60 protein-coding genes and 1 other annotated feature (2 of these 61 cut by a window edge) are annotated in these 57,671 nt (G+C 46.1%); of the genes, 41 read left to right on the forward strand and 19 right to left on the reverse strand.

Annotated elements, in window-relative coordinates; all coding sequences use genetic code 11:
* From NX903_RS00760 to NX903_RS00770, 3 genes are all read right to left on the reverse strand, one after another.
* On the reverse strand, window positions 1–663 hold the start of the coding sequence (locus NX903_RS00760; protein WP_017694976.1) for a glycoside hydrolase domain-containing protein. 1,527 nt of this gene lie to the left of the window's left edge; only the first 663 of its 2,190 coding nucleotides appear in the window; it begins with the start codon at window positions 661–663; its stop codon lies off the left edge, out of view.
* 75 nt (window positions 664–738) lie between these two features.
* Complete coding sequence (locus NX903_RS00765; protein ID WP_086343389.1) at window positions 739–1,659, reverse strand: DMT family transporter; 921 nt, start codon at window positions 1,657–1,659, stop codon at window positions 739–741.
* Window positions 1,656–2,483, reverse strand: a complete 828-nt coding sequence (locus NX903_RS00770; RefSeq protein WP_003246321.1) for an AraC family ligand binding domain-containing protein — start codon at window positions 2,481–2,483, stop codon at window positions 1,656–1,658. Before NX903_RS00770 ends, NX903_RS00765 begins: the two co-directional genes overlap by 4 nt.
* A 215-nt stretch (window positions 2,484–2,698) precedes the next feature.
* Here NX903_RS00770 and purT point away from each other — a divergent pair, with 215 nt between their 5' ends.
* From purT to trhO, 10 genes are all read left to right on the forward strand, one after another.
* On the forward strand, window positions 2,699–3,868 hold the full coding sequence (gene purT, locus NX903_RS00775; protein WP_284690374.1) for a phosphoribosylglycinamide formyltransferase 2: 1,170 nt from the start codon (window positions 2,699–2,701) through the stop codon (window positions 3,866–3,868).
* A 143-nt stretch (window positions 3,869–4,011) separates the two neighbouring features.
* Window positions 4,012–4,953 carry an extracellular metalloprotease Mpr gene (mpr, locus tag NX903_RS00780; protein WP_015252930.1) on the forward strand — a complete coding sequence of 314 codons (942 nt, stop codon included), beginning with the start codon at window positions 4,012–4,014 and terminating at the stop codon, window positions 4,951–4,953.
* Entirely contained in the window at window positions 4,916–5,314 is a 399-nt protein-coding gene (locus tag NX903_RS00785) for a YbfJ family protein (protein WP_024571582.1), read from the forward strand. Before mpr ends, NX903_RS00785 begins: the two co-directional genes overlap by 38 nt.
* Window positions 5,315–5,484: 170 nt before the next feature.
* Window positions 5,485–6,375 (forward strand): enantioselective carboxylesterase CesB, encoded by an 891-nt coding sequence (cesB, locus tag NX903_RS00790; RefSeq protein ID WP_086343391.1) that lies wholly within the window; start codon window positions 5,485–5,487, stop codon window positions 6,373–6,375.
* A gap of 195 nt (window positions 6,376–6,570) precedes the next feature.
* A complete protein-coding gene (gene pssA / locus NX903_RS00795) occupies window positions 6,571–7,104 on the forward strand; it encodes a CDP-diacylglycerol--serine O-phosphatidyltransferase (RefSeq protein ID WP_014475661.1) in 534 nt (177 codons plus the stop codon).
* A complete protein-coding gene (locus tag NX903_RS00800; RefSeq protein WP_003234861.1) occupies window positions 7,095–7,583 on the forward strand; it encodes a DedA family protein in 489 nt (162 codons plus the stop codon). The genes pssA and NX903_RS00800 overlap by 10 nt, the downstream gene beginning before the upstream one ends.
* The gene (locus tag NX903_RS00805; protein ID WP_003234858.1) at window positions 7,576–8,367 is read left to right on the forward strand and encodes a phosphatidylserine decarboxylase; all 792 of its coding nucleotides are present in this window, start codon (window positions 7,576–7,578) and stop codon (window positions 8,365–8,367) included. Before NX903_RS00800 ends, NX903_RS00805 begins: the two co-directional genes overlap by 8 nt.
* Window positions 8,368–8,422: 55 nt before the next feature.
* The gene (locus NX903_RS00810) at window positions 8,423–8,701 is read left to right on the forward strand and encodes a hypothetical protein (RefSeq protein ID WP_021481898.1); all 279 of its coding nucleotides are present in this window, start codon (window positions 8,423–8,425) and stop codon (window positions 8,699–8,701) included.
* 104 nt (window positions 8,702–8,805) lie between these two features.
* Window positions 8,806–10,146, forward strand: coding sequence for an erythromycin esterase family protein (locus tag NX903_RS00815; RefSeq protein ID WP_086343392.1), 1,341 nt, complete (start codon window positions 8,806–8,808; stop codon window positions 10,144–10,146).
* A gap of 248 nt (window positions 10,147–10,394) precedes the next feature.
* The gene (trhO, locus tag NX903_RS00820) at window positions 10,395–11,363 is read left to right on the forward strand and encodes an oxygen-dependent tRNA uridine(34) hydroxylase TrhO (RefSeq protein WP_086343393.1); all 969 of its coding nucleotides are present in this window, start codon (window positions 10,395–10,397) and stop codon (window positions 11,361–11,363) included.
* A gap of 35 nt (window positions 11,364–11,398) precedes the next feature.
* Here trhO and gltP read toward each other — a convergent pair whose 3' ends face one another.
* The 3 genes from gltP to nagB all read right to left on the reverse strand — a co-directional run bounded on the left by gltP (window position 11,399) and on the right by nagB (window position 15,453).
* The gene (gene gltP, locus NX903_RS00825; protein WP_086343394.1) at window positions 11,399–12,643 is read right to left on the reverse strand and encodes a glutamate-aspartate/proton symporter GltP; all 1,245 of its coding nucleotides are present in this window, start codon (window positions 12,641–12,643) and stop codon (window positions 11,399–11,401) included.
* A gap of 144 nt (window positions 12,644–12,787) precedes the next feature.
* Window positions 12,788–14,683 carry a glucose-specific PTS transporter subunit IIBC gene (gene ptsG, locus NX903_RS00830; protein WP_086343395.1) on the reverse strand — a complete coding sequence of 632 codons (1,896 nt, stop codon included), beginning with the start codon at window positions 14,681–14,683 and terminating at the stop codon, window positions 12,788–12,790.
* A gap of 20 nt (window positions 14,684–14,703) precedes the next feature.
* Window positions 14,704–15,453, reverse strand: a complete 750-nt coding sequence (gene nagB, locus NX903_RS00835) for a glucosamine-6-phosphate deaminase (RefSeq protein WP_046380750.1) — start codon at window positions 15,451–15,453, stop codon at window positions 14,704–14,706.
* A gap of 218 nt (window positions 15,454–15,671) precedes the next feature.
* Between nagB and gamR the strand changes: the two genes are divergently transcribed.
* The 3 genes from gamR (at window position 15,672) to NX903_RS00850 (ending at window position 17,968) form a co-directional block, all read left to right on the forward strand.
* The gene (gene gamR / locus NX903_RS00840) at window positions 15,672–16,379 is read left to right on the forward strand and encodes a transcriptional regulator GamR (RefSeq protein ID WP_003234841.1); all 708 of its coding nucleotides are present in this window, start codon (window positions 15,672–15,674) and stop codon (window positions 16,377–16,379) included.
* Between the two features lie 33 nt (window positions 16,380–16,412).
* Window positions 16,413–16,688 (forward strand): DUF1648 domain-containing protein, encoded by a 276-nt coding sequence (locus NX903_RS00845; RefSeq protein WP_064672058.1) that lies wholly within the window; start codon window positions 16,413–16,415, stop codon window positions 16,686–16,688.
* 209 nt (window positions 16,689–16,897) lie between these two features.
* Complete coding sequence (locus NX903_RS00850) at window positions 16,898–17,968, forward strand: branched-chain amino acid aminotransferase (RefSeq protein WP_086343396.1); 1,071 nt, start codon at window positions 16,898–16,900, stop codon at window positions 17,966–17,968.
* 36 nt (window positions 17,969–18,004) lie between these two features.
* On the opposite strand, the gene mmuP is transcribed toward NX903_RS00850, so the two are convergent.
* The 4 genes from mmuP to NX903_RS00870 form a co-directional block, all read right to left on the reverse strand.
* On the reverse strand, window positions 18,005–19,417 hold the full coding sequence (gene mmuP, locus NX903_RS00855; RefSeq protein ID WP_086343397.1) for an S-methylmethionine permease: 1,413 nt from the start codon (window positions 19,415–19,417) through the stop codon (window positions 18,005–18,007).
* Between the two features lie 120 nt (window positions 19,418–19,537).
* Window positions 19,538–20,485 (reverse strand): homocysteine S-methyltransferase, encoded by a 948-nt coding sequence (gene mmuM / locus NX903_RS00860; protein ID WP_086343398.1) that lies wholly within the window; start codon window positions 20,483–20,485, stop codon window positions 19,538–19,540.
* A 128-nt stretch (window positions 20,486–20,613) separates the two neighbouring features.
* Entirely contained in the window at window positions 20,614–22,050 is a 1,437-nt protein-coding gene (locus tag NX903_RS00865; RefSeq protein WP_046160011.1) for an alanine/glycine:cation symporter family protein, read from the reverse strand.
* Window positions 22,051–22,072: 22 nt separating this feature from the next.
* Window positions 22,073–23,056 (reverse strand): glutaminase, encoded by a 984-nt coding sequence (locus NX903_RS00870; protein WP_014475676.1) that lies wholly within the window; start codon window positions 23,054–23,056, stop codon window positions 22,073–22,075.
* Window positions 23,057–23,357: 301 nt separating this feature from the next.
* Between NX903_RS00870 and glnK the strand changes: the two genes are divergently transcribed.
* The 15 genes from glnK (at window position 23,358) to NX903_RS00945 (ending at window position 39,597) form a co-directional block, all read left to right on the forward strand.
* Window positions 23,358–24,590: a two-component system sensor histidine kinase GlnK gene (gene glnK / locus NX903_RS00875; RefSeq protein WP_086344561.1), complete on the forward strand. Its 1,233-nt coding sequence runs from the start codon at window positions 23,358–23,360 to the stop codon at window positions 24,588–24,590.
* A gap of 10 nt (window positions 24,591–24,600) precedes the next feature.
* Complete coding sequence (glnL, locus tag NX903_RS00880) at window positions 24,601–25,545, forward strand: glutamine utilization two-component system response regulator GlnL (protein WP_003234824.1); 945 nt, start codon at window positions 24,601–24,603, stop codon at window positions 25,543–25,545.
* A gap of 226 nt (window positions 25,546–25,771) precedes the next feature.
* Window positions 25,772–26,698 (forward strand): 5-dehydro-4-deoxyglucarate dehydratase, encoded by a 927-nt coding sequence (gene kdgD / locus NX903_RS00885; protein WP_003246372.1) that lies wholly within the window; start codon window positions 25,772–25,774, stop codon window positions 26,696–26,698.
* Window positions 26,699–26,727: 29 nt separating this feature from the next.
* Window positions 26,728–28,194 (forward strand): alpha-ketoglutaric semialdehyde dehydrogenase GucD, encoded by a 1,467-nt coding sequence (gucD, locus tag NX903_RS00890; RefSeq protein WP_086343399.1) that lies wholly within the window; start codon window positions 26,728–26,730, stop codon window positions 28,192–28,194.
* Between the two features lie 84 nt (window positions 28,195–28,278).
* Window positions 28,279–29,646, forward strand: a complete 1,368-nt coding sequence (gene gudP, locus NX903_RS00895) for a glucarate transporter GudP (protein WP_014475680.1) — start codon at window positions 28,279–28,281, stop codon at window positions 29,644–29,646.
* Between the two features lie 36 nt (window positions 29,647–29,682).
* A complete protein-coding gene (gene gudD / locus NX903_RS00900; protein WP_086343400.1) occupies window positions 29,683–31,050 on the forward strand; it encodes a glucarate dehydratase in 1,368 nt (455 codons plus the stop codon).
* A 69-nt stretch (window positions 31,051–31,119) separates the two neighbouring features.
* Window positions 31,120–31,821, forward strand: coding sequence for a FadR/GntR family transcriptional regulator (locus NX903_RS00905; RefSeq protein ID WP_003234813.1), 702 nt, complete (start codon window positions 31,120–31,122; stop codon window positions 31,819–31,821).
* Between the two features lie 91 nt (window positions 31,822–31,912).
* Complete coding sequence (gene garD, locus NX903_RS00910) at window positions 31,913–33,445, forward strand: galactarate dehydratase (RefSeq protein WP_086343401.1); 1,533 nt, start codon at window positions 31,913–31,915, stop codon at window positions 33,443–33,445.
* Window positions 33,446–33,721: 276 nt separating this feature from the next.
* Complete coding sequence (mphK, locus tag NX903_RS00915) at window positions 33,722–34,642, forward strand: macrolide 2'-phosphotransferase MphK (protein WP_086343402.1); 921 nt, start codon at window positions 33,722–33,724, stop codon at window positions 34,640–34,642.
* Window positions 34,643–34,698: 56 nt separating this feature from the next.
* Window positions 34,699–34,946: a binding site (T-box leader), on the forward strand.
* Between the two features lie 96 nt (window positions 34,947–35,042).
* On the forward strand, window positions 35,043–35,204 hold the full coding sequence (rtpA, locus tag NX903_RS00920) for an anti-TRAP regulator (protein WP_003234807.1): 162 nt from the start codon (window positions 35,043–35,045) through the stop codon (window positions 35,202–35,204).
* 20 nt (window positions 35,205–35,224) lie between these two features.
* A complete protein-coding gene (locus NX903_RS00925) occupies window positions 35,225–36,163 on the forward strand; it encodes a DMT family transporter (RefSeq protein WP_341109425.1) in 939 nt (312 codons plus the stop codon).
* Window positions 36,164–36,259: 96 nt separating this feature from the next.
* The gene (gene ycbL / locus NX903_RS00930; RefSeq protein WP_080262630.1) at window positions 36,260–36,940 is read left to right on the forward strand and encodes a two-component system response regulator YcbL; all 681 of its coding nucleotides are present in this window, start codon (window positions 36,260–36,262) and stop codon (window positions 36,938–36,940) included.
* A gap of 1 nt (window position 36,941) precedes the next feature.
* Window positions 36,942–37,877 carry a two-component system sensor histidine kinase YcbM gene (gene ycbM / locus NX903_RS00935; RefSeq protein ID WP_024572519.1) on the forward strand — a complete coding sequence of 312 codons (936 nt, stop codon included), beginning with the start codon at window positions 36,942–36,944 and terminating at the stop codon, window positions 37,875–37,877.
* Window positions 37,878–37,968: 91 nt separating this feature from the next.
* Entirely contained in the window at window positions 37,969–38,892 is a 924-nt protein-coding gene (locus NX903_RS00940; protein WP_024572520.1) for an ABC transporter ATP-binding protein, read from the forward strand.
* An 18-nt stretch (window positions 38,893–38,910) separates the two neighbouring features.
* Window positions 38,911–39,597 carry an ABC transporter permease gene (locus tag NX903_RS00945; RefSeq protein ID WP_086344562.1) on the forward strand — a complete coding sequence of 229 codons (687 nt, stop codon included), beginning with the start codon at window positions 38,911–38,913 and terminating at the stop codon, window positions 39,595–39,597.
* Here NX903_RS00945 and NX903_RS00950 read toward each other — a convergent pair.
* Window positions 39,558–39,692 (reverse strand): hypothetical protein, encoded by a 135-nt coding sequence (locus NX903_RS00950; RefSeq protein ID WP_130573404.1) that lies wholly within the window; start codon window positions 39,690–39,692, stop codon window positions 39,558–39,560. The genes NX903_RS00945 and NX903_RS00950 overlap by 40 nt on opposite strands.
* A complete protein-coding gene (locus NX903_RS00955) occupies window positions 39,652–40,038 on the reverse strand; it encodes a YndM family protein (protein WP_014478718.1) in 387 nt (128 codons plus the stop codon). The genes NX903_RS00950 and NX903_RS00955 overlap by 41 nt, the downstream gene beginning before the upstream one ends.
* Before the next feature lie 312 nt (window positions 40,039–40,350).
* On the opposite strand from NX903_RS00955, the gene cwlJ reads away from it, so the two are divergent.
* From cwlJ to tatC, 6 genes are all read left to right on the forward strand, one after another.
* The gene (cwlJ, locus tag NX903_RS00960; RefSeq protein ID WP_015715185.1) at window positions 40,351–40,779 is read left to right on the forward strand and encodes a cell wall hydrolase CwlJ; all 429 of its coding nucleotides are present in this window, start codon (window positions 40,351–40,353) and stop codon (window positions 40,777–40,779) included.
* A gap of 105 nt (window positions 40,780–40,884) precedes the next feature.
* Window positions 40,885–41,616 (forward strand): vWA domain-containing protein, encoded by a 732-nt coding sequence (locus NX903_RS00965; protein ID WP_086343404.1) that lies wholly within the window; start codon window positions 40,885–40,887, stop codon window positions 41,614–41,616.
* 79 nt (window positions 41,617–41,695) lie between these two features.
* Window positions 41,696–41,872, forward strand: coding sequence for a hypothetical protein (locus NX903_RS00970; RefSeq protein WP_003234785.1), 177 nt, complete (start codon window positions 41,696–41,698; stop codon window positions 41,870–41,872).
* An 18-nt stretch (window positions 41,873–41,890) separates the two neighbouring features.
* On the forward strand, window positions 41,891–43,642 hold the full coding sequence (phoD, locus tag NX903_RS00975) for an alkaline phosphatase PhoD (protein WP_014475691.1): 1,752 nt from the start codon (window positions 41,891–41,893) through the stop codon (window positions 43,640–43,642).
* A 12-nt stretch (window positions 43,643–43,654) separates the two neighbouring features.
* Window positions 43,655–43,867, forward strand: a complete 213-nt coding sequence (tatAD, locus tag NX903_RS00980; protein WP_003223835.1) for a sec-independent protein translocase protein TatAD — start codon at window positions 43,655–43,657, stop codon at window positions 43,865–43,867.
* 60 nt (window positions 43,868–43,927) lie between these two features.
* Entirely contained in the window at window positions 43,928–44,656 is a 729-nt protein-coding gene (gene tatC, locus NX903_RS00985) for a twin-arginine translocase subunit TatC (protein ID WP_014475692.1), read from the forward strand.
* On the opposite strand, the gene pcp is transcribed toward tatC, so the two are convergent.
* Window positions 44,653–45,300, reverse strand: coding sequence for a pyroglutamyl-peptidase I (gene pcp, locus NX903_RS00990; protein WP_086343405.1), 648 nt, complete (start codon window positions 45,298–45,300; stop codon window positions 44,653–44,655). The two genes, tatC and pcp, sit on opposite strands and share 4 nt — an antisense overlap.
* Window positions 45,301–45,378: 78 nt before the next feature.
* Here pcp and NX903_RS00995 point away from each other — a divergent pair, with 78 nt between their 5' ends.
* Complete coding sequence (locus NX903_RS00995; protein WP_086343406.1) at window positions 45,379–46,491, forward strand: aminotransferase class V-fold PLP-dependent enzyme; 1,113 nt, start codon at window positions 45,379–45,381, stop codon at window positions 46,489–46,491.
* A 42-nt stretch (window positions 46,492–46,533) separates the two neighbouring features.
* Here NX903_RS00995 and lmr(B) read toward each other — a convergent pair whose 3' ends face one another.
* Together lmr(B) and lmrA are read right to left on the reverse strand one after the other, a co-directional pair.
* Window positions 46,534–47,973: a lincomycin efflux MFS transporter Lmr(B) gene (gene lmr(B), locus NX903_RS01000; protein WP_010886396.1), complete on the reverse strand. Its 1,440-nt coding sequence runs from the start codon at window positions 47,971–47,973 to the stop codon at window positions 46,534–46,536.
* Window positions 47,974–48,011: 38 nt separating this feature from the next.
* Window positions 48,012–48,578, reverse strand: a complete 567-nt coding sequence (gene lmrA, locus NX903_RS01005; protein WP_003234771.1) for a transcriptional regulator LmrA — start codon at window positions 48,576–48,578, stop codon at window positions 48,012–48,014.
* A 216-nt stretch (window positions 48,579–48,794) separates the two neighbouring features.
* Between lmrA and ansZ the strand changes: the two genes are divergently transcribed.
* Window positions 48,795–49,922 carry an asparaginase AnsZ gene (gene ansZ / locus NX903_RS01010; RefSeq protein WP_086343407.1) on the forward strand — a complete coding sequence of 376 codons (1,128 nt, stop codon included), beginning with the start codon at window positions 48,795–48,797 and terminating at the stop codon, window positions 49,920–49,922.
* A gap of 162 nt (window positions 49,923–50,084) precedes the next feature.
* Complete coding sequence (gene lipA / locus NX903_RS01015) at window positions 50,085–50,723, forward strand: lipase LipA (RefSeq protein ID WP_086343408.1); 639 nt, start codon at window positions 50,085–50,087, stop codon at window positions 50,721–50,723.
* Between the two features lie 37 nt (window positions 50,724–50,760).
* Here lipA and NX903_RS01020 read toward each other — a convergent pair whose 3' ends face one another.
* Window positions 50,761–51,144: an RDD family protein gene (locus NX903_RS01020; protein WP_086343409.1), complete on the reverse strand. Its 384-nt coding sequence runs from the start codon at window positions 51,142–51,144 to the stop codon at window positions 50,761–50,763.
* Window positions 51,145–51,378: 234 nt separating this feature from the next.
* Between NX903_RS01020 and NX903_RS01025 the strand changes: the two genes are divergently transcribed.
* Complete coding sequence (locus NX903_RS01025; RefSeq protein ID WP_086343410.1) at window positions 51,379–52,455, forward strand: helix-turn-helix domain-containing protein; 1,077 nt, start codon at window positions 51,379–51,381, stop codon at window positions 52,453–52,455.
* 39 nt (window positions 52,456–52,494) lie between these two features.
* On the opposite strand, the gene natK is transcribed toward NX903_RS01025, so the two are convergent.
* Both natK and natR read right to left on the reverse strand, forming a co-directional pair.
* Complete coding sequence (natK, locus tag NX903_RS01030; protein WP_021481868.1) at window positions 52,495–53,451, reverse strand: two-component system sensor histidine kinase NatK; 957 nt, start codon at window positions 53,449–53,451, stop codon at window positions 52,495–52,497.
* Window positions 53,452–53,463: 12 nt separating this feature from the next.
* Window positions 53,464–54,165, reverse strand: a complete 702-nt coding sequence (natR, locus tag NX903_RS01035) for a two-component system response regulator NatR (protein ID WP_086343411.1) — start codon at window positions 54,163–54,165, stop codon at window positions 53,464–53,466.
* A gap of 143 nt (window positions 54,166–54,308) precedes the next feature.
* On the opposite strand from natR, the gene natA reads away from it, so the two are divergent.
* The 3 genes from natA (at window position 54,309) to NX903_RS01050 (ending at window position 57,278) form a co-directional block, all read left to right on the forward strand.
* Window positions 54,309–55,049 (forward strand): sodium ABC transporter ATP-binding protein NatA, encoded by a 741-nt coding sequence (natA, locus tag NX903_RS01040; RefSeq protein ID WP_015252894.1) that lies wholly within the window; start codon window positions 54,309–54,311, stop codon window positions 55,047–55,049.
* Entirely contained in the window at window positions 55,050–56,210 is a 1,161-nt protein-coding gene (natB, locus tag NX903_RS01045) for a sodium ABC transporter permease NatB (protein WP_086343412.1), read from the forward strand.
* Window positions 56,211–56,345: 135 nt separating this feature from the next.
* On the forward strand, window positions 56,346–57,278 hold the full coding sequence (locus NX903_RS01050; protein ID WP_086343413.1) for an aldo/keto reductase: 933 nt from the start codon (window positions 56,346–56,348) through the stop codon (window positions 57,276–57,278).
* Window positions 57,279–57,316: 38 nt separating this feature from the next.
* On the opposite strand, the gene NX903_RS01055 is transcribed toward NX903_RS01050, so the two are convergent.
* On the reverse strand, window positions 57,317–57,671 hold the 3' portion of the coding sequence (locus NX903_RS01055; RefSeq protein ID WP_003234750.1) for a DUF4352 domain-containing protein. The gene runs 710 nt beyond the window's last position; only the last 355 of its 1,065 coding nucleotides appear in the window; the start codon falls outside the window, past its right edge; its stop codon occupies window positions 57,317–57,319.

A 57,671-nucleotide genomic window follows, 5' to 3' on the forward strand; every position in this document is an offset into this window, starting at 1 on the left:
AAATCCTGTTCTTGAATCGCCGGGAGTTAAAGTAGGGCATAAACTTGTGGTGCCGTTTCCGAAAAATCCATTGGCAACACTTGTGCTCATGCCTTCTTCTTTTTGCAGGGCATAAATAAGAGCTTTATTTGTATCGCGGCCATACAGTCCGTCACAAGGCATTAACCCGATATAGTCATTGTAGTCCCGATTTAAGTTTTGTTGAATCTGGCGAATTCTTGAATCACCCCCAGACACCAGCTTAAAAGCGCTCATGTCTAATAAGGCTTTCATAATTAACGTGGTGACAATCCCATCCTGTGTTGTCAGTCCGGCAGCTTTTTGAAATTCTTTTACCGCATTTTCTGTTTTTTCGTAAAAGACGCCTGTAAAACCGCCGGGATTAAAGCCTTTACACCATAAAGCCCCTTGTAAAATAAAATTCATGTTGCTTGGTTTTGAATCCGGAGCTTGGCGTTTAAGAGGCTTAAATAAACGCTGTGTTGTCGGCCCGAAGTTATCGGCTGGCTCTGAGATACCCAATTCAATTTGAAGCGCCCGAGTCAGACCGTAGATCGTATCCCACCCAGTTTTCCCGCTTTCTTCTACAGGGTTATACCCATGTTTGCCGCTGTACGTATCGTTCAGCCATTGCTGTGTGATTAAGACCATTTCATCAACCATTTCGATTCCTCCTTTGTTAGATTGCGTTCATTTATAGGTGGCAAACGTAGGACAAAATAAAAAAAATGGATGCCGTTAAGCATCCATTTTACTTCCATTCTCCAACAGCTTCGCTTTCGGTTTCATCTCCGAGATGTAGAGGCCTAAAAGCGTAAGGGCGCCTCCTAGAAGAGCGATCCATGTCATGTTTTCATGCAGGATCAGGACGGAGGCGGCGATTGTGATAACCGGGACCATGTATATATAAGCACTGGATTTGACGGCTCCGAGCACGCCGACTGAATAATTCCAAGTGGCGAAGCACAGGGCCGAAGCGCCAATCCCTAAGAAAAGCATGTTGAGTATATTTGAAGCAGATGAAAATCGGCTAAGGTCAAAATGGAAGTCGAACAAAAATAAAGCGGGAACCATAAACAATAAACCATACAAAAATACTCTCTGTGTCAGCTCGATGATGTGGTGTTCGTAAGCGCTTAATTTTTTCATGAATATCGAGTATCCGCCAAACACGAGAGCAGCCCCGGCAGCCATGATGTCTCCGAGCGGATTTAGACGCAGTACGATATTGCCGTTGAACGTAATCAATAAAAGCCCGATCAGTGCCGAGCCAAATCCAATGAAAAAAGTCAGCCGCAGTTTTTCGCCTTCAAGCAGAAAATGGGCCAGCACCGCAGTGATCATCGGAATAATGGACACGATCATGCCGACATTGGATGCGTATGTATAGGTGAGAGCTATATTTTCTAATAGAAAGTATAAGGTTACGCCAAATAAACCAGCCCCGGCAAATAACAGCTCCTGCCGCCAATTCCTGAACGGAATCATTTTGGGACGGACGAGGATAAGAGCGATAAAGCCCATCAAAAAACGATAAAATAATATTTCCATTGGAGAGAAGTCAGCCAGCAGAACTTTTGTCGAAATAAAGGTCGTCCCCCAAATCAGAATGGTCACAATGGCTGCGATATGCCCCGAAGTTTCTCTTTGTATGTTCATCTGTGAAGCTCCTTTTCAAAAATCTTCATGTATTGCTTCGGCGTCAGCCCCACCTGCCGTTTAAAAAACTTCGTCATATGGCTCTGATCGCTGAATCCTGTCTGAAATGCCGCATCAATCGGCCTTACCCCTTGTTCAAGGAGTTTTTTCGCTTGATTAATCCGGATTGTTTCCATGTAGCTATTAGGGGTAATGCCTTTTTGTTTTGTAAATGAACGCAATAAATGATACTTGCTCCAGCCTGTTAATTCACTCAAATCATTGAGTGTGACATTTTCGGCATAATGCTCTTCTAAAAATTCACAAACCATTTTGACTTCGTCTGATGGTTCTGGAACGCTGCTAAGGAACGTGACATCTGAATAATGGCGGATCAGCTCTTCTAATAGATGAAGAAACAGCTCCTCCTTACGCAAAGCTTGTTTTTCCTCGGATATCAAAATATGCAATTCCTGCAGGCTGGCTGTCAGCTCATGGCGGAATAACACATGCTGGGAGAAATAAGGGAGATGCCCGGAGCCAGTAATCTCTTTCACCGCCTTCTCCATGATATCCGGCATAACATTGATACACCGATAATCAAGCGTCCGGCCGTCAATCTGTTCACAGCTATGCGTGTCACGGGGGTTAAAGAGGAGAAGATCACCTGGATTGATGATATATTCTTGATCCTGACAGGCCAGATACCGTTGCCCTTTTTCAATAAATCCAATCACATAATAATCGTGAAAGTGGTTCGGGAACTTTTGCATAATTCCCTTGAAACGGTAGGCTTCTATATGAAGGTGTGGGTCAAGCTGCAGTGTGCGGGTTTCATTTTGCATGGGATGCCTCCTGTCGGTGTGGTGGTTTTGGATTAAGTGTAGCATGATTTAGGGGGATTTCTTGTATGATGTTGCTGTTTAGGAATAGAGAAAGCAGACCGTTATTGGTCTGCTTTCGTTTAAGAATTTAAAAGATTTCATTCCTCAATAATAATTATCCCTTTTTTAATAAAAATTTATTTTTCAAATATTTCAGTTATAATGGTTTGGAACAGATAGGAGGGGCAAAGATGTATCAATCAAAGAAGGTTTTATTGTTAGGTTCAGGTGAGTTAGGTAAAGAGGTAGTGATTGAAGCCCAGCGTCTTGGGGTACAGACGGTGGCAGTTGACAGTTACGAGCATGCTCCGGCGATGCAGGTCGCGCATAACAGTTATGTCGTTGATATGCTGGACCCAGAGCAGATCAGAACCATTATTGAGAAAGAAAATCCGGATTTGATTGTGCCTGAGGTGGAGGCGATCGCGACGGATGAATTGCTGAAGCTTGAAGAGGAAGGATTTCACGTCATCCCGAATGCCCGTGCGGCCAAGCTGACGATGGATCGGGAAGGCATCAGACGGCTTGCGGCGGAAACGCTTGGACTTGCGACGGCTGGCTATGAATTTGCGAATACATATGATGAATTTATACAAGCGGCAGCACAGATCGGTTTTCCTTGTGTCGTTAAACCATTGATGAGTTCTTCTGGAAAAGGCCAAAGTATCTGCCGCTCTGAAGCGGATTTAGAGAGCTGCTGGGAGACGGCGATGGAAGGCGGACGGGTGAAAAACGGCCGCGTGATCGTTGAGGAGTTTATCCCATTCGAATCAGAAATCACACTCTTAACCGTACGTGCGGTTAACGGTACGGCATTTTGCGAGCCGATCGGTCATGTGCAAAAGGACGGGGATTATATCGAATCATGGCAGCCGCATGATATGACAGAGCAGCAAATAGAAGAAGCGAAGCATATTGCGAAAACGATCACGGATGAGCTTGGCGGATACGGTCTGTTTGGTGTTGAGCTGTTCCTTGCGAAAGATAGGGTATATTTCAGTGAGGTATCTCCTCGTCCGCATGATACGGGTCTTGTCACGCTGGTGACGCAAAATTTGTCAGAATTCGCACTGCATGTCCGGGCGATTCTGGGCTTTCCGATTACAGAAATCACACAGCTTTCTCCTGGCGCCAGCAGGCCCCTCAAAGCGCCGGAAGAATTAGCGGATTACACTGTTGAAGGATTGGAAAACGCACTGGCAGTCCCAAAGACTCAAGTGCGCGTCTTTGGAAAGCCGATAACGAAAGCCGGACGTCGTATGGCAGTTGCGCTTTCTGCTGCTGATACAGTTGAAACGGCAAGAGAGAATGCAAAGAAAGCGTTGGACCAGCTAATTTTAAAATAGAGTTTGAACAGGCCTTGTCATGGTACAAGGCCTGTTTTTTTCTTTCTCCGTAAAAGTTTTATCATAAGAATCAGAAACCCGATTATAATGTAAAAGTCTTCCATCAATACGGGTGGTTGACACTAAAGGAGGGAGATGACAAAATGAAATTAGTTCCAAGATTCAGAAAACAATGGTTCGCTTACTTAACGGTTTTGTGTTTGGCTTTGGCAGCAGCGGTATCTTTTGGCGTACCGGCAAAAGCGGCAGAGAACCCGCAAACTTCTGTTTCGAATACTGGTAAAGAAGCTGATGCTACGAAAAATCAAACGTCAAAAGCAGAACAGGTTTCCGCCCCTTATGAGGGAACCGGAAAAACAAGTAAATCGTTATACGGCGGCCAAACGGAACTGGAAAAAAACATTCAAACCTTACAGCCTTCGAGCATTATCGGAACTGATGAACGCACCAGAATCTCCAGCACTACATCTTTTCCATATAGAGCAACCGTTCAACTGTCAATCAAGTATCCCAACACTTCAAGCACTTATGGATGTACCGGATTTTTAGTCAATCCAAATACAGTCGTCACGGCTGGACATTGTGTGTACAGCCAGGATCATGGATGGGCTTCGACGATAACCGCCGCGCCGGGCCGCAATGGTTCGTCATATCCGTACGGCACTTATTCAGGCACGATGTTTTACTCCGTCAAAGGATGGACGGAAAGCAAAGACACCAACTATGATTACGGAGCTATTAAATTAAACGGTTCTCCTGGAAACACGGTTGGCTGGTACGGCTACCGGACTACAAACAGCAGCAGTCCCGTGGGTCTTTCCTCGTCAGTGACAGGATTCCCGTGTGACAAAACCTTTGGCACGATGTGGTCTGATACAAAGCCGATTCGCTCCGCTGAAACGTATAAGCTGACCTATACAACCGATACGTACGGCTGCCAAAGCGGCTCGCCTGTTTATCGAAACTACAGTGATACAGGGCAGACAGCTATTGCCATTCACACGAACGGAGGATCGTCATATAACTTGGGAACAAGGGTGACGAACGATGTATTCAACAATATTCAATATTGGGCAAATCAATAAATACAGCAAACTAGCCATATTCATGTCTATTTTGTTTTTATGCGGATGCAGTTCGCAGACGCATTCTTCTCAAAAAGAAACGACTATTCCTGTCACTCTTCATGTGGAGGATGCTAAGGGGCTGCCGGTCGCAGGGGTTCAAGTGACGATTGTCAAAGCGCCCTCTTCAGATGAGGAGCCGAGTACAGAGATTGGCGAGATACTTGGTAAAACAGACAAAAACGGAGATATCAAATGGGATACCGGCAGAAAAGGCGATTACTCAGTCGCGTTGACGAAGGGTGAAACATCAGTAACCCATCAGATCTCGTTAACAGAGGATAAAAAAGATCATGCCATTCCATTAGTCTTCAAAGAATAGCAGTTTCCTTGATTTTAAGGGAACTGCCTTTTTTATTTATTGCAGGAAACCAAACTATATACTGGAAATTTATTATGTGAGATAATAAGAAATAGGTATTTTTTCTTACGAGACAAAAGGGGCGTTATCCTTTATTTTATATCAATCAAACCCGGAGGAAAAAGAAGAAAATGATACAAGATTCAATGCAGTTTGCCGCGGTTGAAAGTGGTCTGCGCTTTTACCAGGCATATGATCAAAGCCTTTCTTTGTGGCCGATTGAGTCGGAAGCATTCTATGTTTCTACTCGTTTTGGAAAAACACATATCATTGCAAGTGGGCCAAAGGACGCACCTTCGCTCATTTTGCTTCACGGGGGCCTTTTCAGCTCTGCGATGTGGTATCCGAATATCGCGGCGTTGAGCCGTCAATTTCGTACATATGCGGTCGATATAATAGGAGACAAAAATAAAAGTATACCATCAGCAGCCATGGAAACGAGAGCTGATTTTGCAGAATGGATGAAAGATGTCTTTGATTCTCTTGGACTTGAGACGGCACACCTGGCCGGCCTTTCGCTTGGCGGCTCCCATATCGTGAATTTCTTACTCCGCGCGCCCGAAAGAGTAGAGCGGACGGTTGTTATGAGTCCCGCTGAAGCGTTTATTTCATTTCATCCGGATGTCTATAAATACGCTGCAGAGCTTACAGGGGAAAAAGGAGCTGAATCATATATCAAGTGGATCACAGGCAACAGTTATGATCTGCATCCTTTACTGCAAAGACAAATTGTGGCGGGCGTGGAATGGCAGGATGAGCAAAGGAGCCTGAAGCCGACAGAAAACGGCTTTCCGTACGTGTTCACAGACCAGGAATTGAAATCGATACAAGTCCCGGTACTGCTGATGTTCGGTGAGCACGAGGTCATGTACCATCAGCAAATGGCCTTTGAGCGGGCTTCGGTATTGGTGCCGGGAATTCAGGCTGAAATCGTAAAGAACGCCGGACATCTGTTATCTCTGGAGCAGCCAGAGTACGTCAATCAACGCGTCTTGTCCTTTTTATGCGGGGGGATAAAATAGTAAGGAACATGAAAAGATTGGCATTCATTTTTCAAAAGGTAACAAATGTTGTATAATAATAGAATTTGAATGCTGCTTTTTTTGGGAGCATTCTATGTTATCATGCTTATTGGAGAAAAATTTTTCCTGTAACGCTATTCGATCACTATCGTCAAATAATATAGATGGTTTTACAATTGGAGGTTTGGTTACACTGTGAATTACATCCCCTGTATGATTACGATAGGAAACTTCATTTGCGGATTGCTGGCGATTCATTCCTTGCTATATCACAACATTCATTCAGCAGTGCTTTTTATTTTTACAGGCATGTTCCTTGATTTCTTTGACGGGATGGCTGCTCGTAAGCTGAATGCCGTTTCTGATATGGGGAAAGAACTGGATTCGTTTGCCGATCTGGTTACGTTTGGGGTGGCTCCTTCTATGCTTGCTTACAGTGTCGCGTTGTATACCCTGCCATTTATCGGGATCTTATGCGCATTGACGTACAGCATTTGCGGAATGCTTCGCCTCTCTAAATTTAACATTGAACAAAGCAAGCTCCCGACATTTATCGGTATGCCGATTCCGTTTGCGGGCATGTGTCTCGTTATTCTAAGCTTCACCTATAACCCGATCCTTCTGGCAATCGGCACTTGCGGACTTTCATATTTAATGGTGAGTAAAATAAAATTCCCTCATTTTAAAAAACATGCGGCAGAAAACCTGGAGTCTGGGAGATGGAATTAGTTCAGCAACTCATAGCGGATTACGGTTATCTCGCTATTTTTTTGATGTTGGTATTAGGGATTGTAGGATTGCCGATTCCAGATGAAGTAATGATGACCGTTGTTGGCTATTTCACGCATACCGATGTGTTGAATTATGAGCTTTCGATATTGATCAGTTTTGTCGGGGCTTTGTTAGGTATGCTGATCAGCTACATGATTGGCAGAAAAGCCGGACGCCCGTTTATCGATAAGTACGGCAAGTGGGTCGGCTTAAAAGAAAAGAGAATGATGAAAGTGGAAAAATGGATGAAGAAATACGGTCCATATTCTCTTATTTTAGGTTATTTTATTCCCGGCGTCAGACATGTGACGTGCTACTTTTCGGGGATCGGCAAAATGGATCTGAAAACGTATGTTGCGTTTGCGGCAATCGGCGCCTTTTTGTGGTGCTTTGTTTTTATTACAATCGGAAGGGTTATAGGGATTATTCATGTTTAATACGGCTGTAAAGATTCTGTATCGATCATTGATAGAGCTGACGAATCATCGTCTGTCATCCTATCTGATTAAAGGATTTTGCGAGTCGAAAATCAGCAAACCGGTCATTCCGCTTTTCTCAAAACATTTTCGGCTGAATTGGGATGATGTGGACGGTACGGCTGCTGATTACGGATCGCTGTCCGAATTGTTCATTCGACAAATAAATCTGGAGCGGCGCCCTGTGTCAAAAGAGGCGCATGCGGTGGTCAGCCCTGTTGATGGTGTGGTTCAGACGGTAGGAATCATCAACCCGAATCAAACCTTTACGGTGAAGGGAAAAGATTACTCATTCGCTGAGCTGACCGGCTGTAAAAGCGCAGACCATCAATACAACGGCGGTTACTTCGTCGTGCTGTATCTAAGCCCGAGGCATTATCACCGTTTCCATTCTCCGATCAGCTGCAGGTATCAAAAGCTGGCCGAGCTCGGAAATCGCTCATACCCGGTAAATCAACTAGGCTTAAAATACGGGAAAGATGTGCTGTCGAAAAATTATCGGTTTGTGTACGAGCTGAATAGCGGCAGCCGAAATGTCCTGATGATTCCTGTCGGCGCGATGAATATTAATTCTATCGTGCAGACGAGCACCCGTGCTGAATTGGAGATCGGCGAAGAGCTGGGATACTTTTCATTTGGCTCAACCGTCATTTTGATTTTTGAAAAAGACGCGTTCCAGCCGTCCGCCCATTTAGCAGAAGGCCAAGAAGTTCAAGTCGGAGAACTGATAGGTTACGAAGAGTAAGAAGAGGAGCTTGCATAAACGCAGCGCCTCTTTTTTTTGAAGAAAGGTGAGACTTATGGAGAAACAAATCATCAGCTGGATTACAGATTATCAGAACACCGGAGATGAAGCCGTCCTGCGGCAAGTGCGAGAAGTGTGCTGGCCGATCGTTGAAGCGGTTTTGCAAGAGAAGGCAATAGATGATGAACAAGCGAACAATTTGCGCGAAAAAGGAATCGAGCGGTTTCCATTCATCATCAGCAAATACCAAGCGGATGTGCAGCTTCCGGTTGAGACATTTTTACGAAATACGTATCGGTTTTACTTTCATCAGGTGATGAGAGAATCCAGCTAAAGCTTCTTTCAACAGAGAAGCTTTTTTTGTTGGCAGGAAAAGGAAACTTTTTCTATATCTATCTCGTAATGACTAGAGAACCTAGCAGAAAAGGAGAGATAGAATTGAAACGAATGATAGTGAGAATGACCCTGCCGCTGCTGATTGTCTGTCTGGCGTTTTCTTCTTTTTCAGTCTCTGCACGTGCTGCTTCTGAAGAAAAATATTGGGATTCATGGATTGAACGACATGCACAGCCACTGGATGCTTCCAATGCTTCAAACAAAGACCTTCGATTTCTAAAGAAGGTGCTGAAAGGGAAACGAATCGTTCAGTTAGGGGAAACGACACACGGCGCTGGTGAAATCAACGCCACAAAGGTCAGAATGATCAAATATCTCCACGAAGAGCTGGGATACGATGTATTGGCATTTGAGTCTGGCTTTCCTGATACAAATGCATCCTACCTTAATATGGACCAATTAACCCCTAAAAGCACGATGAAAAACTCCATTTACGCTGTATGGCACACAGAAGATGTCGTTGAATTGTTTGATTACATGAAAGAGCAAAAAGAGAAAGGCGATCCGCTGATCCTTACCGGTTTTGATATTCAAAGCATGAAGAATTCATTCAATGATGCTGCGACTCATTGGGTAAAAGCGGTGGACCCTGAGAAAGCAGAGTTGCTCTCCCAATCAGAAAATGATTTTTCAACATTAGTGACAGACAGCAATACGTTTGATGAATTTTCGCAAAAGAAGGAAAAGCTTGTGAAAAACTATCAGAAGCTGATCAAGTTCACTAAAACACATGCTTCAGAGCTAAAAGAAAACCTTCCAAAAGAGCCGAAAGCTTATGAGATGTTTATGCATTCTCTTCAGCTGAGAATTGACGTAATGGAAACGTATATGCTGGAAGAAATGAAAGAAAAACTAGAGGAGTATCCGGAGAATATTGAGGATTTTTCATTCTTTATGAGAGACCGCATGATGGCTGAACAATTTCAGTGGGTAGCTGACACCCTTTATCCGAAAAAGAAAATCATTGTCTGGGGCCACAATTACCATCTACGCAAACAGAATACGAAGATGATAAAGGACTGGGTACAGCTAAACGGCCCTAACATGGGTGATTATTTGCCGGAGCAGCTGAAAAAACAAACATATACGATTGGCATTTATGCTTACTCAGGTGCGAGTCTTGATAGCTCCGATAATAAGACTGTTAAGCCGGTTACAAGCCCGCCGCCGTCTGAGAGCCTTGAAGCTTTGCTGAAAGCGGCGGACCGACCGGCTGTTTTTGTTGATTTTCTCCATACAAAAAACAAGAAAGGCACTTCGTGGATGTATACCCCCCGCACAGCACTCTATTGGGGATTCACAGAAGAGCAGATGATCCTTAAGGAACAATATGACGGTGTCATTTGGCTGGAGCATATCACGCCATCTGTCATTATCAAGTGAGCGGTGTCCCCTGTGCTATAACAGGTGGAGTTCACCTTTTGTTTGATAGTTTTCAGATAACTACATTGATTAGTAAATGAATGGAAAATACTTGTGTGCCGTGAGAAACCCTTGTGCCGCTTAGGTTTGTAAGAGCTTGGATATTTTTATCAGTCTGGGCGGATCTGTTCATCTTTGCGGCATTTTCCTGTATGATATAGTAAGAGTGTGCATAGCAACTAACTATAATTGAACAGGGTGTTTAAAACATGGAAAAACAATACAGAGTATTACTTTACTATAAATATGTTCCGATTGAAGATCCAGAGGCGTTTAGAGAGCAGCATCTGGCTTTTTGTAAGGAGCTTGGTTTGTTAGGCCGTATCCTTGTTTCTTCTGAAGGAATTAACGGTACGGTATCAGGTACGGTCGAACAGACTGAAAAATATATGGAAACAATGAAAGCTGATCCTCGTTTTGCGGACATGGTATTTAAAATTGATGAAGCAGAAGGCCATGCCTTCAAAAAAATCTTCGTCCGTCATAAAAAAGAGCTTGTAACGCTTCGTCTTGAAGATGATGTCGATCCGAACGAAACAACAGGCCAGCATTTGAAGCCTGCAGAATTTTATGAGAAGATGCAGGATCCAAACACAATTGTCATCGACGCGCGTAACGATTACGAGTATGACCTTGGCCATTTCAGAGGTGCGGTCCGTCCTGACATCGAAGCCTTCCGCGAATTACCTGAATGGATCGAAGAACACAAAGATATGCTTGAAGGCAAAAAGATTTTAACGTACTGTACAGGCGGCGTGCGCTGTGAAAAGTTCTCAGGATGGCTGGTGAAGCAAGGCTTTGGAGATGTAGCACAGCTTGACGGCGGAATCGTGACATACGGAAAAGATCCAGAGGTGCAAGGCAAGCTTTGGGACGGCCAGTGCTACGTATTTGATGAAAGAATCAGCGTGCCTGTCAACCGTGTCGAGCATGTGATTGTCGGCAAGGACTACTTTACAGGAGAACCGTGTGAGCGTTATGTGAACTGCGCAAATCCATCTTGCAATAAAAAAATGATATGCACACCGGAAAATGAGTATAAATATATGCGCAGCTGCAGCCACGAATGCCGCACGAACCCAAGAAACCTGTATGTGAAAGAGCATAATATGACAGAAGAAGAAGTAAACGCAAGACTGGCAGCGATTGAAACAGAAGATCACGCTGCTGCTGAATAAAAAAAGAACACCTCGTATTGAGGTGTTCTTTTTTTCTATATGCTTTCAGTTTGGCTGTTTGCGGAAACCCATTCTTTTTGGCGGAAGGCCTTTTCCCATTTTGATACCACGATACAGGCGATCGCATGTCCCGGTACGTTCACGCCCGTTCTCGCCATGTCCATGACGCGGTCAACACCCGCGATAATGGCAACGCCTTCAGCCGGCAGTCCTACAGCATTGGCAGTCGCCAGAAGAACTACAAGCGATCCTGAGGGTACAGCTGCAATGCCTTTACTGGTCATCACAAGCACAAGCATCATGAGCAGCTGCTGGGACAATGTCATGTCTACTTGAAAGGCCTGTGCGAGAAAGATACAAGAAACTGATAAATATAAGCTGGAGCCGTCACAGTTCAATGACAAGCCGGAGGGAACGACAAATGATACCACTCGTTTGGGACAGCCGTATTTCTCCATTCTATCCATCAGCTGAGGGAGAATGGTTTCAGTGCTGGTGGTGGAAAATGCAATTAAAAACAGATCCCATATCATTTTCAATACTTCGAAATACTTAATCTGAAAGATGAGACCGACAAGCGGAAAGAGGACAAAGAGGATCAGGAACAGGCCAAGGAATACGGTGCCAACCAGCTTAAACATAGGGAGGAGGAGTTCAATGCCATATTGGCCCACAGAAGCAGCCATCAGGGCTAACACGCCGATAGGAGCAGTGACCATGACGATTTGCGTGAGCTTGAACATAATCTGAGCGGTAGATTCAAAGAACTTCATTACTGGTTCAGAAGCTTTGCCGATACCAGCGGCGGCGACACCAAATAAAATGGCGAAGAAAATAACAGCAAGCAAATCATTTCTGGCCATGACATCAATAATGTTTGTAGGGATAATATCCAGGATCATTTGCTTGAAATCAACAACTTTGTCTGTGTAGCCGGAAAGTTCATGAATATCTTTTTTTGCCAAATGGGAGAGGTCAAGCCCGACACCTGGTTTTAAGACATTCGCTAATAAAAGTCCAAGCCCTAATACCAACGTTGTAATCACTTCGAACCAAATGATCGTCTTGATACCGAGGCTGCCCATTTTTTTCATGCTTCCGCTTCCTGCGGCTCCAATGACAATGGTAGAAAACACAATCGGCACAACAATCATTTTAATCAGGCGGATAAATCCATCTCCGACAGGTCTCAGTGCCATCCCGAAATCAGGAAAAAAGTGGCCGATCAATGCGCCGACAGCCAAAGCGATTAAAATTTGAAACGCGATTAATTTTTTCAAATGAATCCCCCTTTAGAACGATAGAATTTAGGCATATTCATATCATTCGTGATTCAAATGCAAACACCTTTTTTCAAGTTATTTTATTTTGACAGCGCTTTCATTATGTTGGCGAAAAAGTCCCCCGCAGCAGGGGGGACTTTTTTACTTCATTTGAATGTGCTTTAGATCTTCTTCAGAGGTATTTGTGAAAATAACCGGTGTTATGGCTGAAGCGGCATGCTGCTTGATGTAATCGAGATCAAGGGTGAGAAGCAGTTCGCCTTGTTTGACGGCTTGTCCGCTTGTGACATGTGCTTCAAAGCCTTCCCCATTCAGTTTGACGGTATCAACGCCGACATGAATCAGGATTTCAGTGCCGCCGGCGCTCATAAAGCCGATGGCGTGTTTTGTCGGAAAAATCGAGACGATCTCGCCGTCCGCAGGTGCAACGACTTTTCCTTCTGATGGTATAATCGCAAATCCCTCGCCCATCATTTTTTCTGAAAAGACTTGATCAGGCACATCCCCTAAAGAGACTGTTTCTCCTTTAATCGGATAAATAAAGGTCTCACCGGAATCGGGCTTCTGCGGTTTGTCAGTTACCGTGTCCAGCGTGGCGGCGGTGGCAGGGACGCCTCCGGCCATGATTGTTTTGATGTCGTCTTTTAAGGCATCGGACTTGGTTCCGAATATTGCCTGGAAGTTGTTGTTGACCTCCAGCACACCTACTGCACCAAGCCGTTTTAATTCATCCTTGCTGACTTGGCTTGGCTGATGAACGGTCACACGAAGCCTTGTGATACACGCATCCAGGTTAGCGATATTTTGCTGTCCGCCCAAGGCCTGCAGCACGTGAAAGGCAAGCTGGTCTTTTGCAACTGGAGCTTTCTCCTCATTCTGACGGTCTTCATCTGTCTCACGGCCGGGCGTTTTCAAATTCCATTTCAGAATCGCAAATCGGAACAAATAATAATAAATGAAAGCAAACACGATCCCGACAGGAATGACAACCCAGCCGTTTGTAGACAGTCCGTAGTTCAAGACGTAGTCAATTCCGCCGCCTGAGAACGTATAGCCGTGGCGGACATGGAATAAATCACAAACGACAAAGATGACGCCGGCAAGAATAGAGTTAATCAAATAGAGCACAGGCGCAACGAACAAGAAAGAAAACTCAACCGGCTCTGTAATTCCGGTCAGCATAGATGTGAGTGCCGCAGAAATCATCACGCCGGAGATCATTTTTTTCTTTTCCGGACGCGCGGTATGGATAATGGCAAGAGCAACTGCCGGCAGACAGAAAATCATGTAAGGGAAATCCCCCATCATAAAGCGCCCGGCTGTCGGGTCTCCCGCGAAAAACCTTGTCAGGTCTCCGGTTACGGTGTTGCCTGTTGATGGGTCTGTGTATTCTCCCATCATAAAATAGAAAGGCGTATAAAAAATATGATGCAGGCCAAAAGGAATCAGCAAACGATAGATCGTTGCATAAAAGAACAGGCCGACTGTTGAATCGGCAATTAAACTGCTGGCTGCGTTAATTCCGTTTTGGATCAGCGGCCAAACGAATGAGAAAATGACGCCGATCACCAATGAACTGACGGAAGTAATAATCGGGACAAAGCGTTTTCCAGAGAAAAATCCAAGGACCGGATGCAGCTCGATTGATGAAAATCGCTTATATAAATAGGCGGCGAGAAGCCCGATGATGATTCCTCCGAAAACCCCCATATCAATCAGGTGCTCGGCTCCTTCATACGGAGGCTGAAGGCCGAGTAATTTTCCCATATTGTCGAGGGTGACGGTTAAAATTAAGTATCCGATGACAGCGGCAAGTCCGGCTACACCTTCTCCGCCGGCTAATCCGATCGCGACCCCTACGGCGAAAATCAGCGGGAGATTATCGAATACAACGCCGCCTGCATCCTTTATAATAGGGATGTTCAGTAAATCCTTGTCTCCGAAACGGAGCAAAAGACCTGCTGCCGGCAGGACGGCAACCGGAGTCATCAACGCGCGGCCAAGCTGCTGCAGAATTTGAAATGCCTTTTTAAACATGACAGTCTCCTTTTATTGTTTTATGAGCATGGTGCACTCTTTAATTTTTGAGCTGCTTTATAATCGGCGATAACGGTTACATGATTGTGTTTTTGAAGAATGGAGGCTGGTACTTCTGTCGTGACAGGACCTTCAGCCATCTTTTGAATAGCGTCTGCTTTTTCCTCGCCGCTTGCTAAAAGCACAATATGTTTGCTGAATTCCATGATGGTTTTAATGCCCATTGAAATCGCGAGTCTCGGCACCAGCACCGGATCACCGCCGAAGAATCTGGCATTTGCCTGTATCGTGCTTTCCGAGAGCTTCACAACACGTGTCCGGTCCTCAAAATCAGATCCCGGTTCATTGAAACCGATATGGCCATTGGCGCCGATGCCGAGAATTTGGACATCAATGCCTCCCGCCTGGCGGATGAGATCCTCGTATACTTTGCATGCCGCCTCAAGCTGCGGATTGTCTCCTTGCGGGATATGAATATGATCAGGCTGCATATTGATATGCTGAAAAAGATGCTCATGCATAAAATGGTTATAACTTTGCGGATGAGATGGAGAGAGACCAGCATATTCATCCAAATTAAATGTAGTAACCTTTGAAAAATCAATTTCGCCTGCCTGATAGTCTGAAATCAACTGCTTATACAAGCCGACCGGTGTGCTTCCTGTTGCCAGGCCGAGAACGGCATCTTTCTTAGCTTGTATTTGTTCTTTAATAATGGCAGCGCTTAACTTACAGAGTTCTTCGTAGTGCTCGGCGATCAGAATCTTCATGTGACACCCCCTCAAAGAGATAGACAAGCACCTTATTTGTTATGACCAATTTATGATACTTGTCATTACGAATTTAGCACCGCCCTTATCAAACTGTCAATATTAATTTCTGAAAATTTGTTATAAAAGAAGGATACAAATCTTTCATATTGGGATGGCAAATGGTATTATGGTCTCAATTAAAAAGAACGGAATGCATACAGAATGGGGAGAATGAAATGACAGCTTTATATTCTGTTATCAAGTTTAAAATCATTGAGTTAATTAAATCGGGCAAATATCAGGCGAATGATCAGCTGCCGACGGAGAGTGAGTTTTGCGAACAATATGATGTCAGCAGAACAACTGTGAGACTGGCTCTGCAGCAGCTAGAGCTTGAGGGATATATTAAAAGAATTCAAGGAAAAGGGACATTTGTATCGGCGGCAAAAATACAAACGCCGATTCCGCATAAGATTACGAGCTTTGCAGAACAAATGAGAGGCCTTCGTTCTGAATCAAAAGTGCTTGAGCTTGTGGTGATTCCTGCCGATCACTCCATTGCCGAGCTTTTGAAAATGAAAGAGAATGAACCTGTCAACAAGCTTGTCAGAGTCAGATACGCCGAGGGGGAACCTTTGCAGTATCATACCTCATATATTCCCTGGAAGGCGGCACCGGGGCTGGCACAGGAGGAATGCACCGGCTCGCTGTTTGAATTGTTAAGGACAAAATACAATATTGAAATCAGCAGGGGCACGGAATCGATCGAACCGATTTTAACGGATGAAACGATCAGCGGCCACTTATTAACCAATGTCGGAGCGCCTGCGTTTTTATCAGAATCCCTTACCTATGATAAAAATGAAGAAGTGGTGGAATATGCGCAAATTATTACCCGGGGAGACCGAACGAAATTCACCGTAGAACAGTCATATCATTCATAAAGCAATGTGTTTTAAGAAGGGAATGGTGGTTCTATGTTTTTATTGACGAATGGAAAAGTGCTGTGGGGAGCAGTGATTGCTGCATTCATCCTTTCAATTGTATTTTACCCTTCTCTGCCGACGCAGATGCCGATTCATTATGATGTTGCGAACAGTCCGAATCTGACGGTTAACAAGCTGGCGGGGACTGTGATGCTGCCTGTTTTGATGGTGGTGTTTGCATGGGCGCGGAAGATCAATTGGCAATTAGTGTTCGCAGTGTATATTTTGCTGATTTGCCACATTGTCGTCCTTTGTTTAGCGGTCTAAATCAAACAGCCAGAATAAAACTGGCTGTTTTTCTTTAATTTCAGCTTCATCTGACAATGAATGTGGTGTATAATAGCTGATGATCCTAAAGAATATTCTGAAATTTATAGGTGTGAAGCGGCGTATTATTAAAGGAAAGGCTGTATACTTTTTGCAGCTTTAAAAAGACTGAATATTTAAACAATTATATGAAAGGTGTGCTGATTAGATTGAATAAGCTTATTGAACGAGAAAAAACTGTATATTATAAGGAAAAGCCCGACCCGTCTTCCTTGGGGTTTGGACAATATTTTACAGATTATATGTTTGTGATGGACTACGAAGAGGGGATTGGATGGCATCATCCGAGAATTGCGCCGTACGCACCGCTTACGCTTGATCCGTCTTCATCTGTTTTTCATTACGGCCAGGCTGTTTTTGAAGGATTAAAAGCATACAGAACAGACGACGGCAGGGTGCTGCTGTTCCGTCCGGATCAAAATATCAAACGGCTGAACAGATCGTGTGAGCGCATGAGCATGCCCCCTTTAGACGAAGAGCTGGTGCTTGAGGCATTGACGCAATTAGTTGAGCTGGAGAAAGATTGGGTTCCAAAGGAAAAAGGAACGTCACTGTATATTCGTCCTTTTGTCATTGCCACAGAACCGAGTCTCGGTGTGAAGGCATCCAGGAGCTATACATTTATGATCGTGCTTTCGCCTGTCGGCTCCTATTATGGCGACGATCAGCTGAAGCCGGTTAGAATCTATGTTGAAGATGAGTATGTGAGGGCGGTCAACGGAGGAGTCGGGTTTGCAAAAACGGCTGGAAACTATGCCGCCAGTCTTCAGGCACAGCGGAAAGCGAATGAACTGGGCTATGACCAGGTACTGTGGCTGGACGCCATCGAAAAGAAATATGTGGAAGAAGTAGGGAGCATGAACATCTTTTTCGTCATAAACGGGGAAGCTGTCACACCTGCTTTAAGCGGAAGCATTTTAAGCGGGGTTACACGTGCGTCTGCGATTGAATTGATTCGAAGCTGGGGCATTCCGGTTCGTGAAGAGAGAATATCGATTGATGAGGTGTATGTGGCCTCTGCACGCGGAGAATTGACAGAGGTCTTCGGCACAGGCACGGCAGCCGTCGTTACGCCTGTCGGTGAACTCAACATTCATGGAAAAACGGTGATTGTAGGAGACGGGCAAATCGGGGAGCTATCAAAAAAGCTGTATGAAACGATAACAGATATTCAGCTTGGCAAGGTGAAAGGCCCGTTTAACTGGACAGTGGAAGTGTGAAAATCGAAAAAGAACCTGCCCGGAGACAGGTTCTTTTTATTTTGAATGAGTCATATCAGCAGCCGGCAGGCTTTTGCGGTTTTTCACATAATACATTGCATAGCAAATGGCCATAAACGGAACACCGCAATACAGTGCGATTCTTTGATTCGGATCAAAGGCAATGCCAATGACGGAAGCCAGGCATAACAGAAACGCTGCAATCGGCACGAACGGATACAAAGGGGTTCTGTATTTCAAATCAGTAACCTTGTTTCCCGCTTCGATATAACGTTTTCTGAACATGAATTGAGAAGCAGCGATACCCATCCACACGACAACGACGGCAAAACCGGAAATCGACACGAGCACAACGTATACAGTGTCTGGCGCAAATACGCTGGACAGCAACGACAGAATGCCGCCGATCATGCTGAACACCAGCGCGTTAAAAGGGGTTCCTTTTGACGTCAGCTTTGCAAATGTCGGATGAAGCGTTTTTTCTTTTGATAAAGACCACAGCATCCGGGAAGAAGCGTAGAGTCCGGAATTAGCCGCTGACAGGATCGCTGTCAGGATAACAAAGTTCATGATATCGGCTGCGTATGGTACACCGACTCTGTCAAAGACAGCGACAAACGGGCTTTTGATGACACCTGCATCTTGAATCGGAATCAGCCCTGACAGCACAAAAATTGTTCCGACAAAGAAGAGTGAGAGACGCCAGACCGTTGTTTTAATCGCTTTTGGTATCGTCTTGTCAGGATCAACGCTTTCACCGGCTGCGATTCCGATTAGTTCCGTTCCCGAAAAGGCAAAATTGACGGACAGCATCGTCATCAAAATCGGGACAAATCCATTTGGAAAAAGCCCGCCTTCCGCGGTGAAGTTGGACAGCATCGGAGCGGCTTCTCCGCCTTTGATCGGAATGATGCCGAACATGGCAGAGCCGCCTAAAAGAATAAATAATACAATGGCTAATACTTTGATGCTGGAAAACCAAAATTCTGATTCAGCGAAAAACTTGACCGAAAATGCGTTAAGCAAGAAAATGAACAGCGCAAAGACGGCACTCCACATCCAAACCGATGTATGGGGGAACCAGCGCTGCATTAACAGGCCGGCTGCTGTGAATTCTGATCCCAATGCCACGGTCCATGTCAGCCAATACAGCCAAGCGACCGTAAATCCGGTGCCCGGCCCTATGTATTTGGCTGCATAGGTGTGAAAGGCGCCGGTCACAGGCATGGCGACTGACAGCTCACCGAGGCATAGCATGACAAGGTAGACGATGCCGGCCCCGACTAAGTAGGCAAGTATCGTTCCGGCCGGGCCTGCTTGCTGAATGGTATAACCAGAGCTTAAAAACAGCCCGGTTCCGATGACACCTCCCAAGGAAAGCATAAAGAGGTGCCGGCTTTTCATACTTCTCTGAAAGTTTGTCTCATTCTTGTTGTGGGCAGAGTTCATCTTTTTCCAACTTTCTATCGGCGATTTATTTCCTTCCTAATAAAAAATCTCATGTCAGGAAGTGACACGAGACTCCGGCGAACCGGCTTTAAGTTAGAATATACAAACTATTCCGATAAGTCAAGTTGTTTTTAAAGAGCGGGCCCAAGCCGCAATTTCTTGAATATCTTCGGGTTTTGTCCGGCAGCAGCCGCCAATCAGTCTCGCCCCTTTTTCATGCCAGGTGCGGGCGCTCGCCCCGTAAGATTCTGCGCATGCTGCGCCGTTCCACGTTTTTGTTTCCGGATCATATTGCTCACCTGAATTCGGGTAGACAATGATCGGTTTTGACGTGTTCTTTTTTAACTCCTCTATCAAGGAAGGGATATGCTGAAGCGGCGTGCAGTTGATGCCGAGTGCTGCAATTTGGCGGTGTTCATCAAGCCACGATGCGCAGTCAGCTGCAGGTGTTCCGTCACTGATATGCAGGCCGTCTTTAGCACTGAAGCTGATCCACGCATACGTTTCAGGAAATTCCTTCAACAGCTGAACAATCGCTTTGGCTTCAGTCAGACACGGAATCGTTTCACATGCCAAAACATCAGCTCCGGCTTCAATCAGCGCCTTCATCCGGGGACGATGAAATTCAATCAGTTCATCTTCTGGTATTGCGTAGTTGCCGCGATATTCAGACCCGTCTGCAAGATAAGCGCCATAAGGGCCTACAGAAGCCGCAATGATCGGTTTTGGCCGATTCAAACGGTTCTCTTCAAGCGACCAAAATTCATCGCGTGCTTCAGCTGCGATGCTGACGGACAACTCGATGAGCCGGCGTGCTTCCGCTTCGCTCAGCCCGCGTGCGGCAAAGCCTTCAAATGTAGACTGATAGCTGGCGGTGATTGCACAATCGGCGCCTGCCGCGAAATAATCAGTATGAACTTGTTTAATCAGCTCCGGCTCTTCCATCAGGATTTTTGCCGACCACAGACTGTCGTTCAAATCACAGCCCTTGCGTTCAAGCTCGGTCGCCATGGCGCCGTCTAGCACAATAAGCGGGTATGTATCTAATATGTGTTGGATAGGATTCATAGAATGTACTGATGCCTTCTTTCAGATTTTTTTGAAAAAGATATGAAAATCGTAATGGAGGCTTACGTGTTTGTCAATAAACGCAAAAAGAGAAAGGTGTTCAGCCCATATGTCTGAACACCCTTTTCTTATGATATTTGTTTGTTGTGCGTGTCAGTCTTTGTGTCTGAAACCGGCCAGCACTCAATGCCATTGTGGTTTTTGAGCACATCTTTATAAAAGACCGGATCCTTGCCTGCTTTTTTCTGGCGTGTATAGTCTTTCAGCGCCGTAAAAACGACCTTTGATAGTAAGAAAATCGCGATTAAATTCACGATGACCATCAAACCCATGAACAAATCAGCAAGATCCCAGACGAGCTGGACTTTGGCAACACAGCCAAACACGATCATTGCCAGCACGCCGATACGGTAGACAAAAATCAGTTTTTTGCTTTTGTTCAAAAAGCCGATATTGGTTTCGCCATAATAATAGTTTCCAATTAGAGCACAGAATCCGAATAACAAAATCAGAATCGCGAGAAAGCCTGATGCCCATGATCCGACATGGGAGCTGAGGGAGGCTTGTGTCAAGGCGATTCCGCTCAGACCCGGAGTATGATAGGCATCCGAAAACAGGATGATAAAGGCGGTGCTTGTACAAATGACCAGTGTATCTGTCAGTACACCAAAAGCTTGGATCAGCCCCTGTTTGACGGGATGGCTTGTTGTGGCGGTGGCAGCGGCATTCGGTGCGCTTCCCATTCCCGCTTCGTTTGAAAAGATTCCCCGTCTGACGCCTTGCATGAGTGCCGCGCCCAAAGCCCCGCCGGCGGCCTGATCAAAACCAAACGCATTTTTCACGATTAGCGCAAGCACACCTGGCAGCTGCGTAATGTTGGTGAAAATGACGAAAAACGCAACTCCGATATACAGGACAGCCAATACGACGACAATGGATTCAGCCAGCTTTGCAATGCGCTTGACTCCGCCAAAAATAATCGTGCCGAATACAGCAATTAAAATGAGTCCCAATGTCAGGCGGTTTGTGCCAAACGCGTTTTCAAAGGCAAGGCTGACTGTATTGGATTGAACCGAGTTGAAGACGATACCGAACGATAAGGTGATTAACACAGCGAACAGCGCGCCCATCCACCTTTTGTTCAGCCCTTTTTCCATGTAATACGCCGGCCCGCCGCGGAAGCCGTTTACATCTTTTACTTTATAAATCTGAGCCAGTGTGCTTTCCACAAAGCTGGATGCTGATCCGATAATGGCGATAATCCACATCCAGAAGATTGCACCGGGCCCGCCGAGTGCAATGGCGATGGCAATGCCCGTAATATTTCCCGTTCCGACACGGGCCGCCATGCTGATGCAAAAGGCTTGAAACGGAGAAATGGTGTTTTTCGACCGGGAAGCAGCACCTTCTCTTAATACCCTGACCATTTCTTTCAGCATGCGAACCTGTAAAAACTTAAGCCTGAACGTAAAATAGATTCCCAGAGAAAGGAGCAAAACAATTAATAGCTTTGACCACAAAAGATCATTTGCGATACCCACGATATGTTCCAGGATTTGCTGCATAGAATCACCTCTTTTTTCATATTTAAAAAATGCTGAGCTCCCACTCCTGCGCCATATGCTTCAGCAGCATACCGCCAGTGAGGCTGTTACCGTATTCATCAATGGCAGGCCCGTAAATGCCGATGCCGCATCCGGATTGAAAAGGCTGTTCTCTTCTGGCGCTTGGAGGTACCAGCGCCATGATGCCACCGGAGACGCCGCTTTTGGCCGGCACGCCGACAAACGCCGCATATTTGCCTGAAGCGTTGTACATGCCGCACGTCAGCATTAATGCCTTGGCCAATTTTGCCACATCTTTTGGAATCACCTGCTCGCGTCGAATCGGATGATACCCGTCATGAGCAAGGATCAGGCCGATCAACGCAATATCTTCTGTGGTGCTTTCCATAGCGCATTGCTTCAAGTACACCTCAAGTGTTTCTTCTACTTCAGCTTCTAAAAAGTTTGTTTCTTTTAAATAGTAGGCCAGCGCTCTGTTGCGGTGGGCGGTTTCCCATTCAGAACGGAATACTTCCTCATGAATTCTCGGCCGTTTTCCTATCAAAGTTTCCATCACCGAGTAAAGAAACTCGAGCTTTTCGTATGCCGATTCTCCGGGAAGAATCGAAGCGATGGTGAGGGCGCCCGCGTTGATCATGGGATTGAAGGGCTTTCCCGGCTTGTTGATTTCGAGCCGAATGATTGAATTAAAGGCGTCGCCTGTCGGCTCGACATCTACGCGGTCCAGCACATAGGGAATGCCGCGGCTCATGCAGGCGGCAATAAAGCTAATCACTTTTGAAATGCTTTGCAGGGTAAAAGAGACGTTCCAGTCGCCGGCGTGTATCATCGTTCCATCAGGCTCCAATACACAGATGCCGAGCTGTGAATCATTGACTTTTCCTAAAGCGGGGATATAGTTTGCGCTTTGTCCATTGGCGGCAAAAGGGCGATAGTATTCAACCCAATCATGAAGCTGTAACGCCGGGTTTATGTCTTTCTGGTGCTCTTTTATCAATTCTTTCATCGAATTCCTCCTCACTGATTTTTTTCTTAAAGGACTGAGGTGTATCAAAACGAAGGCTAAAGGGGCGTTAAACGCTTTCATAATAGCGGAAGGTATAATTACTGTATAATGGAGACTACAGAATCATACAAAATACGACAAAAACATTTTGAAAATAAGCAGTAAGATTTATAAAAACCTCATGTTCTGGGTCAAAAGCAATTTGCAGGTTTTCTCCCGATTCCCCAAAATAAAAAGCGAGGATGTGATCAACATAAAACTGGAACGGTTTATTGAAAAAGACGGATATATACTGGCCCTCATGCTGATTACGGTGCCGCTGGCCGGTGAACTGAAATTTTATCCCCTCAATGAAGAATTCCGGGTCAGCTTTGGGGCACCGGTTTTTTTCTTCTTTTTATCGTTGTTGCGGCAAGTGCCCGCTGTGCTGCCGGGTTTTCTGACTGGAGCGGCTGTTTTCATCTTTCGCGTCTTTCTGGAATTATGGGGCGGAGGACACAATGGGCTGACTCCGATTCTGTATGATCAAGCGTCTGGCTTTTTCTTTTATATGACTTACGCCTGTCTGTTTTCCATATTAAAGGCCAATCGTTTCCGTGAACGGCCGATTATGCTCGGTTTCATTGGGTTTATGATTGAAGTTGTGTCAGATTGTGTCGAGCTAACTGTGCAATTTCTCATTTTTCATACGGTTGTCACGCCTGAGAAAATCACTGACATTGCGGTGATTGCGATTTCTCACACATTTATTGTGATGAGCTTTTATAGTGTGCTGAAGCTGTATGAAACACAATCGAGAGAAAAACAGACAAGGCAGCAGCACGAGCACATGCTGATGATCGTTTCCAATTTATATGAAGAAACGGTGCACCTAAAAAAGACATTGAAAACGACAGAGAAAGTGACAAACGATTCGTATCAGCTCTATCGGGAAATGAAGGGCAAGGATGTTCAGCTGAGCGGCAGAATCCTGAGACTGGCCGGAGAGATTCATGAAGTGAAAAAGGACAACCAGCGGATATTCGCAGGGCTTTCAAAACTGATTTCGAATGAGAGTTTGAGAGATTATATGAGGGCTTCTGATTTGCTGCAGCTCGTGATTCGAATGAATGAAAAGTACGCTGAAGCACTAGGGAAGCAGATTGATTTTTACTGCTCGATCGAGGGAGAGCATGACGAATATCACGTATTTATCGTGCTTTCGATCATTAATAATCTAACAGCAAATGCGGTAGAGGCTATGGATGAAGAGGGAATGGTCAGCCTGAGGCTCCGTAAGCCAAATGAGAGTATGGTAGAATTCCAGGTGGAAGACAATGGCCCCGGGATTTCCGAGAAAATCGGAGACATTGTGTTTGACCCGGGCTTTACTTCAAAATATGACGAATTTGGCACGCCTTCTACGGGTATCGGACTTTCCTACGTAAAGGAAATCGTGACAGAGCTAGAAGGGGATATCACGTTTGATAATCAGCAGCGGGGAGTGGTGTTTGCCATCAGGCTGCCTGTCCGGCATTTGATTCAGAAAGGGTGAACCAAAAGCTATGCGTTTTTTTATTGCAGATGATGACCGTGCGGTGCGGTCAATTTTAAGGCAGATCATTGAGGACGAAGATCTCGGGGAAGCTGCTGGTGAAGCAGACGACGGAAGCCAAGTGGAAGGGCATATGCTGCAATTTAAGCAGATTGATATTTTATTAATCGATCTGTTAATGCCCGGAAGAGACGGCATTGAGACGATTCGTCAGATCCAGAATACGTACTCCGGCAAAATCGTAATGATCTCTCAAGTGGAGGCGAAGGAAATGGTCGGGGAAGCGTACTCGCTCGGCATCGAATATTTTATCCATAAGCCGATTAACCGCATTGAAATTGTCACGGTTCTCCAAAAGGTGAAGGAGCGGATCGAGCTTGAACACTCGATTGGAGCCATTCAGCATTCTCTAAGCCGGCTTGTCAATCGGACTGAACGGAAAGCGCGTCCCCAGCAGAAGAGTGACAGCGGTTTAAAAGAGGCAGGAACATTCCTGTTGTCCGAGCTGGGCATGATGGGAGAAGGCGGCGCACATGATCTCATGGCGGTCCTGCAGTATTTAGCAGAACACGAGCAATCCGAGCCGCACGAAAAACAAAGCCCTTCGCTAAAACAAATATTCACCCAAGTAGCGGTACGGAAGCTGGGCACAGGGGCCTCACAGACGGAAGTCAATCGCGAAATGAAAGCCTCGGAGCAGCGTATCCGCAGAGCGATTATTCATTCGCTGCACCATTTTGCTTCACTGGGCACAACTGATTTTTCGAATCCAAAATTTGAAACCTATGCATCCAAATTCTTTGATTTTCCGGTTGTCAGCCAGAAAATGAAAGAACTCCAATCCAAGGATGCAAAACCCCTTGCACCTGCTAGAATAAATATGAAAAAATTCATCCACGTGTTTTTTTTGGAAGCAAAGCTTTTGCATGAGACGATGAAACAAAGAAGGATATAAACCAAACAGCCGGCTGACCTGGCTGTTTTTTTGCTGCGCAGAATCCCGGCCGGACAGTGATTTACCGCTTTTTTATAAAATATCAGAAAATAAAGATATTGACTTATTGTTTATTTGTCTTACAATTAAACAAAAGGATATATGGGAAGGAGCGGATGTGAAAGAAAAATTAATAATAGCGCTTACAGATAGAGGCTGTATACACAAATAACAGGAGGTTATGTTGATGAGCCGTATCAGAAAAGCACCCGCTGGAATTTTAGGTTTTCCGGTTGCTCCTTTTAACACACAAGGAAAACTGGAGGAAGAAGCTCTTTTTCAAAACATTGAGTTTTTGCTGAATGAGGGCTTGGAAGCGATATTTATTGCTTGCGGGTCTGGTGAATTCCAATCTCTCAGCCAGAAGGAATATGAGCAAATGGTGGAAGTCGCAGTCTCGGCAGCCGGAGGAAAGGTGCCGGTCTACACGGGGGTGGGCGGCAACCTCAGCACAGCGCTTGATTGGGCGCAGCTGTCGGAGAAAAAAGGCGCCGACGGCTACTTGATCCTGCCTCCGTATTTGGTGCATGGCGAACAGGAGGGGCTGTACCAGTATGCGAAAACGATTATTGAAAGCACTGACTTGAACGCGATTCTTTATCAGCGCGATAACGCCGTTCTCTCTGTTGAACAGATCAAACGTCTGACCGAATGTGAACAGCTTGTCGGTGTCAAAGACGGGGTAGGAAATATGGATTTGAATATCAACCTCGTCTATACGATCGGCGACCGCTTAGGATGGCTCAACGGAATGCCGATGGCTGAAGTGACGATGCCGGCTTATCTGCCGATCGGGTTCCACTCTTACTCTTCAGCGATTTCAAATTATATCCCGCATATTTCGCGAATGTTCTATGATGCATTGAAAAACGGAAATGACGAGCTTGTGAAGGAACTCTATCGGCATGTGATTCTGCCGATCAACGACATTCGCAAACAACGAAAAGGCTACGCCGTATCCTTAATTAAAGCCGGTATGGAAATCATGGGTTTGAATGTAAGGAATACAGCCAGACCGCCTGTCGGCCCGGTTGAAAAAGATCATTATCAGCAATTGGAAGCAATTTTGAAGCAGGCGGCTGATCGTTTTCCGAAAAAAGCCGCGACGGTTTGACCAGAAAAAACACGAAAGGGGCAATGGGCATGTCTGTGATCACGGAACAAAACACGTACCTCAACTTTATTAACGGAGAGTGGGTTAAGTCTCAATCAGGCGATATGGTCAAGGTCGAAAACCCTGCCGATGTGAATGATATTGTCGGATATGTACAGAATTCAACAGCTGAAGATGTGGAACGTGCCGTCGCCGCCGCCAATGAAGCCAAAACGGCTTGGAGAAAGCTGACGGGTGCCGAGCGCGGCCAATACTTATACAAAACAGCGGATATCATGGAGCAGCGCTTGGAGGAAATCGCCGCCTGTGCAACGCGTGAAATGGGTAAAACATTGCCGGAAGCGAAGGGAGAAACAGCCCGGGGGATTGCCATTCTGCGCTATTACGCCGGAGAGGGCATGCGAAAAACGGGTGACGTCATTCCGTCTACTGACAAAGACGCACTCATGTTTACCACCCGTGTTCCGCTCGGTGTGGTCGGCGTGATTTCTCCGTGGAACTTCCCAGTGGCGATTCCGATTTGGAAAATGGCGCCGGCATTGGTATACGGCAATACCGTTGTCATCAAACCGGCGACAGAAACAGCTGTGACATGCGCGAAGATCATTGCCTGCTTTGAGGAAGCGGGGCTCCCGGCAGGGGTCATCAATTTGGTGACAGGCCCGGGTTCTGTTGTCGGGCAGGGGCTTGCTGAGCATGACGGTGTAAACGCCGTTACGTTTACAGGTTCAAATCAAGTCGGAAAAATCATCGGGCAAGCCGCTTTAGCGAGGGGAGCCAAGTACCAGCTTGAGATGGGCGGCAAAAACCCTGTCATCGTAGCTGATGACGCTGACCTTGAAGCTGCGGCCGAAGCTGTCATAACGGGGGCCTTCCGTTCAACCGGCCAGAAATGCACCGCGACAAGCCGTGTCATTGTACAAAGCGAAATTTATGAGCGCTTTAAAGAAAAACTGCTCCAGCGCACAAAAGATATTACAATCGGAGACAGCTTAAAAGAGGATGTCTGGATGGGACCGATTGCCAGCAAGAATCAGCTTGATAACTGCCTGTCATACATTGAGAAAGGCAAACAGGAGGGGGCTTCCCTTTTAATAGGAGGAGAAAAGCTGGAGAACGGAAAGTATCAAAACGGCTATTATGTTCAGCCTGCCATCTTTGACAATGTGACATCTGAGATGACAATTGCCCAGGAGGAAATTTTCGGTCCGGTGATCGCCTTGATCAAGGTGGACTCGATGGAAGAGGCGCTGAACATCGCCAATGATGTGAAGTTCGGATTAAGTGCATCCATCTTCACGGAAAACATCGGCCGAATGCTTTCTTTCATTGATGAAATCGATGCCGGGCTGGTTCGGATCAATGCAGAAAGCGCAGGTGTTGAGCTGCAGGCGCCTTTTGGCGGCATGAAGCAGTCGAGCTCCCACTCCCGAGAACAGGGTGAGGCAGCGAAGGACTTTTTCACAGCGATCAAAACCGTTTTTGTGAAGCCGTAATGGTGCTGGAAAGAGGCATGCGTCTCTTTCCCGGCTTTATCACAGCCAGCATATGATTCTCTACTTTGAAAAGGAGAAGATACTATGAAAAAAGACTTTGCGAATGTTACACCGGCGGGCAAAAAAACGTCCGTGCGCTGGTTCATCGTGTTTATGCTGTTTCTTGTGACCTCTATTAACTACGCGGATCGAGCGACGCTTTCCATCACCGGAGATTCCGTCCAGCACGATTTGGGATTGGACTCGGTCGCCATGGGATATGTCTTTTCTGCCTTTGGCTGGGCCTATGTCATCGGACAGCTTCCGGGCGGCTGGCTGCTGGACCGTTTTGGTTCAAAGACTATCATTGCGTTAAGCATCTTTTTCTGGTCGTTTTTTACGCTGCTGCAAGGGGCGATTGGCTTTTTCTCCGCCGGCACAGCGATTATCCTGCTGTTTGCACTGCGTTTTCTGGTTGGTTTATCAGAAGCGCCTTCATTTCCCGGAAACGGCAGAGTTGTTGCCTCATGGTTTCCAAGCTCCGAGCGCGGGACAGCTTCAGCCTTTTTTAATTCAGCACAATACTTCGCAATCGTCATTTTTTCTCCTTTAATGGGCTGGCTTACCCACTCTTTCGGCTGGCATTCCGTCTTCGTTGTCATGGGTATTGCAGGCATTCTTCTGGCTGTCATCTGGCTAAAAACGGTGTATGAACCGAAAAAACACCCAAAGGTTAATGAAGCTGAGCTTGCGTACATCGAACAGGGCGGCGGGCTGATTTCCATGGATGACAGTAAAAGCAAACAAGAAACAGAATCGAAATGGCCGTATATCAAACAGCTGTTAACGAACCGCATGCTGATTGGCGTGTACATCGCGCAATACTGTATTACGACTCTCACCTATTTCTTTCTCACATGGTTTCCGGTATATTTGGTTCAGGCCCGCGGCATGTCTATTCTTGAAGCTGGGTTTGTCGCTTCCCTGCCGGCGCTGTGCGGATTTGCCGGCGGCGTCCTTGGGGGCATTGTGTCAGACATCTTACTCAAAAAAGGCCGTTCACTGACCTTTGCAAGAAAAGTGCCAATCATTGCCGGCATGCTGCTGTCTTGCAGTATGATTGTCTGTAACTACACAGATTCAGCATGGCTCGTCGTTGTCATTATGTCGCTCGCGTTTTTCGGAAAAGGCTTCGGCGCATTGGGTTGGGCTGTCGTGTCGGACACGTCTCCGAAAGAATGTGCAGGATTAAGCGGCGGTTTGTTCAACACTTTCGGGAATATTGCCTCAATTACAACACCGATTATTATCGGATACATTGTCAATGCCACTGGATCTTTCAATGGCGCGCTTGTGTTTGTCGGCGCTAACGCGATTGCGGCGATCCTCAGCTATTTGCTGCTGGTCGGGCCGATCAAACGGGTCGTGTTAAAGAAACAAGAACAAGACCCCGATCAATCGTTGCCTGTCTAATATTTATGAAAGCGCTTTATAAAGGGAGGAAAATGCATGAGTTCACCGATACAAGAGCAGGTTCAAAAAGAAAAAAGATCGAATATTCCCTCAATTTCTGAAATGAAGGTGATTCCTGTTGCGGGACATGACAGCATGCTGCTGAATCTAAGCGGAGCACACAGCCCGTTTTTTACCCGGAATATCGTAATCTTAACAGACAGCAGCGGAAATCAGGGAGTCGGCGAGGTGCCTGGCGGAGAGCATATTCGCCGCACACTGGAGCTGTCAGAGCCGCTTGTTGTCGGAAAATCTATCGGTGCGTACCAGGCGATATTGCAAACGGTCAGAAAGCAGTTTGGCGATCAGGACAGGGGAGGGCGAGGAAACCAGACGTTTGATTTGCGCACCACTGTGCACGCCGTCACCGCACTGGAAGCGGCTTTGTTAGATTTGCTTGGAAAGTTTCTTCAGGAACCGGTCGCGGCTTTGCTGGGCGAAGGGAAGCAGCGTGATGAAGTAAAAATGCTCGGTTACCTCTTTTACATCGGCGACCGAAATCGGACGACCTTGCCGTATCAAAGCGATGAGCAGTCAGATTGTGCCTGGTTCCGTCTGCGCCATGAGGAAGCGCTGACGCCGGAGGCCATTGTGCGTCTTGCCGAATCCGCACAGGAGCGCTATGGCTTTCAGGATTTCAAATTGAAAGGCGGGGTGCTGCGGGGAGAAGAGGAAATCGAAGCTGTTACCGCATTATCGAAACGTTTTCCAGAGGCAAGGATCACTCTTGATCCGAACGGGGCATGGTCATTAGAGGAAGCTATTGCATTATGCAAAGGAAAGCAAGATGTGCTCGCGTATGCGGAAGATCCATGCGGGGATGAGAATGGCTACTCCGCTCGTGAAGTAATGGCTGAATTCCGCCGCGCGACAGGGCTTCCGACTGCGACAAATATGATTGCGACTGACTGGCGGGAAATGGGTCACGCGATTCAGCTCCACGCGGTCGATATACCGCTGGCTGATCCGCATTTTTGGACGATGCAAGGGTCGGTGCGGGTTGCGCAAATGTGCCATGATTGGGGTTTGACATGGGGCTCGCACTCCAACAACCACTTTGATATTTCCCTAGCGATGTTTACCCATGTAGCAGCAGCGGCTCCGGGGCGGATCACGGCGATTGATACCCATTGGATCTGGCAGGACGGGCAGCGATTAACGAAACAGCCTTTTGAGATTTCTTCTGGCTGTGTCAAGGTGCCGGATAAGCCTGGACTAGGCGTCGATATTGATATGGAACAAGTGGAAAAAGCGCATGAGATCTATCGGAAAATGAATTTAGGCGGACGGAATGACGCGATCCCAATGCAGTTTCTGATCAGCAACTGGGAATTTGACCGGAAGCGCCCGTGTCTTGTGCGATAAGTTTGATTGTAAATATTGTCATATCCGCTATTTTGTCTTACAATTGAACAACTGAAGGGAGAGTTGTTCGTGTACGAAGGTTTAGAGGATTTGAAAGTCGATACAGTCAATCGGAAAACATTAGCCAAGCAGGTCATCGAACGGATTGTCCATTTATTATCGAGCGGACAGTTGAGGGCCGGAGACAAATTGCCGACAGAAATGGAACTGATGGACATTTTGCATGTCAGCAGGCCGGTGCTTCGAGAGGCGCTCAGTTCACTTGAAACGCTGGGTGTCATTACGAGAAAAACACGAGGGGGCACATATTTCAACGATAAAATCGGCATGCAGCCGTTTTCCGTCATGCTTGCCTTGGCCACTGATAATCTTCCGGCTATCATTGAAGCGCGGATGGCGCTAGAACTCGGACTCGTGACAATTGCCGCGGAAAAAATCAATGAGGAAGAGCTTCAGCGTTTGCAGAAGACGATCGACGATATTGCCAACAGCACTGACAATCTTTATGGTGAAGCGGATAAAGAGTTCCATCGAATTATTGCGTTAAGCGCTAATAACCCCGTCGTTGAAGGGATGATTCAGTCCCTGCTGATTACCCATGCGAAAATTGACAGCCAAATTCCGTACAGGGAGAGAGATGTAACGGTCGAATATCACAAAAAAATCTACGACGCCCTTGCCAAAAGAGATCCGTACAAAGCACATTACCACATGTATGAACATCTGAAATTTGTCCGTGACAAAATTCTAAAAGGAATGGATGAAAAATAATGGTGAGCAACCGCAGTTGAAACGTAAGAGCTGCGGTTTTTTTAAAACCAATTTAGAAAACGCTTACTAAGATATGAGGAGTGATTTTCATATGGCGATGAACCTCAGGAAGAACCAAGCCCCCCTTTACATCAAAGTGCATGAAATAGATAACACTGCGATTATTGTAAATGATGGAGGACTGCCAAAGGGCACTGTTTTCTCATGCGGGCTCGTACTTGAAGAGGATGTTCCTCAAGGCCATAAGGTGGCCCTCACCGATCTCAATCAAGGGGACGAGATCGTGCGTTACGGAGAGGTGATCGGATTTGCTGATGAGACGATCAAACGCGGGAGCTGGATACGGGAAGCCCTCGTGAGAATGCCCGCTCCTCCGGCGTTAGACGATCTTCCTCTCGCAAACAGAGTGCCGCAGCCGCGGCCCCCTCTTGAAGGCTACACGTTTGAGGGATACCGAAATGCGGATGGCAGTGCGGGGACAAAAAATATCCTCGGCATCACGACAAGTGTTCAATGTGTTGTTGGCGTTTTGGATTATGCAGTCAAACGAATAAAAGAAGAGCTGCTGCCGAAATACCCAAATGTCGATGACGTTGTGCCGCTGCATCATCAATACGGATGCGGTGTGGCGATCAATGCGCCCGACGCTGTCATTCCGATCCGCACGATTCAAAATCTCGCGAAGCATCCGAACTTCGGCGGAGAAGTAATGGTCATCGGATTGGGCTGTGAAAAGCTCCTCCCGGAAAGAATTGCCTCCGAAAATGATGATGACATTCTATCGCTCCAGGATCACCGAGGTTTTGCGGCGATGATCCAATCCATTTTGGAAATGGCGGAGGAACGGTTAATCAGGCTGAACAGCAGAACCCGGGTGTCATGTCCTGTTTCGGATCTGGTTATCGGCCTGCAATGCGGCGGCAGTGATGCGTTTTCCGGCGTGACGGCGAACCCTGCCGTGGGGTATGCGGCTGATTTATTGGTTCGCGCAGGTGCAACGGTTTTGTTTTCTGAAGTGACAGAGGTGCGGGATGCCATTCATTTATTAACGCCGCGGGCTGTCAGTGAAGAGGTCGGACAATCACTGATCAAAGAGATGAAGTGGTATGACAGCTATCTTCGGCGGGGAGACGCAGACCGAAGCGCAAACCCGTCACCAGGCAATAAAAAAGGCGGATTATCCAATGTGGTGGAAAAAGCGTTAGGCTCGGTAGCGAAATCAGGCACAAGCCCCATCTCCGGCGTGCTCGGCCCTGGTGAAAGAGCAGAGCAAAAAGGCCTGCTGTTCGCGGCGACACCGGCAAGCGATTTTGTGTGCGGCACCCTGCAGCTGGCTGCGGGCATGAATCTGCAGGTGTTTACGACAGGGAGGGGAACACCATATGGCCTGGCTGCTGCACCGGTGCTGAAAGTATCGACTCGGCATTCCTTATCAGAGCATTGGGCTGATTTAATCGATATCAATGCCGGCCGAATCGCGACAGGAGAGGCCAGTATTGAAGACGTAGGCTGGGAAATCTTCAGGACGATTTTGGATGTAGCAAGCGGCCACAAACAAACGTGGGCAGACCGTTGGGGCCTTCATAATGATTTGTGCTTGTTTAATCCTGCTCCAGTGACTTGATTCATGTTTTTATAGCGGGAAGATGGAATATGCTGTAAAATGAAAATCAGCGTATAGGAAACGGAGGGGTTATAGCATGGCATTCATTAGATTCCGAGTGACACGAATTCAATAGTGAACAACTCTCGCCTGAATGCGAGAGAATCGGGATGAATCCGCCTATGTATGAGCCCTTATATGGTTATCAAAAAAGAGGGTGGCGTGCCTGCCCTTTTTTGTGCCTTCAAGCATCCCTTCTCTCTACTGCAGGCCGGAGCATGAGAAAGGGGAAATGGGATGACAAACCTTAACGAAAAACAGCTTATCACTGAGATTGTCGGGCTTGCACGCAGCCAAGGTTTGACGGTTCATTCTGAGAACGCGCAATTGAATGAAACCGGAATGGACTTTCAAGTTGTATTTGCCAAGGACGACACAGGTATGCCATGGGTGCTGCGAAAACCGCGGCGAAGTGATGTTGTGGAAAGAGCATCTGCAGAAGGCATAACGCTTGCCTTTCTCCGCGCGAATCTGACTGCTGATGTGCCGGATTGGAGAATTCATACACCGGAATTGATCGCCTACCCCATGTTAAAAGGGACGCCGGCTGCTGGAATTGATTTGGAACAAAAGCAATATGTATGGAATATGGATCATCAGCCGCCGTCAGACGACTTTGTCCGCACACTTGCCGACATACTGGCTGAATTACATGGCACGGATCAAATATCTGCTGGGCAATCCGGAATAGAAGTGATAAGGCCAGAAGATTTCAGGCAAATGACAGCAGACTCTATGGTTGATGTGAAGAATACGCTTGGCGTATCTACGACGCTTTGGGAAAGATGGCAAAAGTGGATAAATGATGATGCATACTGGCCTGGTTTTTCTGCACTGATACACGGCGATCTCCACCCGCCGCATATTCTTATCGACCAAAATGAACGTGTCACAGGACTTCTGGATTGGACAGAAGCGAAGGTTGCCGATCCAGCCAAGGATTTTGTTCTTTATCAAACCATTTTCGGGGAAAAAGAAACTGCCCGTTTACTTGAATACTATAATCAAGCAGGCGGCCGGATATGGGCAAAAATGCAGGAACACATTTCAGAGATGCAGGCGGCGTATCCGGTGGAAATCGCCAAGCTCGCTCTGCAAACACAGCAGGAGGAGCACGTTCATATGGCGCTGGAAGCACTCGGTGTAATATCGGATTAAGAATTGACTTCATTTCATGAACCAAGTATTATAAACTTTACAAATAATAGAACGGAACAACAATCGTGAGGAAGAGCAAGTACGCATCAGAATGGAGGTTCAGAGAGTCGGTGGCAGGTGTGAACCGATCCTCCCCTGATGCCGAATGGGCTTCTGAATTGCTTTGCTGAACGGATAGTAGGCGATGCCGGGTTTCTCTCCCCGTTACCAAGAGAGGAGTATCGAAACATAGGTTTTCTGTACTTAGAGTGAACGGCTGTATAGCTGTTAATAAAGGTGGTACCGCGAGACCCTCGTCCTTTGCATAGGACGGGGGTTTTTGTGTTTCTTAAAGGAGGTGACGGCCAATGGACGATGGCTGGTGGTGGCATAGCAGATGAGTTAGAAAGGAGGATATCAAATGGTCATTGCAACTGATGATCTTGAGGTCGCATGTCCTAAATGTGAAAGAGCGGGAGAAATCGAAGGAACACCTTGCCCGGCCTGCAGCGGAAAAGGTGTTATTCTGACTGCTCAAGGATATACGCTTCTGGATTTTATCCAAAAGCATTTGAATAAGTAAAGGAGAAAAGCTGAGCTGAGATGAGAGCAGAAGAGCAGAGTAAGATTCGTGAGGCCGCAGCAGGTACGATTTTTTTGCTGATCGGAACAGTTTGTTTTGCGTCTAAATCGATTTGGATAAAATGGTCATACCAAATGGGTGCTGAGCCAGATGCCGTGCTGCTATACAGGCAGCTGCTGGCTGTTCCGCTGTTTTGGCTGATTTTTTTAATATACCGTCCTCCAATGCCAGACGGTAAGAAAAAAGGAGACCTATGGAAGGCTTGTGGCGCGGGAGTGTTTTGTTTTTTTCTGTCTCCCTTGCTTGATTTTATCGGGCTGAACCATGTATCCGCAATGGTTGAACGTATATTGCTGATGAGCTATCCGTTGTTTGTGTTTGGATTCACCGCGTGTCGTGACCGGAAAAGGTCCTCAATTCAGGACCTCTTCGCAGTTCTGGCGGTCATGTTTGGGCTTTTCTTGGCGCTGGGCGGCTGGAATGCTGAGCTTTTCCAGGCGAATATGATTGGAGCTGTATTCATTTTGTTATCTTCGGCCGTCTATGCTGGTTATCTTGTCCTTTCCGGGCATCTCGTCCATCAAATCGGGGGGATCCGTCTCAATGCATACGGGATGACAGCTGCTGGAGCTGCCATGATGCTTTACACAGGGATCAAATCGGCGGCTGGCATGAATACGCCAATGGCAGCATATCCGCTTTCTATGTATGGTTTGTTCGCGGTAATTGCAGTCGTTACCACAGTGATTCCATTTGTGCTAATGCTTGAGGGCATAAAACGAATCGGGGCACAGCGAGCCGCCGCCATTTCAATGGCAGGGCCTATCCTGACGATTTTCTATGGAGCTTTATTTCTCGGTGAACGGCTCGGGCTTATTCAAGTCATTGGATGCGCTGCCGTATTCTTTGTCATTACGGGCATGGAATACAGGAAGCTGAAAACAGGAAAAAAAGAATAATTTATATAAAACACACACGTTTTTCAATTACAATAAGTGTAATTACGTGTGTGTTTTTTGATTTTGTAAAGGTTAGGTGAGAAGATGCAGCGCATATTGCTTGTAGAAGACGACCACTCAATCAGTGAAATGGTGGATCATTATTTAACAAAAGAAGGCTTTGGAATTGTGCATGCCTTCGACGGAGAAGAGGGCATCCGGCTGTTTCAGCAGGGTTCATACGATTTGGTCCTCCTTGATATCATGCTCCCGAAGCTGAACGGCATGGATTTTCTGAAAATCATCCGGGAAAAAAGCAATATACCGGTCTTAATGATTTCGGCAAAAGACGGAGAGGTGGACAAGGCATTGGGACTGGGCTTTGGGGCGGATGATTATATCGCCAAACCGTTTTCGATGATTGAGCTGACAGCCAGAGTAAAAGCCGCGATACGGCGGGCGACGCAATATTCGGCAGAGGAGCCGGCTGTGAATAAGGTGATCCGGATTCACCAGCTGGCGATAGATGTAGACAATGTTTCCGTTTTGAAAAATGGACAACCGCTCCAGCTGACGTCAACAGAATGGCAGCTGCTGTGCTTATTTGCATCAAATCCTAAAAAAGTGTTTACGAAAGAACAAATCTACCGTTCCGTTTGGAATGAAGAGTACTTTGATGATCAGAACATCATTAACGTACATATGCGGCGGCTCAGAGAGAAAATTGAGGATGACCCCTCCTCCCCTCAATATATTAAAACGTTATGGGGCATCGGTTATAAATTAGGAGAGTTTTAGAATGACAGTGCTATGGGTGGCCGCTGTCATCGCTCTGGCGTGTCTGAATGTGATTCAATTCATAATGAAAAAGAAGCGGGACGGGAATCTGGCTTACACGGCTGACCAGCTTAGCTACATGCTCAGCCGGGATTCGGCAGGACAAATTTTGCTTCCTACAGACGATCATGCGCTCAAAAGCTTGCTTGTTAATATCAATCTTATCGTTGAGAATCGTCAGCAGATCAGCGCCCAATTTGCCAAAACAGAGCAATCCATGAAGCGGATGCTGACCAATATGTCTCACGACCTGAAAACGCCGTTAACGGTCATTCTCGGTTATATCGAAGCCATTCAAAGTGACCCGAACATGCCGGACGAAGAGCGGGAAAGATTGCTGGGGAAGCTCCGCCAGAAAACAAATGAACTCATTCAGATGATCAACTCCTTTTTTGATTTAGCGAAATTAGAATCTGAAGATAAAGAGATCCCGATTACCAAAGTACATATGAACGACATATGCAAACGAAATATCCTGCACTATTATGACGCTGTTCAGTCAAAAGGCTTTCAAGCAGCCATCGATATCCCGGATACGCCGGTGTATGCGCAGGCGAATGAAGAGGCTCTGGACAGAATCCTGCAAAACCTATTGTCCAATGCGATTCAATATGGCGCGGCCGGCAAGTTAATCGGGCTGACGCTGTCTTATGATGAAAGGAACATCGCCATCACCGTATGGGATCGCGGAAAAGGGATTAGTGAAACCGATCAGCAGCGGGTGTTTGAGAGGCTGTACACACTTGAAGAATCCAGAAATAAAGCATTTCAAGGAAGCGGACTGGGTTTAACCATCACAAAACGGCTTACAGAAAAAATGGGAGGCACCATATCCGTCAAAAGCAAGCCGTACGAACGGACTGCATTTACGATCACATTGAAACGCATGACATATTAATCGTAAGAATTTCTTAAGGTTTGAGAAATAAAAATGACAGGGCTCGCCGCTACAATAGAAAACAGGAAAAGAGAGGGAAGGAGAAACAAAGTTGACTTATATCGTACAAACAAACGGGCTGACCAAAACGTATCAGGGCAAAGAGGTCGTATCCAATGTCAGCATGCATATTAAAAAAGGTGAAATCTATGGCTTTCTCGGCCCGAACGGCGCGGGGAAAACAACCATTATGAAAATGCTGACGAGCCTTGTCAAACCGACAAGCGGTGAAATCATCATCCTTGGGAACAAGTTCACCCACACGTCATATGAGGTGCTGGGGAACATCGGCAGCATGATTGAATATCCGATTTTTTATGAAAACCTGACAGCTGAAGAAAATTTAGATCTGCATTGTGAATATATGGGATATCACAATAAAAAAGCCATACAAGAAGTGCTGGATATGGTGAATTTAAAACAAATCGACAAAAAACCCGTCAAAACCTTTTCCCTCGGGATGAAGCAGCGCCTTGGAATTGCGCGTGCCATCCTCACGAAGCCGGACCTGCTCATTTTGGATGAGCCGGTGAATGGTCTTGACCCTATCGGCATTAAAAAGATCAGGCAATTGTTTCAAGTGCTGAGCAAAGAGTACGGGATGACACTGCTGATCTCAAGCCACCTGCTGGGTGAAATCGAACAAATCGCGGACACAATCGGCGTCATTCGGGACGGCAGGCTGCTTGAAGAGGTATCAATGGAGGATGTCAGGGGCCAGAACACTGAATACATCGAGCTTGTTACATCGAATCAGACAAAGGCCTGCTTTGTTCTTGAGAAAGAGCTGCAATTAACCAACTTTAAAATTTTAAATGAGAAAACAATCCGAATTTACGAAGCCGAAGCCTCACAGCCTGCTATATCCAAAGCGCTGATTTTAAATGATGTAGACATTGAATCAATGAACAAAAAGTATACGTCGCTGGAGGATTATTTTATCAAATTGATCAACGGCAATAGCATCAGTGCGTAAAGGAGGAGAGACACGTTGATGAATTTGATCAGAATCGAATTAAGAAAAATGAAAATGGGCTGGTATATCAGAGGTGCCCTCATTGCCAACGTGATCATTATGGGTTTTATGTGGCTGATCAGTTATTCCGAAAAAGCCGATGGCGGGGTTTCGTTCCAAAGTACGGATGAAGCATTCCTCATCATCGGCACCTTCGTCAGAGCGGTATTTATCGTATTTGGCGCTGTGCTGATCGTAAAATTGGTGATTTCGGAATATAAAAACAAAACCATTCTTGTGATGTTCACGTACCCGATCAGCCGTAAAAAGCTGCTCACCGCTAAGCTCATGATCGCGGGCGGACTGACGTTTATCACGATTTTACTTTCAAATATACTCATAGCCACCGGTTTCTTTTGGCTGAACTCGATCTACCATTTTATACCAGTAGAGCTTACTTTCGAGATCATTTCTCAACAGGCGGTCAAAATGGCGGTTTTCGCTTTTGGCGCCGCTGGAACCAGTTTAGTTCCCATCTTTTTTGGGATGCGTAGACACTCGGTTCCGGCGACCATCATTTCATCTGTAGTAATTGTGATGCTCATCAGCTCAACAAGTCCGGGCTTCTCGATTTCATCTGTTGTGTATATCCCGTTATCGTTAGCGGCATTCGGATTGTTCTTTTCCTACATGGCGATCAGGAATGCGGACAAGCAGGATGCGTAAACAAAGGCGCCCAATAAGTATAAAAGGCCAATGCTGTCAGCACCGGCCTTTCCATTATGAGTCTGTTCTTGTTTCAAGATAATGCTTCTTGCCAATCTCTTTGCTCATCATATAGAAATGGAAGCAATATTCACCGATTGCCATGACGATCGCGCCGAATAAAGCCGCCAACGCAACTTCACCGCCAGTCATCCCCAGGGAAAGCGGCATGCCCATCAGCCAGATCACAAGAAAGGCCAAGCCAAAATCAGCCAAAGTTGCAATCATATTATTCCATCTCGGCAATACATACAGATCGCCCAGCAAATAAGAAATAACCCCTAACACTATCGTCATTAACAGCGTATCTCCAAACGTGAAACCAAAGCCCAGACCAAGCACCAGATACAACACAATAATCGTCATAATACCTTTAATCGCGAGCGCTTTCACATGTGTCATTACAATTCCTCCTTTTGTCATTTGATTTGTTATGTATAATTCCTCAAATGTAAAAAGTTAAACCTTATTTCTTTTCGGAGGCGGGTGCAAATCTGCTGGGGAGGGGTCGATGATGTGAATCAGGAATTGAGGCTGCGGCGCTTCGACAGCGGAAACGTGAAGCTTGTACCGCACCGGACGCTGCTTTGACGCCCAACAGCCCATTATGTTGGCTGTTTTTAGATGAATAAATTTAAAAACTTCTCCTGTCCCTCCGTCATCACTTCTGAAGTAATGAAATATGATGAAAAGAGATCAAGGGGAGGTGACGTGATGGCGGTCGTGAGAGCAACGAGTGCGGATGTCGATCTGATGGCAAGGCTGCTCAGAGCGGAAGCGGAAGGCGAAGGCAAGCAGGGGATGCTGCTTGTCGGCAACGTAGGAATTAATCGGCTGCGGGCGAATTGCTCAGATTTTAAAGGCCTCCGCACCATCAGGCAGATGATTTATCAGCCACACGCGTTTGAGGCTGTGACTCATGGATATTTTTATCAAAGGGCGCGAGATAGCGAGCGTGCTCTTGCACGGCGGTCGATTAACGGTGAAAGACGCTGGCCGGCAAAATTTAGTTTGTGGTACTTCAGGCCGGAGGGAGACTGTCCAGCCCAGTGGTATAACCAGCCGTTTGTGGCCAGATTTAAGTCACACTGCTTTTATCAGCCGACGGCGGAGACGTGTGAAAATGTATATAACACATTTTAGAGACAGGACACCGTTCAAATTGAACGGTGTTTTTATTTGAAAAGATGCAATGGGAAATATTCCTGTGAGATAATCGAAGAAAAAAGAGCTGACGGAGATGACAGAATGGCAACAATTGACCTGCAAAAGAAAAGTGTAAAGATCGTACTGGAGAAAAAGCAGTTAACGAAGGTGACGGCTCGTGTCGGACTGGTTCTTGATATTACGGGATCGATGAGACCGCTCTACAAAAACGGGACGGTTCAAAATGTGGTGGAGCGGATTTTGGCAGTGGCTGATCAGTTTGATGATAACGGTTTGCTGGATGTATGGGTGTATGATAATGAATTTTCCCGATTAAAGCCAGTTTCAGAAAAGGATTTTTCGGGCTATGTCGATCGTGAAATTTTAAATAATGACCGCTTGCATAAATTCGGCAGAAATGATGAGCCGCCAGTCATGAAGGACGTGCTGCGCAAATATGTTGCGGAGGAACCGAGCTCGTATCCTGCTTTCATTGTTTTTATCAATGACGGGGGCTGTAAAAAGTCAATCAAACCGATAATTAAAGCTTCTTCTGATAAACCGGTGTTCTGGCAGTTTGTCGGCATCGGAAACGGAAACTTTGATTTTCTCAATAAACTGGATACGTTAGAAGGGCGTGTCGTTGATAACACGAACTTCCTGCATATCGAAGAGATTGACCGCATTTCTGATGATGAGCTTTATGATGCTCTGCTTGCTGAATTTCCATTTTGGCTAAAAGAAGCGAAGGAAAAAGGGATTGTAAGAGAACAAGAGCCTCCTGCTGAAAAGCCGAAAAAGAAGGGCTTTTTCAGCAGATTGTTTTCGAAATAACTGATAAGGCACTGAGTCATTCTGCGAAATGGCTCGGTGTTTTTGTTTTTTTAAGATCATGTGAAGAAAAATAGTCCGAATGGGCGGCTTGCAAACGACAGGATATGCAGAAAACGCGTCATTCAGCCAGCTTTCGGCATGTTTCAGCGGCAGGCTTGTGAGGGAAGACCTGTTTTTGATGTTCAGCGCTTACAATCGGTTCACACTTCTTCACAGTCGTTTAACAATGATTTCCTATAATGGAGACGATCAATGAGGAGAGAGGGGATCTTGAATGGCATACGACAGTCGTTTTGATGAATGGGTACAGAAACTGAAAGAGGAAAGCTTTCAAAACAATACGTTTGACCGCCGTAAATTTATTCAAGGAGCGGGGAAGATTGCAGGACTTTCTCTTGGATTAACGATTGCCCAGTCGGTTGGGGCCTTTGAAGTAAATGCCGCGCCTAAATTCTCAAGCTATCCGTTTACATTAGGGGTAGCGTCAGGTGATCCGCTTTCCGACAGTGTCGTGCTTTGGACACGCCTGGCACCAGATCCGCTGAATGGCGGGGGAATGCCGAAGCAAGCAGTGCCTGTCAAATGGGAGGTCGCAAAGGATGAGCATTTCCGTAAAATCGTAAGAAAAGGCACTGAAATGGCTAAACCGAGTCTTGCCCATTCCGTTCATGTGGAAGCGGACGGGCTTGAGCCGAACAAAGTGTACTATTACCGTTTCAAAACCGGCCATGAACTAAGCCCTGTCGGAAAAACAAAAACACTGCCTGCCCCTGGCGCCAATGTGCCGCAAATGACCTTTGCATTTGCTTCCTGCCAGCAATATGAGCACGGATATTATACGGCCTACAAGCATATGGCAAAGGAAAAGCTTGATCTAGTCTTCCATCTCGGTGATTACATATATGAATACGGTCCAAATGAATATGTATCAAAAACAGGCAATGTCCGCACGCACAACAGCGCGGAAATCATTACGCTGCAAGACTATCGGAACCGTCACGCTCAATACCGTTCTGACGCCAATCTTAAAGCTGCACATGCGGCATTCCCTTGGGTTGTAACTTGGGATGACCATGAAGTTGAAAACAACTATGCCAATAAAATACCTGAAAAAGGACAGTCGGTTGAAGCATTCGTGCTCCGCCGCGCGGCAGCATACCAGGCATACTATGAACATATGCCGCTCCGCATTTCCTCTTTGCCGAATGGCCCAGATATGCAGCTGTACCGGCACTTTACGTACGGAAACCTGGCGTCCTTCAATGTGCTTGATACCCGCCAGTACAGGGACGACCAAGCCAATAACGACGGCAATAAGCCGCCTTCTGATGAATCGCGCAATCCGAATCGGACTCTGCTTGGAAAAGAACAGGAGCAGTGGCTCTTCAACAATTTGGGCAGCTCGACAGCCCACTGGAATGTGCTGGCGCAGCAGATTTTCTTTGCCAAGTGGAATTTCGGGACAAGCGCAAGCCCGATCTACAGCATGGATTCGTGGGACGGCTACCCGGCTCAGCGCGAACGGGTTATCAATTTCATTAAAAGCAAAAATCTGAATAATGTTGTCGTACTGACAGGTGATGTACACGCAAGCTGGGCATCGAATTTGCATGTCGATTTCGAGAAGACAAGTTCAAAAATATTCGGAGCCGAATTTGTTGGAACCTCGATCACTTCCGGAGGGAACGGAGCGGATAAGCGGGCGGATACGGACCAAATTTTAAAAGAAAATCCGCACATCAAGTTCTTTAACGACTATCGCGGATATGTCCGCTGTACAGTGACGCCTCACCAGTGGAAAGCCGATTATCGGGTGATGCCATTTGTGACCGAGCCGGGCGCAGCCATTTCCACGCGGGCTTCATTCGTTTACCAGAAAGACCAAACCGGGTTGAGAAAGGTATCATCCACAACAATCCAAGGCGGGGTGAAGCAATCCGATGAGGTCGAAGAGGATCGTTTCTTTGCGCACAACAAAGCCCACGAAAAACAAATGATTAAGAAGCGGGCAAAAATCACGAATTAAGGAGTGGAAATTATGTTTTCAAACATTGGAATACCGGGTTTGATTCTGATCTTCGTCATCGCCCTCATTATTTTTGGCCCTTCCAAGCTGCCGGAAATCGGGCGTGCCGCCGGACGGACACTGCTGGAATTTAAAAGCGCCACAAAATCACTTGTGTCTGGTGATGAAAAAGAAGAGAAATCAGCTGAGCTGACAGCGGTAAAGCAGGACAAAAACGCGGGCTGAATGCTGATGAGGCAGACACCGGGTCTGCCTCTTTTTTTATGAAAGGGAGGGCTTTTTTGAATGGATAAAAAAGAAACCCATCTGATCGGGCATTTAGAAGAGCTTCGCCGCCGGATTATCGTCACCCTCGCGGCATTTTTTCTATTTCTCATCACGGCTTTTTTGTTCGTACAGGACATTTATGACTGGCTGATCAGGGATTTGGATGGAAAGCTGGCTGTGCTTGGGCCGAGTGAAATCCTCTGGGTGTATATGATGCTTTCCGGCATTTGTGCCATTGCGGCTTCTATCCCTGTTGCCGCGTACCAGCTGTGGCGTTTCGTTGCACCGGCGCTGACGAAAACGGAGCGCAAGGTGACGCTCATGTACATACCAGGTTTATTTGCGTTGTTTTTGGCGGGCATCTCCTTCGGATACTTTGTCTTGTTTCCGATCGTGCTCAGCTTTTTGACTCATTTATCCTCCGGCCACTTTGAAACGATGTTTACGGCTGACCGCTACTTTAGGTTTATGGTGAATTTGAGCCTGCCGTTCGGCTTCTTGTTTGAGATGCCCTTGGTGGTGATGTTTTTAACAAGGCTGGGCATCTTAAATCCTTACAGACTGGCCAAAGCGAGAAAGCTTTCCTATTTTCTGCTGATTGTCGTGTCCATATTGATTACACCGCCTGATTTTATTTCTGATTTTCTCGTGATGATCCCGCTTCTTGTCCTGTTTGAAGTGAGTGTCACCCTATCGGCGTTTGTCTACAAAAAGAGGCTGAGGGAAGAAACAGCGGCGGCCGCTTAGTGCAGCGTACCGCCCGGTGACTTCACATCCTCATCATATTGTGCGGCCGTAACAGCGGCGATTCTCAATGCCCGGACAATCGTGTCCAGGCTGAGGCTCGGCGCTGTTTTGTCGATTGTTTGCTGCGGAATGTAAGGAATATGAATAAAACCGCCGCGAATGTGCGGGGATGTCCGGCTAATGTGATCCATTAACCCGTAGAACAAATAGTTGCATACAAAGGTCCCCGCTGTGTATGAAACCGCAGCTGGAATGCCGTGTTCCTTCATCTTAGCAGTCATTCGTTTCACGGGAAGCCCTGTCCAGTAAGCGGCGGGCCCATCTGGAGAAATCTCTTCATCAATCGGCTGATGCCCTTCGTTATCGGGGATTCGCGCATCTGCAAGGTTGATCGCCACTCGTTCCGGTGTAACCTGCATCCGTCCTCCTGCTTGGCCGACACAAATTACGATATCCGGCTGATGTGTTTGAATGGCTTGGCGCAGAGTGTCCAGAGCGGATCTAAAGACGGTTGGAATTTGTTCCGCTGTAATAATGGCTTCTTCTGTCTCGAAGCCATTAAGCCGTTTCGCTGCTTCCCATGATGGATTGACGGTTTCTTTGTCAAAAGGGTCAAAGCCTGTGATCAGCACTTTTTTTCTCATCTTCTCATCTCCTTTTTCTTTTATTCTATTGTTTATTTATGGGTTTTTCATCAAAATAATGTAAAGGAGTGAATCATAATGGAGCATTTGCCGCAGCAGTATCGTCATTTATTCCCAACCTTGCAGATGCATACGATGCTTGCCAGCTGTTCTCAGAGCGCTTTGGCAGAGCCTGTATCAAGGGCGATCCAGGATTATCATGACAGCCTGCTGTATATGGGGACGAACTGGAAAGAAGCAATCGAAAAAACAGAGTTTGCGAGAAACGAGTTTGCAAAGCTGATCGGGGCTGAACCGGATGAAGTGGCGATTGTGCCGTCAGTTTCTGATGCGCTGGTTTCTGTAGCATCGTCCTTAACTGCATTTGGAAAGAAGCACGTTGTATATACAGATATGGATTTTCCGGCGGTGCCTCATGTTTGGCAGGCACACTCCGATTATACCGTATCCGTCATTCCATCAATAGACGGTGTGCTGCCGCTCGAACAATATGAAACGCATATTTCGGATGAAACAGTACTGACGTGTGTTCCTCACGTTCATTATCGTGACGGCTATGTTCAGGATATAAAAGCGATTGCCGAGATTTCTCAGAGAAAGGGCTCTTTATTGTTTGTAGATGCTTATCAATCAGCCGGGCATATTCCCATTGATGTGAAGGAATGGGGCGTAGATATGCTGGCGGCAGGCACCCGGAAGTATTTGCTCGGCATACCGGGTGTGGCGTTTCTTTATGTGAGAAAGGAGCTGGCTGACGCACTGAAACCGAAAGCATCAGCTTGGTTCGGCAGAGAGAACGGATTTGATGGGGCTTATGCGAAAGGCGCGCGTCGTTTTCAAACGGGCACCCCAGCTTTTATCAGCGTATCCGCAGCTGTAGCGGCTTTATCGCTGCTGAATTATATTGGGGTTTCTCATATCCGGGATCATGTGAAAACGATCTGTGTCGATGCAGTTCAATATGCCGCTGAAAAAGGCCTGAAGCTGGCGGCGGGACAAGAGGGGATTCAGCCGGGCATGGTTGCGATCCGGGATGAGCGGGCATCGGAAACGGCGGCGTTGCTGAAGAAGAAAAAAGTGATTTGCGCGCCGCGGGAAAATGTTATCCGTCTCGCTCCCCATTTTTATAATACGAAGGAGGAAATGCGGCACGCGATTGATGAAATCGCGGCGAAAACGATCCACAAGTAAACATAAAAAAAGCCCCTGAACATTAGTCAGGGGCTTTTCATATTAATGATCTACCTTCACGCGCTTCATAAAGAAAGCGCCAATTAAACCGATAATGGCAACAATCATTGCAAACACAAATGCGTGCTGTACACCCGCTGTCAAAGCTTGCGGGATGACTGCCGGATCGGCAGGGTTTTTAACTGTACTCATATAATCATGCTGGCCTGCAGCCATAATGCTGACCGCAACCGCTGTTCCGATAGCGCCGGCCATTTGCTGCAGCGTGTTCATAATGGCGGTGCCGTCTGGATAAAATTCACGCGGCAGTTGGTTTAAACCGTTTGTCTGTGCAGGCATCATGATCATAGAAATCCCGATCATCAAGCAGGTGTGCAGGATGATAATCAGCACAGCTGTTGAAGTGGTCGTGACATTTGAGAAGAACCATAGTACAACGGTGACAATCACAAATCCCGGAATGACAAGCCATTTCGGCCCGTATTTATCGAACAAGCGGCCTGTAACAGGGGACATAAATCCATTTAAAATACCGCCCGGCAAGAGAACAAGACCAGATGCAAATGCAGTGAGGACTAAGCCGCCTTGCAGATACATCGGCAGAAGCAGCATAGATGACAGAATGACCATCATACAAATGAACACCATGATCACACCCAAAATAAACATCGGGTATTTGAACGCACGGAGGTTCATCATCGGCTGCTTCATTGTCAGCTGGCGGATTGAAAATAGGATAAGGCCGACAACGCCGACAATCAGCGACACGATAACAGTCGGGCTGGACCATCCCCCGGAGCCTTCACCCGCGTTGCTGAATCCGAACACAATGCCGCCGAAGCCAATCGTCGACAGGATGATAGACAATACATCGATTTTCGGCTTTGTCGTTTCAGATACATTCTGCATGTATGCGATACCGAACACAAGCGCCAGTACAAGGAACGGAAGAGAGATCCAGAAAATCCAGTGCCAGTTGAGATGCTCCAGAACCAATCCCGAGAAAGTTGGGCCGATGGCGGGCGCGAACATAATGACAAGACCGATTGTTCCCATTGCGGCACCCCGTTTATGAGGCGGGAAAATCACCAAGATTGTGTTAAACATTAGGGGCAGTAAAAGACCGGTTCCAAGTGCCTGAACGATCCTTGCCGCTAATAAAAACGAGAAGCTCGGCGCAAGCGCCGCAATGAATGTACCTAAAATTGAAAAGATAAGTGACACGGTAAAAAGCTGTCTTGTTGTGAACCACTGCAACAGCAGTCCTGAAACAGGAACAAGGATACCGAGTACAAGCAGGTAGCCCGTCGTTAACCATTGGACGGTTGCCGCTGTAATGTTCAATTCCTTCATAAGGTCGGTTAACGCAATATTCAGCGCTGTTTCACTGAACATGCCGATAAAACCGGCCAACAGCAAGGAAATCATAATCGGCATCACTTTGTATTGCTGAGATGCTTTAGCTGTTGTTTCCAAAATCATTTCCCCTCTCTATCAACTGCATGTAGTATGTCGTTTTTTTATCTCTTCAGCAGGTCAGGAATGCAGCTGGAGATATGAAGGAGCGGCGTACTGTTTTTTGCCGTCAAAGATAAAAGGATGCCGCCTTCAATCATCGCGTTAACCACAGTGCTGGCTTCTTTTGCACGGCTCTCGCTGCAGCCAGTCTGCCGCAGTTTTTCCTCATACACAGAGGCCCATTCTTTGTAGGCTTCATGACAGGCTTCGCGCAACGGTTCGCTTTTCAATGACGTCTCAGCCGCTAGCAAGCCCACAGGCAAGCCTTCAATGTCTTCCGTACATGAAAACTGGCAGGAGAGCTCCTTCAAAAAGGCTTGAATGCCTTCCGCTGGATCGGTATAGGCTTCCATGCAGTCCGCGATTTTCTGACGGATATACTCCTTCATCTCATTCACGGCTTCGATCGCAAGCTGTTCTTTACCCCCGGGAAAGTGGTAGTAAAGAGAGCCTTTAGGCGCGCCGCTTTCCTTTATAATCTGGTTCAGCCCCGTGCCGTAATACCCTTGCAGCTGAAAAAGCCGGGTAGCTGCCGAAAGGATTTTCTCACGGGAATCTCCATAACTCATAACATTCCCACCTTACTGAATTGCAATCAAAAATATAGTGACTGGTCTATTATCTTGATTCAATCATCAATTGTCAAGAAAAATTCATTGTATGAAAAGACAAAAAAAGAAGGATATGACAACAAAAAATACTGAGAGAAAAGCTGACTGATCTTTTGACTGAATAGATAAAATGTTCAATGATTAATCATCATATGGATGTAAGGAGAGAAATAGATGAAAAAACAACGAATGCTCGTACTTTTTACCGCACTATTGTTTGTTTTTACCGGATGTTCACATTCTCCTGAAACAAAAGAATCCCCGAAAGAAAAAACGCAGACACAAAAAGTCTCTTCGGCTTCTGCCTCTGAAAAAAAAGGTCTGCCAAACATTAGAATTTTAGCGACAGGAGGCACGATAGCTGGTGCCGATCAATCGAAAACCTCAACAACTGAATATAAAGCAGGTGTTGTCGGCGTTGAATCACTGATCGAGGCAGTTCCAGAAATGAAGGACATTGCAAACGTCGGCGGCGAGCAGATTGTTAACGTCGGCAGCACAAATATTGATAATAAAATATTGCTGAAGCTGGCGAAACGCATCAACCACTTGCTCGCTTCAGATGATGTAGACGGAATCGTCGTGACTCATGGAACAGATACATTGGAGGAAACCGCTTATTTTTTGAATCTCACCGTGAAAAGTGATAAACCGGTTGTTATTGTCGGTTCGATGAGACCTTCCACAGCCATCAGCGCTGATGGGCCTTCTAACCTGTACAATGCAGTGAAAGTGGCAGGTGCCCCTGAGGCAAAAGGGAAAGGGACGCTTGTTGTTCTTAACGACCGGATTGCCTCAGCCCGATATGTCACCAAAACAAACACAACCACAACAGATACATTTAAATCAGATGAAATGGGCTTTGTCGGAACAATTGCCGATGATATCTATTTTAATAATGAGATTACCCGTAAGCATACGAAGGACACGGATTTCTCGGTTTCTAATCTTGATGAGCTGCCGCAGGTTGACATTATCTATGGATACCAAAATGACGGAAGCTACCTGTTTGACGCTGCTGTAAAAGCCGGAGCAAAGGGGATTGTATTTGCCGGTTCTGGGAACGGGTCTTTATCTGACGCAGCCGAAAAAGGGGCGGACAGCGCAGTCAAAAAAGGCGTCACAGTGGTGCGCTCTACCCGCACGGGAAATGGTGTCGTCACACCAAACCAAGACTATGCGGAAAAGGACCTGCTGGCATCGAACTCTTTAAACCCCCAAAAAGCACGGATGTTGCTGATGCTTGCGCTTACCAAAACAAATGATCCTCAAAAAATCCAAGCTTATTTCAATGAGTATTGAAGAAAAGAAGGCGAATAAGCCTTCTTTTTTTTGGCTTTTTAGGACCAATAATGACCTATGAATCTTAAAATTTCTTTAAAAATAAGCCAAAATTACCCTTTACTTAATTAATTTGGTAACGTAATATATTTGGAGAATTTGTTACAAAAAAAGGAGGATATTATGAAATTTGTAAAAAGAAGGATCATTGCACTTGTAACAATTTTGATGCTGTCTGTTACATCGCTGTTTGCGTTGCAGCCGTCAGCAAAAGCCGCTGAACACAATCCAGTCGTTATGGTTCACGGTATTGGCGGGGCATCATTCAATTTTGCGGGAATTAAGAGCTATCTCGTATCTCAGGGCTGGTCGCGGGACAAGCTGTATGCGGTTGATTTTTGGGACAAGACAGGCACAAATTATAACAATGGACCGGTATTATCACGATTTGTGCAAAAGGTTTTAGATGAAACGGGTGCGAAAAAAGTGGATATTGTCGCTCACAGCATGGGGGGCGCGAACACACTTTACTACATAAAAAATCTGGACGGCGGAAATAAAATTGCAAACGTCGTAACGCTTGGCGGCGCCAACCGTTTGACGACAGGCAAGGCGCTTCCGGGAACAGATCCAAATCAAAAGATTTTATACACATCCATTTACAGCAGTGCCGATATGATTGTCATGAATTACTTATCAAGATTAGATGGTGCTAGAAACGTTCAAATCCATGGCGTTGGACACATCGGTTTATTGATGAGCAGCCAAGTCAACAGCCTGATCAAAGAAGGGCTGAACGGCGGGGGCCAGAATACGAATTAATGAAAAACAAAACCTTGAAGAATTCTATTCTTCAAGGTTATTCTGCTTTCAGCACAATGGTTTTCGCAGCCATATCATGAACGGTTTGTTTTTTCTTCGTAAATGCGGCAGTCAAATAGATCAGGCGGGAGAACACATGCACCCACGCTATCAGGTAACGGACAATGGCTTGTGGGAAGGTTATTTTTTTATATGTTTCGTCCCTCACGATTTGCAGCCCGATGATTTTTTTGCCCAGTGTGCCCTTCCAATTTGTCAGCGGCATCAGCAAAGGGTACACAATCAGCATCGATATGGCGACAATAATGACACCGGCGGACCCATCACCAAACGTAAATCCGGCTGCCAAAATCACTGCTGCGGCAATGATTACATCAAGTAAAAGAGCGCAGGCGCGCAGCATGAAACCAGCTAGTTCCAATAGAAACACTCCTTAAAATGTTAAATAAATACCTAATGATTGTAAAAAAGAAGGGCCTAAAGTGGGAATAGGTGATAAGCCTTAAATCACAAAAGTTGGTGAAAATGTCATAGGTAAATTGGCATAATCAGCCAGCTTATCACATTACCAAATTCTTTTTTAGCCCGAAACCAAGCCCTCAGAAGTTATTTTTGTTAAAATAGAAAAGTTACAACAGAATTCGGAGGGTTTATTGTGGGAAAAGTGAAACGAAATGCCCCTTGCCCATGCGGCAGCGGCAAGAAATATAAAAAATGCTGCGGAAGTAAAGTTGTCGACTTCCCGGCGGAACTAGCGGCAAAAGAAGCGAAACAAATTCAGGAAGACTTAGTGGAGTATGCCTTCACAGTACATAGAGAAAGCATTTCAGGCTTTATCAACCAGCATGAATTTCTTTCTGCTATGGACAGACAGACGAAAGACATCAGCGTATTTAACTTAGGAATCTGGGGAATCTTCTTCCACCCGCTTGCTGGTGAGAAGACAATCTTCGAAGAGTACCTTCAGAAAAAAGGCGATTCGATCACTCGTCCGAAAACGCGTGAGATCGTAGAATCATGGCAGAGCATGACGCCTGCTTTATTGCTGCTGAAGGACCTGAAGGAAGGCATCATTCACTTTGAAGATGTCATTACGGCAAAACAATTCGAAGTGGAAATGGACGCCAGCAATCAAGACCTTCCTCCAGTGGGAAGCCTGATTCTTGGATACCCAATCCACGAAGCGGAAAAAGCAGAATTCTTCATGCAGTTCACGATCTTCCCGGTGAAGAGAACAGAAGCGCTGATCAGCAAGGTGAAGAAATATGCGGATGCCGCTGTGAAGGACGGCAAAACGCCGGAGGACTTCATGAAGCAGGAATTCAACAACGTTCTGTTCGCGTTGTTAGCTGAGAAAGATGAAGAGCCACAAGCAGAGAAAGCGGAAGTAAGCACTGTTGAGTGGGCAAATGACTTGGAGAAAGAAACCGCTGCGGCTATTGAAGAAGGCATGAGCGGGGAAGAGTATCCGACTGAATTGATCCCAGCTGTTATTGACATCTGGAAAACATTCTGCGAGAAAAAATCACCTGTCATCAGAAAGCCGGAAGCTTTTGCGGCGGCAGTTGAATATTATGTAAACGCGATTTCTCTTAACGGCGCGTCCGTTTCTCAAGCTAAACTGGCGAAAAAATACGGCGTCAGCGCATCAACGATTTCCAGCCGTTACAAAGAAATTGAAAGCACGCTGCAAGATGAAGCAGATCGTTTTGCACAAGCGTTATCCTCATAATGAAAAAAACCTTGAAAAGCCAGGCTTTTCAAGGTTTTTTTATTTCTGAAACGGAATTTTGATTTCTAACCGGAAGACGGGGTGGCGGTAGGTAAAATCCAGCCTGCCAAAAGCGCCCTTCACCAGTTTTTGAATGATATATGTGCCCATGCCTTCATGAGCGCCGTTTTTCGTTGAGCAGCCAAACGATTGATAGATTGTATCGAGCACTTTTGGGTCCATCCCGGGAGTGCTGTTTTCACAAGTCAGTACATAAAGTCCGCTGCGCAGTGAAGTCTCGAGTTTAATCTCTGCTTTTTCTCGGGCCTCCGCCGCGCTGTCGAGCGCATTTTCTAATATGTTGCCGACCAAGCTGACCTGATCAGCAGGCGAAAATGGAAGGGAAGAAAGCGGTGTATGCATATGCAGCGAAACACTCACATTCGAGGCGCGGGCTTTTTCTAAAAAATCATAAAGCACCCCTGCAACGTACGCGTTCTCTCCTTTCAAAAAACGGTCATATTGACTGTATTGATCCGCCCAGTTTTGAATATATGCTTGTGTATCTGCCTTGGGCTGAGCTGATTTGATTGCAGTGATATGTTTCATTGTGTCATGATTCCGGCTTCTCACATCAATCAGCATTTGATTGGCGTGCTGTTCAGCTTGAGTCAGCTTATCAATTTGATCAGAAAGCCTTGCCTGCAAAGCAGACTGTCCGATACGGAGCCCTTCACACCCTGCAAATATTACGATTACACATAATGCCTGCATGATGTCTGTGCCGATCAGCACCACTCCCGCCGACATCACTTGAATCACGGCAATCCATGCACAAAGCCCTGAGGAACAGTGATTCCACACCCGCTTTGTATTCCAAATGTACAATCCTGCAGCAGCTGCGCCTAAAACAGCGGTGAGCCAAGAGGCGGCTGTGCTATGTGAAAAAGCAGCAGCTCCCTGATAACATATGAAACTAAATAAAACCAGATAAAGACATTGAAAAAGGGTAATCACGTTCTGAACTCCTCAAAAGTAGTAGTTTTGAAAATAATCAAGCTGCTGCTTGGTGATCATCGCTTTTTTAGACGTTCCCTCAAAGGAAACTGTGAATGAATGCTTGGTATAAGCGGAAAAATGCTTTATGTAATGAATGTTGATAATAAAGGAACGATGCGAACGAAGAAAATCTTTTTCGGGCAGGTCGCCTTTAATATCATTTAATGTTTGATACGTTTGCACCTCTTCGGCGGTTGTCACAATCGTCGTCGAACGTCCCGTCCGTTCTGCGAAAATAATATCCTTCTTTTGCAGGACGTGCATTTCAGACTTTTGCTTTATCAATATACGCCCATTCAAACTCGTTTCCGTTTTCTTTTTCAAGTAGCGGTCGAAGGAAGCGGCCAGACGCTCGGCATAGTACGGCTTCATAATATAATCATGGACGTTCAGGTCAAAGGCGTGAACCGCATAACCGCCGTGGCCGGTAACAAAAATCACATCCACATCAAGTGAATGGGATTTGATCAAATCAGCAAGCTCGTAGCCAGATATATGGGGCATCTCGATATCGGCAAGCAGCAGATCAATGTCTCCATTCTTTACCCGCCTGTAGGCTTCCTCCGCTGAATCGGTGGAAAAGACAATTTCGACGTCCTGCATTCTGGTCACGATCGCTTCCAGCTTCTCTAAATCTACTCGATAATCATCTACAAGTCCGACTTTTACCATTATCATTCCCCTAGTTACATAGAATCATCTTTATTCTATCCCATTTCGCGACATAAAAAGAACTCTTCGCGACAACTTTATCCAACTAATCCAGCTTTTCGTATATAGTCATTACTAGAAATAAAGATAAGGGAGATTGTGACATGATTACACTGACCGATTGCAGCCGCAGGTTTCAGGATAAGAAAAAAGTAGTCAAAGCGGTGCGAGATGTAAGCTTAACAATTGAAAAAGGAGAAGTCGTCGGCATTCTCGGAGAAAACGGTGCCGGCAAAACCACGATGCTGAGAATGATTGCTTCCTTGCTTGAACCATCACAGGGTGTAATCACAGTAGACGGCTTTGACACGGTCAAGCAGCCGGCTGAGGTCAAAAAAAGAATCGGTGTCTTATTCGGAGGAGAAACCGGGCTTTACGACAGGATGACCGCTAAAGAAAATCTCCAATACTTCGGCAGGCTGTATGGGCTGAACCGCCACGAGATCAAAGCAAGAATAGAAGATTTATCGAAACGGTTCGGCATGCGCGATTATATGAACCGGAGAGTGGGCGGGTTTTCGAAAGGCATGAGGCAGAAAGTCGCCATTGCCAGAGCGCTGATTCACGATCCGGACATCATTTTATTTGATGAGCCGACAACTGGGCTTGATATTACGTCAAGCAACATCTTCCGCGAATTTATACAGCAGCTGAAAAGAGAACAAAAAACGATTCTTTTCTCCAGCCACATTATGGAGGAAGTGCAGGCGCTCTGTGACAGTGTCATCATGATTCACAGCGGAGAGGTGATTTACCGAGGGGCGCTTGAATCACTATACGAGAGCGAGCGCAGTGAGGATTTGAATTACATCTTTATGTCTAAGCTTGTCAGGGGGATTTCTTAAATGCTGAGCCATATTTATAAAAAAGAAATGATCGACGCTTTGCGCGACAGAAAAACGATTTTACTCACAATTTTAGTGCCGATGATTATGATGCTTGGACTTGTCTTCTTTTATGAAAGCATGCTGTCCGACAAAGGGGAGCAGTACACGCTGGCTGTCGGCCATTCGCTTCCGCCCGCACTGGAAAGCAAGCTTAATGAGATTGACGAAATCAGCGTAAAAACATTTGCAAAGCCTGAAGAGGCAGTTGATGAAGGAAAAGCAGATGCCTATCTGAACGTCCCGAAAGAGTTCGACTCATATGTCAACAGCATGACACCTTTTAAGATTGATGTTTACGGTAATTCAATCGATCAAGGGTCGTCAAATGCCATGCAGCTTGTGCAGTCTGCCTTAGATCAGTACAAAAATGAAATTGTGCAGCAACGTTTAACAAATAAGCATATTGATCAATCGGTGATCCAGCCGTTTACGATTCAGCAAAAGGAAGCGGATGAGGAGAAAGGGACTTCCGCTATTATGCTTTCCGCCATTCTGCCCATGCTGATTCTGACTTCCATTGTTTCCGGCGCAATGCCGATCGCTCTTGATATCATGGCCGGTGAAAAGGACCGGAAGTCAATCGAGGCGCTGCTATTAACGCCAGTCAGCAGAAACAAAGTGCTGGTCGGCAAGTGGCTTGCGGTTTCCACTTTTGCCGTGGCTTCAGGTGTATTGGCTTTGGTGTTTTTGATTTTGTCCACCGTGTTATTTACCGAAAATTTAAAAACGGCCTTCCAGCTGGGAGATCATATGTGGAGTGTAATCGGCGCTTCAGCCTTAATCATTGTGCTCTCTGCATTGCTGATCTCTGCGATGGAGCTTTTCATCAGCATCATGTCCAGCTCGGTAAAAGAAGCGCAAAGTTATATGTCTCTCGTCGTCTTTCTGCCTGTGTTCCCGATGTTTTTCATCTTCAGCAAGGCACCGAACCAATTTGACTTATCATACTTTCTCATCCCGTTTCTGAACCTGCATGCGTTATTTAAACAGCTTTTATTCGGGATGATTGACCCGGCTGCCATTATGTCTACGGCGGGAACCATCGCCGTGCTGATCGCCATCTTCTTTTTACTAGCCAGAGCCTGCTTCCTGAAAGACAAATGGGTTCTTCCAAAATAAACTTGCGAAAGGAGAAATACACTTTCTCCTTTTTGTATATCCTGAAAAAAGAAGGAAAATAGAAAAAGGATATCTAATACAAAAAGTGACCCTGCACTATTTTTCATCAAAATTGGTTTCAAAGGAGAAGGAACAATGGATCAAACACGTACACTCGGCAAAACGAAGCTGGAGGTGAAGCGGATCGGATTCGGCGCGAATGCGGTCGGCGGGCATAATCTATTTCCAAATCTAAATGATGAAACAGGGAAGGATTTAGTGCGCACGGCATTGGATGGCGGCGTCAACTTTATCGATACCGCCTTTATATATGGATTGGGGCGATCTGAAGAATTAATCGGCGAAGTCGTACAGGAACGCGGCGTGCGGAATGAGCTCATCATCGCCACCAAAGGAGCTCATAAAGAAGTGAACGGCAGCATTGAATTAGACAATAGCCGGGAGTTTCTTCGCAGCGAGGTGGAGAAGAGCCTGAAGCGGCTGAAAACAGATTACATTGATTTGTATTATGTTCACTTTCCGGATGGAAAAACACCTCTCGCTGAAGTGGCGGGCACTTTGAAAGAGCTGAAGGATGAGGGGAAAATCAAAGCGATCGGCGCTTCGAACCTCGATTATCAGCAATTGCAGGATTTTAATGCTGATGGCTATTTGGAGGTCTTCCAGGCCGAATATTCTCTCATACAGCGTGATGCCGAGAAAGAGCTTCTTCCATACTGTGAAAAACAAGGTATCTCCTTTATTCCTTACTTTCCGCTTGCGTCCGGACTGCTGACAGGAAAATTCACGCAAGACACAGTCTTTGATGATTTCAGAAAGGATAAACCTCAATTTCAGGGTGAAACGTTTATCCACAATCTCAAAAAAGTAGATAAGCTGAAAGCAGTAGCAGAGGAAAAACAAGCGGATACGGCACATGTCGCCTTGGCGTGGCTGTTAACGAGACCGGCGATTGATGCCATTATTCCAGGAGCTAAACGACCTGAGCAATTACAGGATAACCTGAAAACCTTGAACATTGAACTGACCGAAGATGAAGTGAATTTCATCAGCGACATTTTCAAATAAAAAGGAAATAGCCGTCAAGGCTATTTCCTTTTGGTGTTTTATTCTTTGATGAATGCTTCGACTAATTCTGCTGCTCTGTAATCATCCATATCAAGCTGCCATTGGTCGATGTCATTTTTCTTCATTTTTACTTCAACTGTTTTTTCAGATGAAGCAGGTCCAAGCTTTTTAAATTCCTCAGGGTAGACTTGAAGCGCGTATTTCACTGCCTCTTCATAGCTGGCACTAGAGTTTTTACTGTAGTAGTCTTTCACTTTGTCTTCGATACGGTCTGAAAGAGAAGATGCATCTACAGGTTTAACTGTGGCTTCAACAATTGCTTCGTCTTTAGAGATTGAAGTCGTTTTTGCTTGAATGGAAGAGTTTTTGCTTAATCCCTCTTTAATGCCGTTC

The organism is Bacillus sp. FSL R5-0576 (genome assembly GCF_038004765.1).
In the GTDB taxonomy this organism is placed as follows: Bacteria; Bacillota; Bacilli; order Bacillales; family Bacillaceae; genus Bacillus; species Bacillus subtilis.

Coding starts and splice junctions, on each gene's coding strand:
- gudD (WP_086343400.1), top strand. CDS start 29,683: ATGAGTTCACCGATACAAGAGCAGGTTCAAAAAGAAAAAAGATCGAAT.
- NX903_RS00785 (WP_024571582.1), top strand. CDS start 4,916: ATGTATTCAACAATATTCAATATTGGGCAAATCAATAAATACAGCAAA.
- NX903_RS00995 (WP_086343406.1), top strand. CDS start 45,379: ATGGAGCATTTGCCGCAGCAGTATCGTCATTTATTCCCAACCTTGCAG.
- cwlJ (WP_015715185.1), top strand. CDS start 40,351: ATGGCGGTCGTGAGAGCAACGAGTGCGGATGTCGATCTGATGGCAAGG.
- pcp (WP_086343405.1), bottom strand. CDS start 45,300: ATGAGAAAAAAAGTGCTGATCACAGGCTTTGACCCTTTTGACAAAGAA.
- mmuP (WP_086343397.1), bottom strand. CDS start 19,417: ATGAACTCTGCCCACAACAAGAATGAGACAAACTTTCAGAGAAGTATG.
- lmrA (WP_003234771.1), bottom strand. CDS start 48,578: ATGAGTTATGGAGATTCCCGTGAGAAAATCCTTTCGGCAGCTACCCGG.
- gudP (WP_014475680.1), top strand. CDS start 28,279: ATGAAAAAAGACTTTGCGAATGTTACACCGGCGGGCAAAAAAACGTCC.
- trhO (WP_086343393.1), top strand. CDS start 10,395: ATGGAAAAACAATACAGAGTATTACTTTACTATAAATATGTTCCGATT.
- NX903_RS01050 (WP_086343413.1), top strand. CDS start 56,346: ATGGATCAAACACGTACACTCGGCAAAACGAAGCTGGAGGTGAAGCGG.
- nagB (WP_046380750.1), bottom strand. CDS start 15,453: ATGAAGATTCTGATCGCCGAGCACTACGAAGAACTCTGTAAGTTAAGC.
- NX903_RS00865 (WP_046160011.1), bottom strand. CDS start 22,050: ATGCAGCAAATCCTGGAACATATCGTGGGTATCGCAAATGATCTTTTG.
- tatC (WP_014475692.1), top strand. CDS start 43,928: ATGGATAAAAAAGAAACCCATCTGATCGGGCATTTAGAAGAGCTTCGC.
- ansZ (WP_086343407.1), top strand. CDS start 48,795: ATGAAAAAACAACGAATGCTCGTACTTTTTACCGCACTATTGTTTGTT.
- phoD (WP_014475691.1), top strand. CDS start 41,891: ATGGCATACGACAGTCGTTTTGATGAATGGGTACAGAAACTGAAAGAG.
- NX903_RS00845 (WP_064672058.1), top strand. CDS start 16,413: ATGTTTTTATTGACGAATGGAAAAGTGCTGTGGGGAGCAGTGATTGCT.
- gamR (WP_003234841.1), top strand. CDS start 15,672: ATGACAGCTTTATATTCTGTTATCAAGTTTAAAATCATTGAGTTAATT.
- mphK (WP_086343402.1), top strand. CDS start 33,722: ATGACAAACCTTAACGAAAAACAGCTTATCACTGAGATTGTCGGGCTT.
- NX903_RS00805 (WP_003234858.1), top strand. CDS start 7,576: ATGTTTAATACGGCTGTAAAGATTCTGTATCGATCATTGATAGAGCTG.
- ptsG (WP_086343395.1), bottom strand. CDS start 14,683: ATGTTTAAAAAGGCATTTCAAATTCTGCAGCAGCTTGGCCGCGCGTTG.
- natA (WP_015252894.1), top strand. CDS start 54,309: ATGATTACACTGACCGATTGCAGCCGCAGGTTTCAGGATAAGAAAAAA.
- tatAD (WP_003223835.1), top strand. CDS start 43,655: ATGTTTTCAAACATTGGAATACCGGGTTTGATTCTGATCTTCGTCATC.
- NX903_RS00965 (WP_086343404.1), top strand. CDS start 40,885: ATGGCAACAATTGACCTGCAAAAGAAAAGTGTAAAGATCGTACTGGAG.
- glnL (WP_003234824.1), top strand. CDS start 24,601: ATGCGTTTTTTTATTGCAGATGATGACCGTGCGGTGCGGTCAATTTTA.
- NX903_RS00955 (WP_014478718.1), bottom strand. CDS start 40,038: ATGACACATGTGAAAGCGCTCGCGATTAAAGGTATTATGACGATTATT.
- gucD (WP_086343399.1), top strand. CDS start 26,728: ATGTCTGTGATCACGGAACAAAACACGTACCTCAACTTTATTAACGGA.
- glnK (WP_086344561.1), top strand. CDS start 23,358: ATGCTGATTACGGTGCCGCTGGCCGGTGAACTGAAATTTTATCCCCTC.
- NX903_RS00770 (WP_003246321.1), bottom strand. CDS start 2,483: ATGCAAAATGAAACCCGCACACTGCAGCTTGACCCACACCTTCATATA.
- NX903_RS00925 (WP_341109425.1), top strand. CDS start 35,225: ATGAGAGCAGAAGAGCAGAGTAAGATTCGTGAGGCCGCAGCAGGTACG.
- mmuM (WP_086343398.1), bottom strand. CDS start 20,485: ATGAATCCTATCCAACACATATTAGATACATACCCGCTTATTGTGCTA.
- NX903_RS00800 (WP_003234861.1), top strand. CDS start 7,095: ATGGAATTAGTTCAGCAACTCATAGCGGATTACGGTTATCTCGCTATT.
- natB (WP_086343412.1), top strand. CDS start 55,050: ATGCTGAGCCATATTTATAAAAAAGAAATGATCGACGCTTTGCGCGAC.
- NX903_RS00765 (WP_086343389.1), bottom strand. CDS start 1,659: ATGAACATACAAAGAGAAACTTCGGGGCATATCGCAGCCATTGTGACC.
- kdgD (WP_003246372.1), top strand. CDS start 25,772: ATGAGCCGTATCAGAAAAGCACCCGCTGGAATTTTAGGTTTTCCGGTT.
- cesB (WP_086343391.1), top strand. CDS start 5,485: ATGATACAAGATTCAATGCAGTTTGCCGCGGTTGAAAGTGGTCTGCGC.
- garD (WP_086343401.1), top strand. CDS start 31,913: ATGGCGATGAACCTCAGGAAGAACCAAGCCCCCCTTTACATCAAAGTG.
- NX903_RS00810 (WP_021481898.1), top strand. CDS start 8,423: ATGGAGAAACAAATCATCAGCTGGATTACAGATTATCAGAACACCGGA.
- mpr (WP_015252930.1), top strand. CDS start 4,012: ATGAAATTAGTTCCAAGATTCAGAAAACAATGGTTCGCTTACTTAACG.
- NX903_RS00970 (WP_003234785.1), top strand. CDS start 41,696: ATGGGCGGCTTGCAAACGACAGGATATGCAGAAAACGCGTCATTCAGC.
- rtpA (WP_003234807.1), top strand. CDS start 35,043: ATGGTCATTGCAACTGATGATCTTGAGGTCGCATGTCCTAAATGTGAA.
- ycbM (WP_024572519.1), top strand. CDS start 36,942: ATGACAGTGCTATGGGTGGCCGCTGTCATCGCTCTGGCGTGTCTGAAT.
- NX903_RS00870 (WP_014475676.1), bottom strand. CDS start 23,056: ATGAAAGAATTGATAAAAGAGCACCAGAAAGACATAAACCCGGCGTTA.
- natR (WP_086343411.1), bottom strand. CDS start 54,165: ATGGTAAAAGTCGGACTTGTAGATGATTATCGAGTAGATTTAGAGAAG.
- lipA (WP_086343408.1), top strand. CDS start 50,085: ATGAAATTTGTAAAAAGAAGGATCATTGCACTTGTAACAATTTTGATG.
- NX903_RS00945 (WP_086344562.1), top strand. CDS start 38,911: ATGAATTTGATCAGAATCGAATTAAGAAAAATGAAAATGGGCTGGTAT.